This is a genomic window from Cohnella rhizosphaerae (assembly GCF_029525575.1).
Classification (GTDB): Bacteria; Bacillota; Bacilli; order Paenibacillales; family Paenibacillaceae; genus Cohnella; species Cohnella rhizosphaerae.
This window is the reverse complement of sequence record NZ_JAPDIA010000007.1, coordinates 921,015-978,685: the sequence shown is the minus strand read 5'-3', so window position 1 is coordinate 978,685 and position 57,671 is coordinate 921,015. Positions and strand designations below refer to the sequence as shown.

The 57,671-nt window shown below is 59.2% G+C and carries 43 protein-coding genes and 4 pseudogenes (2 of these 47 cut by a window edge); 4 read left to right on the top strand and 43 right to left on the bottom strand.

Annotated features, from left to right (window positions below; translation table 11 throughout):
• From OMP40_RS22255 to upp, 41 genes and pseudogenes are all read right to left on the bottom strand, one after another.
• Nucleotides 1-2,418, bottom strand: partial view of an S-layer homology domain-containing protein gene (locus OMP40_RS22255; RefSeq protein ID WP_277534614.1) — the 5' portion only. 354 nt of this gene lie to the left of the window's left edge; the window shows 2,418 of its 2,772 coding nt (coding positions 1-2,418); it begins with the start codon at nucleotides 2,416-2,418; its stop codon lies off the left edge, out of view.
• A 494-nt stretch (nucleotides 2,419-2,912) separates the two neighbouring features.
• Nucleotides 2,913-6,677: an S-layer homology domain-containing protein gene (locus OMP40_RS22250; RefSeq protein ID WP_277534613.1), complete on the bottom strand. Its 3,765-nt coding sequence runs from the start codon at nucleotides 6,675-6,677 to the stop codon at nucleotides 2,913-2,915.
• 235 nt (nucleotides 6,678-6,912) lie between these two features.
• On the bottom strand, nucleotides 6,913-8,043 hold the full coding sequence (locus tag OMP40_RS22245) for an MraY family glycosyltransferase (RefSeq protein WP_277534964.1): 1,131 nt from the start codon (nucleotides 8,041-8,043) through the stop codon (nucleotides 6,913-6,915).
• Nucleotides 8,044-8,190: 147 nt separating this feature from the next.
• Complete coding sequence (locus OMP40_RS22240; RefSeq protein WP_277534612.1) at nucleotides 8,191-8,958, bottom strand: WecB/TagA/CpsF family glycosyltransferase; 768 nt, start codon at nucleotides 8,956-8,958, stop codon at nucleotides 8,191-8,193.
• A 3-nt stretch (nucleotides 8,959-8,961) separates the two neighbouring features.
• Complete coding sequence (gene csaB, locus OMP40_RS22235; protein ID WP_338131205.1) at nucleotides 8,962-10,206, bottom strand: polysaccharide pyruvyl transferase CsaB; 1,245 nt, start codon at nucleotides 10,204-10,206, stop codon at nucleotides 8,962-8,964.
• 361 nt (nucleotides 10,207-10,567) lie between these two features.
• Complete coding sequence (locus OMP40_RS22230) at nucleotides 10,568-11,938, bottom strand: DUF5693 family protein (RefSeq protein WP_277534610.1); 1,371 nt, start codon at nucleotides 11,936-11,938, stop codon at nucleotides 10,568-10,570.
• Nucleotides 11,832-12,464, bottom strand: coding sequence for a DUF5693 family protein (locus tag OMP40_RS22225; RefSeq protein WP_277534609.1), 633 nt, complete (start codon nucleotides 12,462-12,464; stop codon nucleotides 11,832-11,834). The genes OMP40_RS22230 and OMP40_RS22225 overlap by 107 nt, the downstream gene beginning before the upstream one ends.
• Nucleotides 12,465-13,174: 710 nt before the next feature.
• Nucleotides 13,175-14,878 carry a phospho-sugar mutase gene (locus tag OMP40_RS22220; protein WP_277534607.1) on the bottom strand — a complete coding sequence of 568 codons (1,704 nt, stop codon included), beginning with the start codon at nucleotides 14,876-14,878 and terminating at the stop codon, nucleotides 13,175-13,177.
• A gap of 96 nt (nucleotides 14,879-14,974) precedes the next feature.
• Nucleotides 14,975-15,417: pseudogene (fabZ, locus tag OMP40_RS22215) on the bottom strand (3-hydroxyacyl-ACP dehydratase FabZ).
• Nucleotides 15,418-15,608: 191 nt separating this feature from the next.
• Complete coding sequence (locus OMP40_RS22210; protein ID WP_277534605.1) at nucleotides 15,609-16,127, bottom strand: CDP-alcohol phosphatidyltransferase family protein; 519 nt, start codon at nucleotides 16,125-16,127, stop codon at nucleotides 15,609-15,611.
• Between the two features lie 240 nt (nucleotides 16,128-16,367).
• Nucleotides 16,368-16,601: a DNA-directed RNA polymerase subunit beta gene (locus OMP40_RS22205; RefSeq protein ID WP_277534604.1), complete on the bottom strand. Its 234-nt coding sequence runs from the start codon at nucleotides 16,599-16,601 to the stop codon at nucleotides 16,368-16,370.
• Nucleotides 16,602-16,744: 143 nt separating this feature from the next.
• Nucleotides 16,745-17,590 (bottom strand): flagellar hook-basal body protein, encoded by an 846-nt coding sequence (locus OMP40_RS22200; RefSeq protein ID WP_277534603.1) that lies wholly within the window; start codon nucleotides 17,588-17,590, stop codon nucleotides 16,745-16,747.
• A 21-nt stretch (nucleotides 17,591-17,611) separates the two neighbouring features.
• On the bottom strand, nucleotides 17,612-18,478 hold the full coding sequence (locus tag OMP40_RS22195) for a flagellar hook-basal body protein (RefSeq protein ID WP_277534602.1): 867 nt from the start codon (nucleotides 18,476-18,478) through the stop codon (nucleotides 17,612-17,614).
• Nucleotides 18,479-18,509: 31 nt separating this feature from the next.
• Nucleotides 18,510-19,505 carry a rod shape-determining protein MreB gene (gene mreB / locus OMP40_RS22190; RefSeq protein ID WP_277534600.1) on the bottom strand — a complete coding sequence of 332 codons (996 nt, stop codon included), beginning with the start codon at nucleotides 19,503-19,505 and terminating at the stop codon, nucleotides 18,510-18,512.
• Between the two features lie 92 nt (nucleotides 19,506-19,597).
• Nucleotides 19,598-19,885 carry a sporulation transcriptional regulator SpoIIID gene (spoIIID, locus tag OMP40_RS22185; protein ID WP_090116189.1) on the bottom strand — a complete coding sequence of 96 codons (288 nt, stop codon included), beginning with the start codon at nucleotides 19,883-19,885 and terminating at the stop codon, nucleotides 19,598-19,600.
• Nucleotides 19,886-20,104: 219 nt separating this feature from the next.
• The gene (locus OMP40_RS22180; protein ID WP_277534599.1) at nucleotides 20,105-21,247 is read right to left on the bottom strand and encodes an HD-GYP domain-containing protein; all 1,143 of its coding nucleotides are present in this window, start codon (nucleotides 21,245-21,247) and stop codon (nucleotides 20,105-20,107) included.
• A gap of 163 nt (nucleotides 21,248-21,410) precedes the next feature.
• A complete protein-coding gene (locus tag OMP40_RS22175; protein ID WP_277534598.1) occupies nucleotides 21,411-22,151 on the bottom strand; it encodes a M23 family metallopeptidase in 741 nt (246 codons plus the stop codon).
• Between the two features lie 74 nt (nucleotides 22,152-22,225).
• Nucleotides 22,226-23,470, bottom strand: a complete 1,245-nt coding sequence (gene spoIID / locus OMP40_RS22170; RefSeq protein ID WP_277534597.1) for a stage II sporulation protein D — start codon at nucleotides 23,468-23,470, stop codon at nucleotides 22,226-22,228.
• A 279-nt stretch (nucleotides 23,471-23,749) separates the two neighbouring features.
• Nucleotides 23,750-25,153 (bottom strand): UDP-N-acetylglucosamine 1-carboxyvinyltransferase, encoded by a 1,404-nt coding sequence (gene murA / locus OMP40_RS22165; protein WP_277534596.1) that lies wholly within the window; start codon nucleotides 25,151-25,153, stop codon nucleotides 23,750-23,752.
• Nucleotides 25,154-25,383: 230 nt separating this feature from the next.
• Nucleotides 25,384-25,635, bottom strand: coding sequence for a DUF1146 family protein (locus OMP40_RS22160; protein ID WP_277534594.1), 252 nt, complete (start codon nucleotides 25,633-25,635; stop codon nucleotides 25,384-25,386).
• A 40-nt stretch (nucleotides 25,636-25,675) separates the two neighbouring features.
• Nucleotides 25,676-27,388 carry a S8 family serine peptidase gene (locus OMP40_RS22155; protein ID WP_338131224.1) on the bottom strand — a complete coding sequence of 571 codons (1,713 nt, stop codon included), beginning with the start codon at nucleotides 27,386-27,388 and terminating at the stop codon, nucleotides 25,676-25,678.
• On the bottom strand, nucleotides 27,315-27,842 hold the full coding sequence (locus OMP40_RS40315) for a hypothetical protein (protein ID WP_338131204.1): 528 nt from the start codon (nucleotides 27,840-27,842) through the stop codon (nucleotides 27,315-27,317). Before OMP40_RS40315 ends, OMP40_RS22155 begins: the two co-directional genes overlap by 74 nt.
• Nucleotides 27,843-28,312: 470 nt before the next feature.
• Nucleotides 28,313-32,947, bottom strand: coding sequence for a cadherin-like beta sandwich domain-containing protein (locus OMP40_RS22150; protein WP_277534593.1), 4,635 nt, complete (start codon nucleotides 32,945-32,947; stop codon nucleotides 28,313-28,315).
• A gap of 40 nt (nucleotides 32,948-32,987) precedes the next feature.
• On the bottom strand, nucleotides 32,988-35,120 hold the full coding sequence (locus OMP40_RS22145) for a cadherin-like beta sandwich domain-containing protein (protein WP_277534591.1): 2,133 nt from the start codon (nucleotides 35,118-35,120) through the stop codon (nucleotides 32,988-32,990).
• Entirely contained in the window at nucleotides 35,117-35,455 is a 339-nt protein-coding gene (locus OMP40_RS22140; RefSeq protein WP_277534589.1) for a hypothetical protein, read from the bottom strand. The genes OMP40_RS22145 and OMP40_RS22140 overlap by 4 nt, the downstream gene beginning before the upstream one ends.
• Nucleotides 35,456-35,660: 205 nt before the next feature.
• Nucleotides 35,661-36,773: a cadherin-like beta sandwich domain-containing protein gene (locus OMP40_RS22135; protein ID WP_277534586.1), complete on the bottom strand. Its 1,113-nt coding sequence runs from the start codon at nucleotides 36,771-36,773 to the stop codon at nucleotides 35,661-35,663.
• Nucleotides 36,724-40,446, bottom strand: a complete 3,723-nt coding sequence (locus tag OMP40_RS22130; RefSeq protein ID WP_277534585.1) for a cadherin-like beta sandwich domain-containing protein — start codon at nucleotides 40,444-40,446, stop codon at nucleotides 36,724-36,726. Before OMP40_RS22130 ends, OMP40_RS22135 begins: the two co-directional genes overlap by 50 nt.
• Before the next feature lie 232 nt (nucleotides 40,447-40,678).
• On the bottom strand, nucleotides 40,679-41,140 hold the full coding sequence (locus OMP40_RS22125; RefSeq protein ID WP_277534583.1) for a Dps family protein: 462 nt from the start codon (nucleotides 41,138-41,140) through the stop codon (nucleotides 40,679-40,681).
• A gap of 87 nt (nucleotides 41,141-41,227) precedes the next feature.
• The gene (locus OMP40_RS22120) at nucleotides 41,228-42,238 is read right to left on the bottom strand and encodes a YpdA family putative bacillithiol disulfide reductase (RefSeq protein WP_277534582.1); all 1,011 of its coding nucleotides are present in this window, start codon (nucleotides 42,236-42,238) and stop codon (nucleotides 41,228-41,230) included.
• A 137-nt stretch (nucleotides 42,239-42,375) separates the two neighbouring features.
• Nucleotides 42,376-42,777, bottom strand: coding sequence for a F0F1 ATP synthase subunit epsilon (locus OMP40_RS22115; protein ID WP_277534581.1), 402 nt, complete (start codon nucleotides 42,775-42,777; stop codon nucleotides 42,376-42,378).
• 24 nt (nucleotides 42,778-42,801) lie between these two features.
• Nucleotides 42,802-44,208, bottom strand: coding sequence for a F0F1 ATP synthase subunit beta (atpD, locus tag OMP40_RS22110; protein WP_277534580.1), 1,407 nt, complete (start codon nucleotides 44,206-44,208; stop codon nucleotides 42,802-42,804).
• A gap of 77 nt (nucleotides 44,209-44,285) precedes the next feature.
• Nucleotides 44,286-45,161 (bottom strand): ATP synthase F1 subunit gamma, encoded by an 876-nt coding sequence (gene atpG, locus OMP40_RS22105; protein ID WP_277534579.1) that lies wholly within the window; start codon nucleotides 45,159-45,161, stop codon nucleotides 44,286-44,288.
• 92 nt (nucleotides 45,162-45,253) lie between these two features.
• Nucleotides 45,254-46,768 carry a F0F1 ATP synthase subunit alpha gene (atpA, locus tag OMP40_RS22100; RefSeq protein ID WP_277534577.1) on the bottom strand — a complete coding sequence of 505 codons (1,515 nt, stop codon included), beginning with the start codon at nucleotides 46,766-46,768 and terminating at the stop codon, nucleotides 45,254-45,256.
• Between the two features lie 43 nt (nucleotides 46,769-46,811).
• Nucleotides 46,812-47,357 (bottom strand): F0F1 ATP synthase subunit delta, encoded by a 546-nt coding sequence (locus OMP40_RS22095; protein ID WP_277534576.1) that lies wholly within the window; start codon nucleotides 47,355-47,357, stop codon nucleotides 46,812-46,814.
• A complete protein-coding gene (gene atpF, locus OMP40_RS22090) occupies nucleotides 47,354-47,839 on the bottom strand; it encodes a F0F1 ATP synthase subunit B (RefSeq protein WP_277534575.1) in 486 nt (161 codons plus the stop codon). The genes OMP40_RS22095 and atpF overlap by 4 nt, the downstream gene beginning before the upstream one ends.
• 115 nt (nucleotides 47,840-47,954) lie before the next feature.
• On the bottom strand, nucleotides 47,955-48,176 hold the full coding sequence (gene atpE / locus OMP40_RS22085) for a F0F1 ATP synthase subunit C (protein WP_090116173.1): 222 nt from the start codon (nucleotides 48,174-48,176) through the stop codon (nucleotides 47,955-47,957).
• A 35-nt stretch (nucleotides 48,177-48,211) separates the two neighbouring features.
• Nucleotides 48,212-48,967 (bottom strand): F0F1 ATP synthase subunit A, encoded by a 756-nt coding sequence (gene atpB, locus OMP40_RS22080; RefSeq protein WP_277534573.1) that lies wholly within the window; start codon nucleotides 48,965-48,967, stop codon nucleotides 48,212-48,214.
• 1 nt (nucleotide 48,968) lies between these two features.
• On the bottom strand, nucleotides 48,969-49,322 hold the full coding sequence (locus tag OMP40_RS22075; RefSeq protein ID WP_338131203.1) for an ATP synthase subunit I: 354 nt from the start codon (nucleotides 49,320-49,322) through the stop codon (nucleotides 48,969-48,971).
• 54 nt (nucleotides 49,323-49,376) lie between these two features.
• Nucleotides 49,377-49,628, bottom strand: a complete 252-nt coding sequence (locus OMP40_RS22070) for an AtpZ/AtpI family protein (RefSeq protein WP_277534571.1) — start codon at nucleotides 49,626-49,628, stop codon at nucleotides 49,377-49,379.
• Between the two features lie 369 nt (nucleotides 49,629-49,997).
• Nucleotides 49,998-51,137 (bottom strand): non-hydrolyzing UDP-N-acetylglucosamine 2-epimerase, encoded by a 1,140-nt coding sequence (gene wecB, locus OMP40_RS22065; protein ID WP_277534570.1) that lies wholly within the window; start codon nucleotides 51,135-51,137, stop codon nucleotides 49,998-50,000.
• Between the two features lie 32 nt (nucleotides 51,138-51,169).
• Nucleotides 51,170-51,800, bottom strand: a pseudogene (upp, locus tag OMP40_RS22060) (uracil phosphoribosyltransferase).
• Nucleotides 51,801-51,973: 173 nt separating this feature from the next.
• On the opposite strand from upp, the gene OMP40_RS22055 reads away from it, so the two are divergent.
• From OMP40_RS22055 to OMP40_RS22040, 4 genes and pseudogenes are all read left to right on the top strand, one after another.
• Complete coding sequence (locus tag OMP40_RS22055) at nucleotides 51,974-52,684, top strand: S-layer homology domain-containing protein (RefSeq protein ID WP_277534568.1); 711 nt, start codon at nucleotides 51,974-51,976, stop codon at nucleotides 52,682-52,684.
• A gap of 33 nt (nucleotides 52,685-52,717) precedes the next feature.
• Complete coding sequence (locus OMP40_RS22050) at nucleotides 52,718-53,029, top strand: acetyl-CoA acetyltransferase (RefSeq protein ID WP_277534566.1); 312 nt, start codon at nucleotides 52,718-52,720, stop codon at nucleotides 53,027-53,029.
• A gap of 133 nt (nucleotides 53,030-53,162) precedes the next feature.
• A pseudogene (locus tag OMP40_RS40310) lies at nucleotides 53,163-54,092 on the top strand (MFS transporter); the annotation flags it as partial.
• Nucleotides 54,093-54,636: 544 nt separating this feature from the next.
• Nucleotides 54,637-55,676: pseudogene (locus OMP40_RS22040) on the top strand (NADH:flavin oxidoreductase/NADH oxidase).
• A gap of 1,025 nt (nucleotides 55,677-56,701) precedes the next feature.
• On the opposite strand, the gene OMP40_RS22035 reads toward OMP40_RS22040, so the two are convergent.
• The gene (locus OMP40_RS22035) at nucleotides 56,702-57,445 is read right to left on the bottom strand and encodes a helix-turn-helix domain-containing protein (protein ID WP_277534562.1); all 744 of its coding nucleotides are present in this window, start codon (nucleotides 57,443-57,445) and stop codon (nucleotides 56,702-56,704) included.
• 113 nt (nucleotides 57,446-57,558) lie between these two features.
• On the bottom strand, nucleotides 57,559-57,671 hold the 3' end of the coding sequence (locus OMP40_RS22030) for a DUF4247 domain-containing protein (protein WP_277534560.1). It continues 667 nt past the right edge of the window; only the last 113 of its 780 coding nucleotides appear in the window; its start codon lies off the right edge, out of view — the gene reads right to left on this strand; the stop codon is at nucleotides 57,559-57,561.

The window sequence follows — 57,671 nt, the reverse complement described above, 5'->3', positions numbered from 1 at the left end:
GTTGCCGTCCTTGTCTGCGATATTGATAACCTTAATCGTACGCGTACCATTTACCGGGATCGTGCCGGACGGAAGTTCAGCAACAACCTTGGTGTAGGAAGGGCCGTCAAAGTAGAACGAAGTACCTGTCGGCAGAGCCGTCCCATTGATCAAGAATTTGCTAACATCCAGTGCCGCAGACGTCAGTGCATGGCTGAACGTAAACGTCAGCTTGCTACCTTGTTGAACGATTGGAGCAGACAGCTTGACGACAGCATTACCGGAAGAAGTATTGCCAGAAACCGTGATCGAAGCAGTCACTTCGCTCGAAGAGTTGGTGTTACCGACCGTGTCAATAACACTGTTCTTAGGCAGCGTTACCTTGTAGGTGCCATTCTTCAGAGCGCCGCTGCTCAACAGCGATGCGTCTGCAACAGTAATAACAAGATACTGTGCTTCGCCGGAGTCCGTAGGAGCACCGTTGCCATTTGCATCATATACATATGCAAAGGTAGAGTTCGCTGCACTCAGCGAAACGCTTTGACGAACGGAGTCAGTAGAGACAAAGTCGATAGTAGCAGTTTGAAGATTGGAAGCTGGAGCAACAAGATCTTCATTGAATTTCAGAACGATTTTGTTGCCGGAAACGAATCCAGATGCAAATGCAGGAGCAGCGGTGTCCTTAGTCAGCGTAACGCTAACCGTGTACGGCGTACCCGTGTTGCCAACCAAGTCCTTATACTCGGAAACCGTCACAGATGTGTTCAGGAAGCTGCTGCCGATCCAAGGAGAAGTAGCAACTACAACTTCATTGTTGGAATCGGTATCTGCCGTGGAGTAAACAACGCCTTGCGCACTTGCAACCTTAACGCCAGTTACAACCTTTTCGCTAAACTTAATGCGCAGGTTGCCGTTTTCCGGAGTTACGGAAACGATCGTAGGAGCCGTCGTATCCGAAGGTACCGTCAACGTAGAGGTCAGGTCAACACGGTTGCCGACCAAGTCTTGAACAGCAATCAGGTTCAGCGTGTATGCCTTGCCCACTTCAAGACCCTTGAATGTCAGCGTTACATATCCCTTAGCATCCTTAGCAAAAGTATAGCCAATCGGCGTGCCGTTAACGGTGTACTGGATACCGTTCAGCGAAACAGCTGCGTTGATATCAGTAGCGGAGGAAGCAACCGGCTCGCTGAAAGTAACAACTGCATCTTTGCCAACATACGAAACGTTAGCGATCGAAGGAGCGGTCGTGTCGGACAGGCTGATCGCTTGCTTGAACTCAGCCAGCGACAGACCGGAAGCGGACTTCAGACCGGAAACCACGAATTGCTCGTAAGTGTTGTTAGCGAAAGCGTTAGCGAACGTCAGCGTGACCGTTTGCTTGTCGTCGCTGAGATCAGCTACAGTCGGGTAGACAACAGAGTTGGTACCCAGCTTGTAGGACGTCAATACATTGTGGCCACCAGCAAGCGTACCAGCTTGAACAGGCTTGTTGAACTTAACGACGATTTGCTTGGAGTTTTGAACCGTTACGGACGATACGTTGAAAGCATCAACCGATACAGTCTTTTCAACAGCAACCGACGCCTTCGTTCCATCATAAGCAACGACAGTCAGCTTGTAAGAACCAGCGGATTGCTTAGCAGTCGTGTACGTGAAGGTCTTGTCGTCCTTCAGCGTAGCAGCTACTGCAGCGTCAGTACCGAGCGCAACCTTTACACTGTCGGCAGAGCCAACAACCTTGCCAGTTACCGTGATCGTGTCGTCAGCGTTAACCGTAGCCGCAACATCGCTCAGAACCGGAATGGCCTTGAGTTGGTTTACAAGGTAAGCAACGTCGATCGTTTGGCCACGCGTAGCGTTAGCCTTGTAGTTCGAAGGAACAGCCAGACCAGCGTTGATCGCAGCTTGGATGTACGGGCCAGCCCAAGCGGACGAACCAGCAACGACTGCGCCGTCAACCGGCTTGATGTTAGCGAGGATAACTGCAACCTTGATCACCTGCTCAACGGTAACGTTCAGCTTAGGACCAAACTTGCCAGCGCCGATACCGTTAACCAGACCGGCGTCGGAAGCGGATTGGATAGCCGCGAAGTACCAGTCAGCAGCCTTGACGTCAGAGAAAGACGACACGCTGTTGATTACCTTCAGGCCGCCAACGCTTGCAACGATCGTCGCGAACTCTGCACGAGTCAGCGTAGCGTCCAGACGCGGGTTGCCGCTAGGGTCGCCCTTCAGAACGCCTTGATCAACGAACCATTGATACTTTTGAGCTGTAGTCAGCTCAGTTGTTGCGGCAGATGCCAAAGAGGCAAACATGCCGAACACCATAGCCAGAGCTATGAGAAGAGACAAACTTTTCTTCATAACCTTTTTTTCTCCTCCTCGGAAAGGACTCTGTAATGTTTGTGTAGAAGATTTGTAGCTCGATTCTCTCATCGGTGTGTCACCCCCTCTCCGGAGTTGAGCGTTGTCTATAATTGATGTCTGCACATGTCTATGGTAGTAGAAGCATGTCGCAGAAACTCGTAAACAAGCAGAAAATGGCCAGGGTAAATGATGCCACTTTGATCATTATACATGCGAGCAAACCTAGCGTAAAGAGAATTCTTGGAAATGCTAGCACGCTGCATGACTTAAGTCCCTCTTGAAAGTCACATGATGTTAGACGCGGTTCGTCATGAAAAGTTGCGCTTGAATCCATTTTTTTTAATCTAATTTTTTCCGGATTTGTCCTGACTACATTTACACGGTTTCAGCGACTCCCAATCATGCTTGTCTTCCAGGCTCAACCTTCTATGTATGACTTAAGACTTCCATAGTATAGCCTAAGGCCGTCGACGGCGTCATTGCCAAAAGTTTTCCTCCAGCGCACAATTCTATGAAAAATGAGAAACGGGAGCCCCGCCAAAGCGGAGACTCCCGACCGGACATTAAAGCTTCTTGAGCTTCTTCATGACGCGCTGTGCGATGACCGCCGCATCCGCGCGGGAGAGATTGGAGTCCGGTTCGTAGCGGAACGTCGCTTTGCCGCCAGAGACCGTGTTGGCAATTCCAGAGATAAACCCGGCCTTGTTCACGGCCAAGATCGAACTCACTGCATAAGTGTCCGTCGTCGATGCATCGGTGAAAATCTTTTGCAAAGACGCAAGATCCTTCTCGGCATCCGCATTGCTCTTCACCAGATTTAGCGCCCTCGCGATCATGACGGCCGCTTCGCCGCGCGTCAGGTTGTCGTTGGGCATGAACAACCGAGGCGATTTGCCTCTGATATACCCCTTCTTGACCGCCGTCTCGACGTAACGATAATTCCAGTACGGCTGATCCGGGTAATCGAATGGCTGTACGTCGTCGAACGTCATATTGTTCGGGTCATACTGGAGCGGAATCCCCATCATCTTCACAAGCATTTGTGCGAATTCGCCGCGCGTGATGTTCTCATAGACGCCGAAGGAGTTCGCATCCTTGTTGTTCATGACGCCATGGGAGAACATGGACTCCAGCGCGAGCCGCGCATACTTGTGGCCGATAATATCGCTGAAGCTGTAGCGCAAGCCCATAACCGTATAGTACCCGAAGCCGTCAAATGGGGCGGTTACAGTCTTGTTAGACGTGTTAACGACGCCGCCGATGTTTTCCCAGCCATTGTTCGTATAGCGCCAGACGCTTAAGTTTTGCCCGTAGACGTTCGCAATGTTCGCGTCATATTTCAACGTAATGGAGCCTCGTTGCGAAGGTTCCAGCCATTTGGAGGCGTCATACACCCGGCCGTAGAACATGTTCGAAGCCTGATAAGGCTGCATCGCCTTCACCATCGTAAATTCGCCGCTGGTTGTCGATGCCGTCGCGTCGAAGTAGCCTGCATCGATCCAAAACAGCTTGGAGGCATACGCGAAATTCGTTTTAGGCGTCAAACGATCGACCGCATACGAATCCACCGGTACATCCTTGATCGTACCATCAAGCGAGTTGCCCGCCAGATCCGTCTCGCCTACAGCGTTATATTTCTTTAAAGTACGTCCATCCGTTCGATCGGCAATGCCGAAGTAGATCTGCTGGGAGTTGAACAGATCGACCGTCTTTACGTCCTGTCCCGGACTCGTATTGGCCTGGCGCAGGAACGTGTTCTTCGGAAATGACAACTGTAGCTCGCCGCTAAAGATGTTGACTTTGCCCGAAGCAGATACATTCGCTTTGTACTGTGCAGCTACCGAATTGTCCGCTGCGTAAGTTACGTCAAATGAACCGTTCACCTTTTGCGTACCAGTGACGACCGTAAATTTAATCGTGTTTTTGCCGGCTTTAAGATTAGGCATCTCGTAACGGAAAATGTCGCCCTCGCCTTTAGTCATCTCAACCTTGCCGATAAGCACTTGACTCGCACCCTCCGCCTTGATGCTGATCGGCAGGAAGTTTGCGTTGATGACCGCCTCGTTCGGCAGCTTCGGCGATAGCACAAGATACGGAGAATAATCCCGAATGATCGTGATCGTCTGGGATACAGTAACGGTGCCCTTCCGCAGGATAACCGTAAAGGTGATCTTGCCGGAAGTCGGCAGCTTGATCTCCGAAAGACGAATCTGGTATTCGGTCTCTCCGGACTGCAGGGAGTACTGCGTAAGCGGCAAGCTATTCGCTCTCATATCTACAAAAGGTTTGATACTGTCTGCTGGAGTCGCAGGATCCGTCAAATCAAGTCTTGCCGGTGTGACAGAAGTATTAATCTTTCCTGTTGCAACGGATTTGCCATCAATCAGCATATCCATTTCGTCGAAGTCTTTGGCCTTGAAAAGCAGGTCGAGCGACTTTTCTGTCGTCGTGTATTCATTGGTGTCCGTGACCGCAAACTTCACGTCGGGATCCGAGAATTTGCGCTTTGGCAAAGTAGGATCGTCGTTGTTCGGCGGCAGAACGTAAGGCACCGGTCTAATGCTGGTTACCGCCGGCTCATCGTCCGAGAACAAATAGATCGTATAGGAAGTAGATACGGGAACGCCGCTCGCTTTGCCTGAAAACGTAATCGTATTCGCACCGGCCACAAGCGAAATTGGCGTCGGCGTCGTATTGCCGGGAACAAACGTGAACTTGCCGGAGCTAATTGTAATGTTGCTGCCCTGATTCAACGGCACGGTTCTGCCGTTAAGCGTAACCTGGAGCGAATTGAGCTCTGCGGCGGTGTACAAGTTGAAGTTGGGCAGACTGCCCACAATGTTGTAATTCAGGAAGTTGGTTGGATCAGTAAACGTCATGCCGGTGTACAAGTTTTCGATTTGGATCGCCGGCGCCGGATTATAAGTAAAGGCGCGAGTAAGCGTATAAAGTGTCGTCGCACCGTTCTTAATGGCAAAAGTCAACTTCAGTTGACCGGCCGGCAAACTGCGAATAAGCAATACAGGCTTGCCCGCGCCATCGAAGTATGAATTCTTCACAATATCCGATTGGGCCGTTACATCTTCAGTACCGCGCTCGACTTTGACATCGACTGTATTTGAACCGAAATTCAAAGTATCAAGCAGTAGATAAAGCGGAAGTTGAGAAACCACTGCATTGTTGGAAAAATTTGCGGTCGAGGCTGCCGTAACCGTAGTCCCCGATGAAGGCACTGTTACATTGTACATCTGCTTAATGCCCGCGATGCTAGGGGAACCGGACAGCAGCATCTTAAACGCCAGCGTATCCGTCAGCGTTGGGCTTGGACCGATGATACGCAGATAATAGTCGCCATTCGTGGACACATCAAAATTATTAGCTATCGTTGTAAAGTTGTAAATCACATAACCGGGTGTTGTGTTTACAAGCGAGTAGGTGCTGCCGGAGACGGAAGTCGCAGCGGTGTCTCCCGTTTTCCACAATTCTACTGTGACATTGCCCGCAGGTACGGTCGTACCGGTGTAGGGAATGACAACAGTACCCGATACACTCGTCGAAGCAATTGCCGAAGTGAAGGTCGGCTCACCGCCGATCTCCTGTGTTCCCATCTTAACGCCATAGGCCGTTAATGAACCGTTATAGTATACAAGATACCGCTTCAATTCATAAGTCTTCGTTGCGTTTTTAGCAACGATCGTCAAGGTGTTCAAGCCATGATTCAGCGCGATACCGGACAACACAAAGCTAGAACCGGCGCCGCCAAACATCTGCGTTCCGTTGATCGTTACTTCGGTCGCATTGGGCGCCTTCAAGGAGATCGTGGCGGTCGGGCTGGTCACGAGAAGCGAGCTGCTCTCGGGGAGCACGGTGCCGTCGATCAGCTTGATGTCCGAGATGACAGGCACGTTCGTAAAATTCACGTAAGCAGTGCCGTCGACAATATTGCCTGCCGTATTCGTACCGGTAACCGTAATTCGGTTCAGGCCGTCATAAATCGTGATACCAGCGAAACGGAAAGAATTAGATCCGGTAATGATAGGCTTCGTCGAACCGATCGACGACTCGGCAACCTTGGTGGTCGATCCGTTTATGATCAGCTTTTCGATCTTATAGTTAATGGTCGTAGAAGAAACGCCGCTGAAAGTGCCCGCAATGTCGATAACATTGTTGTTCACCTCGGAAGGCGCCTGATCAGAAGTGCTGTAATCGTCGAATTGGAAGTAAGCCGATGCCGCATCCGCGGACTTGACGGGCGTCAATGGCAGGAGCGTCGCGACGAGCGCCAGCGTCAGCACCCAAGCGATAAACCGTGTGTTCAGAAGTTTCAAAGGAAAAATCCTCCTTGTGCGGGATCGTTAGTTATAGGGACGTCGGAAAACGGAATAAAGGAACGAACACCACCCAACTTGCCTCGGAAGACAGTTATCGTACTGTTGTTATCGGTCGCTCGGCCCCAATTGTTTAGCCATTTTCTCCATAATAAGACTCCGTACCCACTCGCCCCGTTCTGGCATAATAAAAGCCCTGCCCGCACGCGCGGAACAGGGCCGTTAATCTCAAGCTTTACTTGGAACGCGTGCCCGCCGTCTCCTTCACGCGCATCCGCGCGAGGAAGTTCAGGATCGGACGTTTGGACTTGTCCACGATGCCGATGAGTTCGGCGCCGATCTGCAGCAGGACGAGCAGCACGCAGATGACGACGAAGGTCAGCCAGTTGCCGACGCCTGAGTTCGAGAAGACCGACTGGAGCACGGCGCATGCGCCGAAGAATGCGGCCACGCCGTAGATGATCAGCACCGTCTTGCGGTGGCTGAAGCCCAGTTGCTGCAGGCAGTGATGCAGATGCCCTTTGTCTGGCTCGAATATCGGCTTCTTCTGTACGCGGCGGCGAATGATCGCGAAAAACGTATCCGACAGCGGCACGCCGATTAGCAGCAGCGGCGTCACGAAGGAGACGACCGTGATCTGCTTGAACCCGAGCATCGACAGCATCGCCAGCGCGAAGCCAAGAAACAGCGCGCCCGAATCGCCCATGAAGATCTTGGCCGGGTGGAAGTTGAAGAACAGGAAACCGATAATGCCGCCGAGCAGCACCGCGCACAGGATAACGACGGTTCCTTGGCCCATCAGGGCGGACATGACCAGAATCGAGCTGATCGCGATGCCGGATACGCCGGCCGCCAGGCCGTCGAGCCCGTCGATCAGATTGATGGCGTTGGTGACGCCGACGATCCAGAAGATCGTGAGCGGAATGCTGATCCAATCCGTCAGGGATTGGCTGGCAGCGCCGAAAGGTATGTTAACGAAGTCCATTCGAATATCGAAGCCGAAAACGACGACGCACGCCGCAGCGATCTGCACGAGCAGCTTGAGCTTGGCGGACAGCTGGAACCTGTCGTCCAGCGCGCCGAGCAGTACGATGAGCGAACCGCCTGTCAGCAGCGCGCCGATGAGGCGTTTGTCGTGAGCGCTGAACCAGTGCTCCGGAATAAGCGGCAGCAAGAGAAGAATAATGACCGTAAACGAAGCGTAGAAGGACAGGCCACCGAGCCGGGGCATGATCCGCGTGTGCACCTTGCGATAATTCGGTTTGTCGACCGCGCCCACGAGAAACGCGAACTTCTTGACGAGCGGCGTCAGCACCAGCGCAAGCGCGAGCGATAGCACAAATCCGGTAATCCCGATTCCAACCATCCAGCCTGTCGGCATCTTTACATCTCCTTTAGCTTATGTACCGGAATGAATTATACGCTCCGGCACGGGAATGAACAAGCCAATAATTTCGCCGAATTCCGGCAAAAAAGGCCGTTTTCCTTCATGCAAGCTTGTTTTCACGCATTTTCATTTCGTTTGCAAAAGGTTATCGCCGTCTCGGGCCACTTTGATCGCGAATCGGGGAAGTACCATCATTCGCCTGATCCGCGTCGGCTCCCGAAGCAGCCTGTAGAACCACTCCAGCCTCAGCTTGATAAATACCGCAGGGGCGCGCTTCGTCTTGCCGGCCAGCACGTCGAAGCTGCCGCCGACGCCCATCATGACGGGGACGCCGAGCGCGGCCTGGTGCTTCGCCAGCCACGGCTCCTGGTTATCCATCGATCGCGCGACGAACAGCAGGTCGGGCTTCGCTTCGCGAATGGCTGATACGACGGCTTCATCGTCTCTGTCGGTAAAATACCCGTTGCGAACGCCCGCGAATCGAATGCCGGGATAGAGCGAAGCCAGCTTGGCACGGGCCGCGTCCACGACATCCTGCGATGCGCCGAGCAAATATACGCTCCAATGACGACGGCCACCCTCGCGCATCAGTTCGTGCAGCAGGTCGTATCCGGCGACGCGTTCGGCCACCGGTTGGCGGACGCGCCGCGCCGCCCAAACTACGCCCGTGCCGTCGGGGACGACCAACTCGGCGGTCGCCAGCGCCTTGCGGAACACCGGATTCTGGAGCGACTTCATGACCATCTCCGGATTGCCGGTGACGACGCGATGGCTCTTGCCGGACGCTACCGCCTTAACGAGATAATCGACCGTTTGGACCATATTCATTTTGGAAAAAGGGATGCCGTAAATCGATACGGTCGGAAAACTGCGCGCTTCCGCGGATTGAGACATGGTTTATCTCCCTCTAAGCTCCAGACAGGCTTCGACGATTCGCTGCGCCGGTACGGCCGCTTCTTCCTTCAGTCGCCGGATGGCGCTGTAATGGTCGATGCGCCACTGTGCCGGATCTTCTATGAATTGGACGGCCTTGGCCGCAAAATGTTGCAAATCGATCGCGTCGACGGTTCCGACCGGACGGTCGCCGAGGCGATGCAGGAATTGGTCGATCTTCGGGTCGTAGGACAAGCCGAGCAGCGGCACCTCGCGGTTGGCGGCGTAAATGAGCGAGTGCAGCCGCATGCCGACCAGCAGGTCGCAGCGGTCGATCTCGCGCAGCATCTCCTGCGGCGCATCGTGCGCGGGCGCGATCTCAGCCATGGCGGCGGCTTCGCCCAGCCGCTCGATCACGTAGCGCGACGCGTCCTCGTCCGCGCCCTCGTGAAAGGGCAAAAACCGCAGCCGCACCGCGCGCTGTCGCGCCAGCGCGGCCAGCGCAGCGGCGATCCGGTCCAGATCGGACCGGTCGCCGCGCCAGAACCGCACGGACACGCCGACCAGCGGCGGCCTGTCCGTGCCGCCCTCGCGCGCCGCGCCTTCGGCGGCGCCGTCCGCCCCCGCGGGCCCAGCGCCTTCGGCCGCGCGGGGCCCGCCACCTTCGGCGCCGCCTGCGGCAGCGGCGCCGCGAACCGCAGCCGCCCCGCCGTCCGCCGGCGGCAGCGGCAGCCCCATGACCGGGTCCGGCACGACCGCGACCCGGTCCTCCGGGACGCCGAACCCGGCCAGCAGCGCGGCCGATTCGCCGTCCCGCACCGACACGTACGACGCCTTGCGCATCGCCCGCGCGATGAACGGCCCGAACATCCGCCGCTTTACCGGTCCGATGCCCTGGGCGTACACGAACGTCGGCTTGCGCGCCCAGCGCGCCATCTCCAGGATGCCCAGATAATACGGGATCGACCCGAGACCCGTCGCATCCTGGAGCAGGCTGCCGCCGCCGCTGATGACGCCGTCGCTGGCGGCGATCGCCTCGCGCACCTCGCGCAGCTTCATGCGCGGCACCGACCAGACGCCGTACTGCCGGGCCGTCCAGGCCGGATCGCCGGACAGCACGATCGGCTCGACGAATACGCCTTGATCTTCGCCGGCCTGTTCGAGCGCGTTCAGGATGCTGAGCAGCACCGCCTCGTCTCCGCTATTGCGGAAGCCGTAGTAGCCGGACAGCACCAGCCGCAGCTTTCGGTCCGTTTTTGCCATACCCATTATGCCATGCACCGCCTATGTTTGCCTTAAATTCAGATGAAAGCGACCCGCGCCTCAAGTAAGGGTGGCAGCCGACATGCGCCGCCTCGCCTCGCACGGGGAGCTGCGGCGCTGCCTGCCGGCAGACGCCGCGCCTCTAACGCCTACGCTCTTCTTACCCGATTCCACCGGATATTGCCCGAATCCTGCGGCCTGCGCACGCTTGATTTACCCGGCCCCATCCGGTCTTCTCCGGATCATGCCGCCTGCATAACGCTCGCCTACCCGGTCCCATCCGGTCTTCACCGAATCCTACCGCAAGCGCCACGCTCGCTCTACCCCATCTGCCGGATCTCGCCCGAACCTTGCTTCCGCGCGACGTTCACTCTACCCGGCACCCTAGATTATCGCGCCATCGCGCCCGCGCGGAGCTCACTTCACGGCAATCCGTTTCCCCCCAAGCCGCCCACAATCGCTCGAGCACCTGCCATGCGACGATGAGCACGAGGCCGATCAGGAAGCCGATGCCGAGTCCCAGCAGATCCCGGGTGGCGGACAGCACGGCAGGCGTATGGATATGCGCGAACGTATCGACCATCGACAGCTGTCCGATCGTGGCGGCGACGATGAGCACGAGCGGCCATTTCGGATAGCGAAGCGACAGGAACAGGCCGAGCAGCATGAGCGGATGCCCCATCGCGAATTCCTTGAATCTCGGACGAACGTGGAAGGTCGTCTCGAGGAACGTGCGCAGCTTCATCTCGATGCCGGAAGCGGAGCCGCCGTTGCCCGTACGCGTCAGGTAGTAGTAGCCCGCGGCTAATACGAAGACGCCGACGACGACCCAGAATACCTTGATCGGCATGACCAGCAGTTGCCGGATGTTGCCCCAGAAGCCGTTGGCCGAGCCGTAGAAAAACACGTACAGCGCCACCAGCGCGATCGGCGCAAGGTGAAGAAGGCTAACGCCGCGGAACTGCTGCAGCACGAGCTCGTACGTGATGTCGTTCAGCAGCGCGATCACGAACGGGATGGCGATGACGGACAAGATCGCCGTCCGTATATAGAACAGGATCGCGGCCCCCAGCCGACGTCCTGCGGACTGACGGAAGTTCTCGGGACGGCTCCTCCTCGCTCGGAGCAGACGGACCAGCGTCACGACGGACACCGTCGGCGCCGCGATCGCGACGAACAGCGCCAGCGCCTGCGTCAGCAGCGACGAATCGAGCAGGAACACGCCCGCGCCGCCGATAAACCCGAGGATCGCGACCGGCAGCAGCAGCGGCGGCAGGAACAGGCCGATCATCAGCGCGATCAAAGAGACCGCGCCCGCGATCGCGAGACCACGCCACAACGCCTCGGCAGGCGCCTTGTGAACCTTGAAGGCATGGGCTTCGCCCGTCACGAAGCCGAAGTCGCGCATGCGCTCGATCGCGCCGTCGTCTCCGGTCAGCGCCGTAACGATCGTCTTGTCGATCGGGTGCGTCACGACCGCCTTTTTGTCGTCGCGAGCCGGGGCGGCGTTCAGGTAGATCATTCGAATGTTGCGGTCTTTCACGGCCAGCACGAGACGGTCCTTCAGCGTCTCGGGGCTGATCACCATCATCTCGCCCTCGGACACCGAGTGCAGGCGGACCGCGTTGTAGTTAAGCTTCTGGGCCAGCGCGCCCATGCCAAGCTGCGGCGCCTTCAAATTCTCGATGACGGCGACGCCGAATCCACCTTCCTTGAGCTGCTTGGCAAAGTCGTCCAAACTCCGCTGGTCGGCCTGACTGTTGTATCCCGTGACGGCCTCCCCCGTCGAATATGATCCGCGTAGCGCCAACTGCTTTGAACTTGGCCAGCCAGTCGGACACGCGCGCGGCATCGTAAGGCTGGGTGCGATCGGAAATGCGCGGCACGACCATCAGCCCGGCATCGTGAATCGCCTGCATGGCGAGCGGGTTCGGCTCCATCGGACGCAGTCTTGCGTCATCGGGACCGACGCCGAGAACGATGCCGTCGCGGCCTTTCGCGGACCAGGACGCGACGCTTACGCCGGCCTGCTTGAAAGCGTCCTCTACGATCGGACGGATCGCGGATTCGGTGTCGGCCTTGTTGAACATCACGTAGGTACGATTGTCGCCCGGCGCGCTCAACTCGCCTTCCAGCTGCGCGGCTTGTTGCGCCGTATACATCGTCACGTCCCCGGTCAGGCCCAGTTCGTCCAGATTGCTCTCGAACACGGCCATGGCGTTGACGCCCGCATCCTTCAGCTTTTTTAAGCTGTTCCTGGGCAAAAGCCTTCGGATCGGCCTGCGTAGCGGCGATCGTCAAAATGTCCTTGTAGTCCACGATGATTTCCACTTTGTCCGCCGAATGCTCCGTCTGCACGCGCGCATAAGCGACGGGCAGCGAGCCCAGCACGCCGACCAGCACGACCCACCAGAGCCACTTCGCCAGTCTGCGATTCCATTGATCCAGCCATACAGGCACCGCTTCCACTCCCTTTTAATCTCATCGGCGACGCCGCACGCCGCGTTCAAGCGCCGCGCGGTTCATCCGAAAGTTACCTCTGCCGGCAATTAAATGTAGTATTGCAGATAAGGGAAAATCGAATGCCGAAAACGTCATTTTTCCCCGATTTTCCCTCTTGGCTCGTCGAAGCGCACGAAGCCTATGTAGTTCCGTTTATTAGACGAAGACGCTTTCGCTCAAGTTTCGAACGAAATGGTCCGCTAACGTCATTATACTTCATTTCCCGCGAATTCCCGCGCAATACCGCGACAGGATGCGACAGCGCGCGGACACAGGAACTCTGCAGGCAGGCGCCGTCGCCGCCAACCTTCCTTCTATACGTCCGTCAAATCGTCTTCCCATTCGTTCGTCCGGCCGCTCTACGATTTCGGACCGCATGCCTCGCCGCCGCCAAGCGCACAAGCGCCCGCAAGCCGTGCGGAGCGCATGCGGCTGCGGGCAGAATGGTGGGCCGAAGCGGCGCGGGACCTCTTCAGCTAAGCGCGTCTACGCGCGCCATGACCGCGACCACCAGCGCGTCCAGCGCGGCGTTCGCGCCATCGAGACCGTCGCCGCGAACGGCGAAGTATACTTTAATCTTCGGCTCGGTTCCCGAAGGACGAAGGCAGAACCAGGAGCCGTCCGCGCGCAAGAACTTCAGCACGTTTTCCTTCGGCAGGCCGTCCAGTCCCAGCTCGTAATCGAGCACCTGATCCACCTTGATGCCGCCTACTTCGGCGGGCGGGTTCGAGCGCCAGTCCGCCATGATCGCGGCGATCTGGGCGACGCCGTCCTTGCCTTTGAGCGTGCGGGACTCCAGCTTCTCCAGGTACGTGCCATACTTCGCGTACAGCTCGAGCAATACGTCGTACAGCGTCTTGCCCTGCGTCTTGTAGAACGCCGCAGCCTCGCAGATGAGCAGCGACGCGACGACCGCGTCCTTGTCCCGCGCGTACGTGCCGGCGAGATAGCCGTAGCTCTCCTCGTAGCCGAATAGGAAGGCGTGCTCTCCCGTGGATTCGAACTCGGTCATCTTTTCGCCAATGTACTTGAAGCCGGTAAGCGTGTTGATGACCGTACTGCCGAAGGAACGCGCAATGTCCGCGCCCATCTCGCTCGTGACGATCGTCTTGATGACGGCGCCGTTCGCAGGCAGGCGTCCCTTGGCCTGCAGATTGGACAGCAAATAATGTACCATCAGCGCGCCGGACTGGTTGCCGGACAGCACGACGTATTCGCCCTTGTCGTTCTTGACGACGGCGCCCATGCGGTCGCAGTCCGGATCGGTGCCGATAATAATATCCGCGCCTACTTCATCCGCCAGTTTGATCGCGAGCGTGAATGCCTCGTGCTCCTCCGGGTTCGGAGACTTGACGGTCGAGAACATGCCGTTCGGCTGCTCCTGCTCGGGCACGACGTGAACGTTCGTGAAGCCCGCTTCTGCCAGCACCCAGCGCACGGGCATGTTGCCCGCGCCGTGCAGCGGCGTATAAACGACGGACAACGCCGCTCCGGCGCCGCTTTTCAGCACCTCGGGATGAACGGATTGCGCGGCTACCGTATGTACGAACCGATTGTCTTCGTCCTCGCCCAGCCATACGATCAGGCCCTGCGCCTCGCCTTCGGCTTGGCTCAGGCGCTTGACGTCCTCGAACGCGTCGACCTCGCGAATCTCGGCGATGACCTGCTCCGCCTGATGCGGCACGAGCTGGCAGCCGTCCTGGCCGTAGACCTTGTACCCGTTGTATTCGGGCGGGTTGTGGCTGGCCGTCACGACGACGCCGCCTGCGGCCTTCAGATCCCGGACCGCGAACGACAGCTGAGGCGTCGGGCGCAGCGAACGGAACAAATAAGCCTTGATGCCGTTCGCCGCCAGCACCCGGGCCGTCTCGAGCGAGAAGATATCCGAATTATTGCGGGAATCGTGCGCGATGACGACGGAGGGAGATTCGAAGTTGCGCAGCAAGTAATTGGCGAAGCCCTGCGTCGCTCGGCCGATCATGTACCGGTTCATCCGGTTCGTGCCCGCGCCCATCACGCCGCGGAGGCCGCCCGTGCCGAACTCGAGCTCGCGGTAGAAGCGGTCTTCGATCTCCGCGGGCTTGTCCGCGATCGCGCGCAGCTCCTCCTTGGTCGAGGCGTCTACTTTGGAATGGTTAAGCCAGGATTCATACACTTCGTTCGCAGCAATGGTCATCAAATTCTCATCCTTCCGTCTGTGGTCTCTTTATCTATACCCAGGCGCCGCACTCTGCGTCACACCGCGAGAGCCCGGCGCGCCGGGGCCGTACGTTCATCTCTCCTTCGCCGGATCGGTCAGCGCGAACATCAGCACGCCTTCGGCGACGACCTTGCCGTCCACCTTTGCGCATGCCTGTCCTTTGCCGACGGGTCCCTTCAGCCGGATAATCTCGACCTCGAGCGTCAGCGTGTCCCCTGGCGTAACCTGCCCCCCGCCAGCGGAACTCGTCCACGCCGGCGAACAAGCCGATCTTCCCCTTGTTTTCCTCGAGTCCGAGGATCGCCGCGGCTCCGACCTGCGCAAGCGCCTCCAGGATCAGGACCCCCCGGCATGACCGGGAAGCCAGGGAAGTGCCCGGCAAAATACGGTTCGTTCATCGTCACGTTTTTAAGTCCGACCGCGCGTTTGCCAGGCTCGAGCTCGAGGATGCGGTCGATAAGAAGGAAAGGCTGGCGGTGCGGAATGATCTCTTGAATTTGATTGATGTCGAGCATGAACGATACTCCCTCCGAATGTACGGCGACCAAGGAATAACAGCGGGCCCCGGCGCCCATACTATGTATAATCCTTCCGCGTCCTGCAGCCGCGAAGGTTGAATATAAGAGGGCTTGCCTCCGGTGCCGATCGCTTCCCGCGCGGCCTTGCGGCAAGTCCTTTTGTCGCCCTTCGGTACGGCTGCGCACGCTCAAGCGGACTTCGTCTCGCCGTTCAGTTCTTTAAATGAAGCAAGATAAACGAAGGACGTCACGAACGACAGACCGACGGCAATCCAAAGTGCGACGACGCCCCCCGGCCGATCGAGGATCAACAGCACGATGGCGAGGTAATAGATGACGGTCGTCAGCTTGCCGAACGAATTGGCGGGCACCGTGCGCTTGCCCCGAAAATGAAAGAACGTGCCGAACGCGATCATCCCTACCTCGCGAAACGCCATCGCGCCAGCCGCAAGCCAAGGAATCTCTCCGGCCGCCAGCAACGCTCCCACGACGGCAAGCATCATGAGCTTGTCCGCCAGCGGATCGAGCATAATGCCGATCTGCGTCACAAGACCGCTGCGGCGGGCGATATAGCCGTCCAGCATGTCCGTAATTCCGGCCGCGAAAACCACGATCAACGCCCATATAGGATGTCCGTCCAAAAATAGCGCCAAAAAAACGGGGATCAGGACAAAGCGGGACATCGTCAACAGATTCGGCACATTCACCGCCGGAGCCTCCCATTCCGCCATCGGCTCCGCGATCGCGATCGCAAGACCGTTGTCAGCTTTTATTATACCGCCAGTCCCGCTTCGGGTAAAATCCCGTTCGATCGTCACGGGTAAATGATACCATATGTATCGCATTTGCGCATAAAAAAAACTCCCCTTGCCGTAAGACGGGGAGTCTCCTTGTTGTCTTACAATCCCGCACTCGCGGCGTGCCTGCCTCCTAAAATCCAACGGCGGCTAGCGACTGCCCTCGAAAATGAGATCGTACATGTGCTTCCAGGTATTCCAGTCGAACACGTCCGACCATTCCTGCTTGCCGAGCACCGCGTATCCGATCCCAAGCCCCGCCAGGAGCGCCAAGATGCACAATACCGGGACGAACAAAACCTTGACGCCAATCCAAACGATCAGCATCATGAGACGTCCCGCGGATCGCCGCTTCTTGTCCGTCGGACGCTTCGTAGCTGACACGGTAGATCCTCCTTCAGAATAAAGAAGCCCGAATAAATCGATGCGTTCGAGTCAATTTATTCTAAGCTTTGGGTCGGAATTGCGCAAGCGGCCCGTCGGCAGCGCATGCTGAAGCAACGCCCGCCGCCGACGTTCAACCCGCGTCACGCGCGAAGATTCGCGGCCATCTGCGACATCTGGTCGCCGGAGCTGAGCGCTCTCGCGCTGAGCTGATAAGCGCGCTGGACGTTGACGAGGTCGGCCATCTCGTCCACCAGACTGACGTTGGACTCCTCGAGGAAGCCCTGGCGGATCGCGACGCCGCCCGCCTCGTCGGGCCTGGCGACGACGTTCGCGACGACGTCCGCCACGTTCACGTCGGAAGGCACGCCGTACAAATTGTCCGCGACCGCCTGCAGCAGCTCGGGCTTGTTGACCTCGACCAGCCGCAGCGTGCCCAGCTCGATCGATTCGTTGCCGTCGGAGGAACGGGCCGTCAGCCTGCCGTCGGCGCCGACGATCATCTCATATTGATTCGGCACGCGCACGAACGTATCCTGTCCGTCCGGATTCACGGCCACGACCGGATAGCCTTCCGCCGTCGTCAGCAGACTGTCGCCCTGGCCCGTCGGCGACAGCTGGAAGGCGCCTTGTCTCGTGAACGCGCGCGCGCTGTCGAGCGTCCCGCCGGAGCGAACCTCGAACAGGGCGTTGCCCGCGATCGCAAGATCCGTCAGGCTGTCCGTCTGCTGCATCGCGCCCTGGGCCATGTCGATCTGCTGGCCGACGACGCGAGCGCCCCAGCCTTGCGTGAAGCCGAGCGGCGTCCGCCGGCCCGGCAGCTCGAACGACTTTTCGTGCGGCTGAACGTTGGTCAGGATATCCTCGAACACCGTGCTCTTGCGCTTGTAGCCCTTCGTGTTGACGTTGGCGATATTGTCGGCGAGTACGTCCAGCTTCTGTTGGAGAGCGCCCATGGACGCGGCTGCGCTGACGATGGAGTTGTTCATCCCGATTCCCCTTCGCTTCTATTATACGCGGCCGACGTCGTTGACCGCTTTGTCCAGGCTGCGATCGTAGTATTGAACGATCTTCTGGTTCGCCTCGTAGGCGCGCAGCGCGCTCATCATGTCGACCATCGACTGCGAAGCGTCCACGTTGGAGCGCTCCAGGTAGCCTTGCTTGATCTCTACGCGCTCGCCCGCCTGTACCTGGCGCAGCCCGTTCGCGTCGCCCGCATACACGTACTTGCCGTCGCCCTGGCGGATGAGCTGGTTCGGATCGTTCACTTCGGTGAGCAGGAGCGCCGGGTTGCCTGCCAGCGGCTGCTGGGTCTCCTTGTCGATCAGACGGCCGTCGGACGTGACCTGCACGTTGTCCCAGGTGCCGTCCACGCGGATCGGTTGTCCGTCCACGCCGAGCACCTCCATCCCGTCCGGCGTGATCAGCGTCCCGTCGGCCGTCGTGCGGAATCCGCCGTCGCGGGAATAACGGCGTTCGCCGTTCGCGTTCTGCACGGTGAACAGCGCCTGCGGCTGGTAGGTGACGTTGCCGTTCGCGTCCACGAACTTGCCGGAGTCGTCGAAGGCTTGTCCGTCGACGAGGATATCCGACACGAGCGCCAGATCCTGACTGCGCCCCGTCTCGTTCAGGTCTCCCTGGCTCAGGTTGATGAGGCTCTCCTCGGCGAATACGCCCGTATTCAATTTGCCGATCGTGCCCTTCGTGTCGTCGGGGCTGCCCATCAGCGAGACCAGCATCTCGGGAAACGCCCGGTTCACCGAGTTAACGCCCTTGTAGCCGGGCGTGTTCAAGTTGGCGACGTTGTTCGTTACCGTATCGTGCCTGCGCTGCTCCGCGATCATGCCGGCAGCCGCCGTATACAATCCTCTGATCATGTTGCGCTTATTCCCTCCCGTTATGAGAAAGCTACTTGCGGCGCGCCATCTTGTCGAGGTGGTCGAGCATGATGCCCGTCCCCTTGACGACGCAATGCATCGGATCTTCGGCGATCAGCACGGGCACCTTGAGCTCGTCCGCCAGCAAGGCGTCGAGACCGTCGAGCAGCGCGCCTCCGCCCGTCAGAATGACGCCGCGGTCGATGATGTCGGCCGACAGTTCCGGCGGCGTCCGTTCCAGCACGGCCTTGGCGGACGCGACGATGGAAGATACGGGCTCCCACAGCGCCTCGCGGACCTCGTCCGCGTGAATCGTCACGGTAAGCGGCAATCCCGACACCATATCCCGGCCCCGAATATCCATCTCTTCCTTCCGGCTGCCGGTATAGACGGTCCCGATCTTGATCTTGATATCTTCGCTCGTACGCTCGCCGATGAGCAGCTTGTACTTATTTTTAATATAACGCATGATTGCCGCATCGAATTTGTCTCCCGCTACTTTGAGCGACGAGGCGGTGACGATGTCGCCCATGGACAGCACCGCGACGTCGGTCGTGCCGCCGCCGATGTCCACGACCATATTGCCGCTGGGCTGGAAGATATCCATGCCGGCGCCGATCGCGGCCGCCTTGGGCTCTTCCTCCAGAAAAACTTCCTTCGCTCCGCTTCGTTCCGCGGCCTCGCGAATCGCCTTTTGCTCGACCGACGTAATATTGGTAGGCGCGCAGATCAAAATTCGCGGACGTCCGTACCAGCTCCGGCCTCCGACCCGCTGAATGAAAGCCTTCAGCATCATGTCCGTAACTTCGAAGTCGGCGATGACGCCGTCCTTCAGCGGGCGGATCGCGATAATATTGCCGGGGGTGCGGCCGACCATCCGGCGCGCATCTTCCCCGACGGCCAGCACCCTGCGGGTGTCGTTCTCTATCGCGACAACGGAAGGCTCGTCGAGCACGACGCCCTTGCCTTTAATGTGGATGGAGACGTTCGCCGTGCCCAAGTCGATTCCGATGTCTTTGCTGAACATATGAAAAACAAGCCTCCAACGCATAGATATTCCTTTAAGTATTCGCCACGATTTCTAATAATCCTCTAACTTTTCTAACGATGCGACAAAATTTACGCTTTTGCGACCGCGAACACTTCCCGCTTCTTGATCGTCGTCTTCTTGTATTTGATCTTGGTCGCCTCGCCGCCCCGCAGGTGCCGGATCGACTTGTGATACTCGAGGATATGCTTGACCTGGTCGGCCAGATCCGGATTGATCTCCGGCAGACGCTCGGTCAGATCCTTGTGCACCGTACTCTTGGAGACGCCGAATTCCTTGGCGATGGTTCGAACCGTATTGCGCGTCTCCACGATGCTGCGGCCGATCTTGATGGTCCGTTCTTTGATGTAATCGTGCACGCTCCCGCCTCCCTGCTCTGATTGATTGGTACAGTATATGAGGGGGGACGTTCACTTATTCTTTGTAACCAAGCCTGACAAGCCTATAAAGTCCGCAGAGGGCGGGGCTTATGGGTCGAATGGACTTCTCAGGGCGTCCTAATAAACGCAAAAAAAAGACGAGCCCAAAGGCCCGTCCGTCATAAATCGGCGTATATGAATGCATGGACCGCAACCCGTTCATCCCTTGATCGGCACGGCGCGGGACACGTAGATGCGGGCATTTTCGTTGAGATCGATCTCGTACGGGGACGGCACGCGGCCGTCCGCCTCGCGCACGACCAGCACGACCGGCTTGTGCGCCGGCCGCCCCTCCGTATCCTTGACGATCGCGGTCTGCCCGCTGCTGAGGATTACGGCCATGCCCGTCGGGAAGATTGTGAGATTTTTGAGAAAAGAACGTACGATGCCGATGCCGAATTCGTAATTGCCGGCGGCGAACATATATTCCATCGCTTCGCTAGGCGGGTAAGGATCGCGGTGATGGCGCGGCGAGAGCAGCGCGTCGAACACGTCGGCGAGCCCGACGATCTGCGCCATGTCCGGAATCTTGTCCTGCGTAATCCCGTACGGATAGCCGTCTCCCCGATAGCGCTCGTGGTGCAGCAGCGCGCACTTGGCCGCCGCGTCGGGAACCTCCCGCATACGTCCGAGCGCATGGTAGCCGAGCGTCGTATGCTGCTTGACCGCCGCCATCTCCGCTTCCGTGAGCTTGCGCTTGGCACGGAGCAGCTCGGGCGAGATCCGCGTCATGCCGACGTCGAATAGCAGGGCGCCGACGGCCAGCTCGTATTGAGCGTTCGCGTCCATGCCGCTTGCCGCGCCGATCAGGCCAGACATGAGCGACACCTGCAGCGTGTGGTCGAACAGCGACTGGTCGGTCTGCCTGAGCACGCTCAGCTCCTCGGTCACCGCCCGGTGGCTGACCGCCGAGAGAAGCCGCTCGCGGTACCCTCGCTTGAAGTCCGCAAGCTCGGCGAGCGGCAGCGCAAGCCTGCTATAATTCTCTTCGGTCTCCAGGAAGCGGATCAAACTATGATGCGTCTCCTGGAGCTGGACCGGATCGGCGCGCAGCAGTTCGATCTCCGCCAGATCGCGAACCTTCTCGTCGGGCCGGACCTTCATGCGCGAGGCCAGCAGCGCTTCGGCTGCCGCGCCGCGCTTGCCAAGGGCGACCGACTGGAATCCGAGGAGTTGCAAGCGGTCTATGTACTGCGCAGTCAGCTCCGTGCCGGCTTCGAGCATGACCAATCCGTTCTTACCGTATACCGGCCTGTCCAACACGTCGCCGGGGTGAAGTTCGTCTACAGTCACGAGCTTCATCTATCACGCGTCCTCTCTGAAGTCGATAGATCCTCCGAAGTATCAATTATGGTACTATAGTAACACAGTTGCCATCATTTGGTCAGCTATAAAATTGCAAAAATAGACAAGGTTGCCCTTGCGTGCCGCCGCACGCCAGGACAACCCCGTCTAAGGTACCGAATTACTGCAAATCTTCGATCAGCGAAGCCGGATCTACGGTCTGGCTGTTGCTCTTAACCGCGAAGTGGACGTGAACGCCTTCGTCCTTCTCCAGTTCGCTGACGCCGGCCGTACCGAGCACGTCGCCCTGCTTGACCGAATCTCCGACCTTGACTTTCATCTCGGCCAGGCTCTGATAGACGGTGACGAGACCGTTCGGATGCTTGATCTGAATCTCGTAACCGTTCTGCGGCGTCTGCTCCGCAACCGCCACTTCGCCGCTCATCGCCGCTTTGACATCGAACGCCTTGCCGTCTTTGCTGGCAAGGTCGACGGCCGTGTGCGGCATGAACTTGTTGCCGTCCTTCACCATGGCCGCGGCTTGTTCGTCCTCCGTGCCGTTCTCGTTGTAGTACGGCATCGACACCGACATGGCATCCCGGTTGGTTACCGGCCATGCGAGCTTCTCGCCGCTTGCGGCGACGGGGAGCGCATCCGGATCTTCGGCGGTTTGACCGCCCGCCCCGATATCCTGCTGGACGCTCGCGGAGCTCGCTTCGTCCTTCGGCTTGCCGCTCGTTCCCGAGCTGGCGTTCAGCCAGAGGATCGTTACGATGATTGCCGCTGCGGCCATGTACATGGCAGGGAATACCCACCGCTTGGCGAAAAACCGTTTCGTAGCCGAAGACCTGGACGACGAGCTGACGACATTTCTCGTACTGCTTGGATCGATCTTGCCGTTTGGTTTGTTTGAATCATTCATTTTTTTATCACCTCAGTAACAGAGTGTTGCCAGGTGATAGTTTTTTAAACCTGCCATTTGCAAGATTAAGGGATTTATAGCTTCGCAGTCTGAGCGCGCGCAGACTGAAGCGCCGTCAACGTTTTCAATTGAATGCCCGTATAATAGTGATGAACGATGTCCGCCGCCGTCGCGCCGGTCTTTGCCATCCCCTCGGCGCCCCACTGGCTCATGCCGACGCCATGCCCGCTGCCGTAAGTCGTGATCGTGACCTTCCCCTTGTCGACCCGCCAGTCGAAGGCGGCCGATCGCAGTCCCAGCAATTTGCGAATCTCGGTGCCGGGCAGCGTCTTGCCGCCGACGGTCGCCGTGCTCACGCGCTTCCCTTCGGTCCAGCCGTCAATAACGGCCGCCGGCCGTTTGCCAAGGCCCGTCAGCGCCGCCAGCGACTTGACGCCAAGCTTGCGGTAAAACTCGCTAAGCTTCATCTCTACGGTTTCCTGGGCGCGGGGCGCGTCTTCGCGATCCCAAGGACTGTCCACCGATACCAGGTATGGCAGATCGGCGTCGAAAACATCCTTGGCGTTTTCCGTATACCCGTTGCTGCTGGCAAAGTAAAGCGATTCGATCGGCGCGCCGCCGAATACCATGATGATGCCCCGCGTCCGGCGCACCGCTTCGTCCACCGCCGCCCAGGCCTTCGGGTCCGCTTCCCTGAGCGCGTCCATCTCCGCCTTGGACCGATAGACTTGATGCGTCACCGTATCCGTCACGTCCGCGCCGCGAACGGGCACGCCCGACCGATCCTCGTTCCACAGACGGCGTATTAAATAAGTACGCGCCGCGATCGCCTGCGCCTCCAGCGCGGCCGGCGCGAAGTCCGTCGGCATCTCCGCCGCCACGACGCCCTTCACGTACGTCTCCAGTCCGGCGCGTTCGACGCGCTTGTCGTCCGCTAGATAGATTCGAACGATGAGCGAGCTGTCTTTGCGCTCCGCCTGCAATCCTTGCGCGGCATCCGCCGCGGACAAGATTCCCTTCATCGGGCCTTTTGACGTTCCGCTCGCTTTATCGTTACGCTTGCCTGCGGCCGTCTCGCCAGCCTTAACGTCGGACTTCCCATCCGCCGACGCCTCTGTCTGATCGGATGAATTCGCCCGCTTTCCGCCGCGATCCGTCTCCTCATTCGCCGCTTTGGAGCCATCCGCGACTGTCGCCGCCCTTTCTTCCATGACCGAAACGGGGTTTCTCTCGCTTGCATGGCGATCCGCCCACAACCAACCCGCGACCAACGCTCCCGCTCCGAAGGCCAGAATAAGCCATTGTCCCGGCGACGTCATGCCTTTTCTTCCGCCGTATTTGAAACCGCGGGATCGGCTTCCCCCCTTTAAGTCGCACCGTGTATTGCTCCCGGTTTTCGCCTGCTTGTCCCTTCTGGTTCCGCATGCCCCCAACTTCCTCTCTCCGTTGTCTTTTCCTCGCACGCTACCAATCTATGAATGGCGCCGAGTCGCTAGAACAACATAAAGAGAACGCAAAAAAAAGCCTTCGCGCCAAGAACCGGAGAAGAAGCTCGGTCCTTGGCGCGAAGGCGCGGGATAATGAGTGCTTTAAAGAGGTCAGGCCAGTGTGGGCTGCACGCGCAGCATGGCTACGCTGTCCGAGGCGATGCGCTCTTCGGCAGCCTGCTGAAGCGGCCGACGTACGGCGGCCGGCAAAGGCGCCTGAACCGCCGCCGCGACTGCGGGCGCCGGAACTTCTTCGCCGTCGCCCAGGCGGCTGATATCCGCGCCAAGCGCGGCAAGTTTACCGACAATGTCCATGTAGCCGCGGTCGATGTGATGCGTACCCGTCACTTCGGTGATGCCTTCCGCGGCGAGCGCCGCGCAGATCAACGCCGCTCCCGCGCGAAGATCCGTCGCGCATACCGGCGCACCGGACAGCGGCTTGCCGCCGGAGATGACCGCGGCGCGGCCTTCGATCTTAATGTCGGCCCCCATCTTCGCCATCTCTTCGACGTGCATGAAGCGGTTCTCGAACACCGTCTCCGTCACGATGCTCGTGCCCGGACTTGCGAGCAGCAGCGCCATGAACTGGGCCTGCATGTCGGTCGGAAAGCCCGGATAAGGCAGCGTCTTCACGTCTACGGCCTTGAGCGGACGATTCGCGTAAACGCGAATGCCGCTGTCGTCCGCATCGATGCCGACGCCCATTTCTTCCAGCTTGGCGACGACCGGACCGAGATGGTCGCGAATCGCCCCTTCGACGTACACGTCGCCGCCCGAGATCGCCGCAGCGATCATGTACGTGCCCGCCTCTACCCGATCCGGAATGACGGTATGGCGGACGCCTTTAAGCCGTTCTACGCCCTCGATGCGGATGATGCCCGTTCCCGCGCCGCGCACCTTCGCGCCCATGGCATTCAGGAAGTTGGCGAGATCGACGATCTCCGGCTCTTTGGCTGCATTCTCGATCGTCGTGACGCCGTCCGCGGTCGCGGCGGCCATCATGATGTTCTCGGTCGCGCCTACGCTCGCGACGTCCAGATAAATGCGCGCGCCGCGCAGCCGGCCGTTCACCTTCGCCTCGACCGAGCCTTGGCCGAAGCCGATCTCGGCGCCCATGGCCTCGAAGCCCTTCAGGTGCTGGTCGATCGGCCGCGTTCCGATCGCGCAGCCGCCGGGCAGCGAGATCTTGACTAGGCCCTCGCGGGCGAGCAGCGGTCCCATCACGAGAAAGGACGCCCTCATCTTGCGGACGAGCTCGTAAGGCGCCTCGTGCGAGATGAGCCGGTGCGCGCGCAGCGTCACGCGAGATTCATGACGAAGCGCCTGAACGCCGAGGGCGGATAGAACTTCCAGAATGTTGTACACATCGTCCAAGGCGGGTACGTCATCGATGACGCAAGACCCTTCCTCCGCCAGAAGCGTGGCGGCAAGGATCGGCAGGACGGAATTTTTGGCGCCGTGCACGCGGACAGTCCCATTCAGGGGACGGCCGCCGCGGACGATGATTTTGCTCATGGGTGGTTCCCTCCGCGGGTGTAGAATCATTTCCGGAGACCGTGCTTTCACCGATACCGGCTCCAGAAAACCCAAATTTCATCATACCACCGTCCGTCGGCTCGGTACAAGCGGCATCTTCTGACAAATTTCGAAACATTTCGCCTTCAAGCTTCGCCTTCAGACGACTTGCTTCTGCTTTATTACCCATTGTGATCATTTTGATTCGACGTTATGCGGATAAATCGCCGCTACGACGAATTGAACAGGTTTTTCAGGGCCGAAGCCCAGTTCCAGTAATCCAGCACGAACCCGGCCAACAGCCTTCCCGCGACGATCGCCAGAAAGAGCTGCGCGAGCCGCGCTTTCGGACTTTTGGGGTGCCGGAAAAATTGTTCCCACTTGATCTCCTGCAGCACCACCCACGATACGGCGATGAAGCCGAGCGTGATAAAAATGGAGAACAAGCCGTCCCAGCCCATCGAATAGTAGATCGAATCCATTCGCAGATAACGCTCCTTATGACCGCAATTCCCAAACGGTTCAATCGGCGTTCATTACGCCGAAGCGATAATAGGCGGAGCGATCCGCGCGATCGGCCGTGATCCGGGCATAATAAGTGCCGGCGGCCAGCTTTTGCGGCACGTTCAGCGAGGCGCCCCTCGCCTTGCTCGACCACTGTCCGAGGAGCTTCAACTCCTTGCTGTACACGGTCAGTTTAAACGTCGAGCCTTCCGGTATGCCGTCCAGCTTCCATTCGTAGCGTCCGCCCGCCGCCTTGAAGCGGAACCAATCCGCATCATCCTTGGACGCAATCAGCCCTTTCAGGATTCCCGCCGTGCCGGGAACGAGCGCTGCGGACGTCAATGGACCGTCGTTGGGCTCTCCCATATCCGCGTACGTAGTAATGTATTCCAGTCGGACCGTATAGGTCCCTGTCACGGGCGGGGCTCCTTCGGCGGCTGCATTGCTGACCCCTATGTAATATCTGCCCGCCGGCGCATTCTTCAACGTCGCCGTCTCCGGCAATCCGTCGCCGTTCGTATCCGTCCGCACCTCGGCCTGCCCGTCCCGCTGCAGCGTGATCGCGGGATCGATGCGCGTCGTATCCGTCTCGACGGTCACCTTTAACGTGCCGGCCTGGGGCAACTTGACCGTCGTCCAATCCTTGTCGTCCTCGCGATCGAACGTACCGCTCCACGTCTGCGTCCGGGGTTCGATCGCATAAGCCGCGGCTTGCGTCGAGCCGGGCTCTGTCCGGTCGGGCAGCATCCTGAAGCCCGAGGTGAGTCTGTAGGGCAGCGGCGACGCTCGCGACGAGCCGTCCGCCCGCAAGTAGTATCTGCCCTTGGATACCTTCCAAGTCGCGTTCGCGCCGCCGCCAGCACCGTCGGCCGCGATCGGACTTAAGGCACCGGGCCGATATAGCGACAACTTAACCGCGGCGGGCCCAATGTCAAACAGGTTCGTCTGCATCCGCACGGACAGCATGCCGTCTTCATGCGCGTCTACCGCATACCAGTCCGTATCGAGGCGGCCGCTCCATGCCGAATAAACCTCCGTGCCCGGAGGAAAGGGCGAAGCGGATTGCTGCGCGCCGTTCGGCTCGCGCCAGTCCGCCGCAAAAGCGGCCGACAGGGCGCGGTCCGCGCGAACGAGGCCATAGCCCGTCGCGTCGTCACGCCCCTTGGCGCCGAGATCCTTGGCCGTCCGGCGCAGCGTCTCCCGCAGGAAGGCGGGCTTCCAGTCGGGATGCGCAGCCCGCAGCATCGCTACGGCAGCCGCGACCTGCGGCGCCGCCATCGACGTGCCCTCCATCGCAAGGCGGCCGCCGCCCAGCGCGAGCGTATCGACCTGCCACGACGCGGACAGATCGACCTCCGGTCCTCCCGTCGAGTTGATCTGCCCTTGGCCGTCCTCCGCGCCGGCGACAGCGATAACGGTCGGATAGGCGGCCGGATACTGGACGGCCGCATGCTGGCCGAAGTCCGCCGCGTCGTTGCCGGTCGCCGCGACGAGCAGCACGCCCTTCGCTTCGGCCAGCTCGATGACGCTGCGCATGCCGGGCGCGTCTCTGCGAAGTCCGAGAGACAGCACGACGATGTCCGCGCCATGCTCGATGGCGTACCGAATGCCGCCCGACAGATGCGCCTCGTCGCCTTCGCCTTTTTCGTCCAGCGCTTTAATCGGCATCAGCTTCATTTTCCAAGCCGCCTCTGCGTTCGCGCTCTTCGCAGCCTCGGCCGCGGCGACGATGACGCCGGCGACCGCCGTGCCGTGCCCGTTGTCGTCCTGCGGCGGCTTGGCCTCGTCCAGCAGATTGACGCCGTCGGTCAGATACGGCTGGAGCGCCGCGTTCTTCAGATCGACCCCCCGTGTCCACGATGGCGATCGTGCCCGTCACGTCGCGACGCAGCAGCTTCCACGCTGCCGCAATGCCCGTTTCTTCAAGAAACGAAGCCTCGGAGAGCGCGGAGACCGCAGCCGCCTTGCGGGAAGCGGAGGTTCGGGCGGCCTTGTTCATGCGGTCTGCCGGCTCCGACGCCGCAGGAATGGCGATCGTGCCGAGCTTCGCCGCCTCGGCCGCGAACGTCTTGCCTTCTGCCGTCCATCGCGAATCCAGGGAGCCGGTCGCGGCCAAGGCCGTGCTTAAAAGCACGGCCGACGCCGTACGGATCGTACGCCGTTTCCCTTTACGTTCTGCTGCCATTATTGCCACGCCCTTGCCAGTCAGTAAGTGAAGCTATGAGTATATACCCACATATTGGCGCTTCGCCAACACTTATCCGTCATTCGACATATGTATCTCATAACCGTGGGCGGGACATAAGGCCGGCAGTACTCTGTCTTCGCGAATCCAGCCTAATATATATCGCTCATTCATTATTCATGCATTCTCATGCCCTATCAAGTTAATAATATTTAATGCTTGACGCGTGCAGTCTCATCTTTCTCTCATAATCGCACCGCCGCACGCCTCGGTTAGCCCTCCATTCCCGTCACCGCGCCCCCCCTAGCAAGGCCGTGTCGCTTTCATCTTGTTTACATTCTATTTTTCGACATCGTTTTCCTTCTTGTAGGATAAAAAGAGTACTTAGGTCACGGGTTCTTTCATCCAATGCCGATGAAATAAAAAAAATACCTTGAGCCAATGACTCAAGGTATAGGACAGCGCTCGGATTAGGCCGATCCGCCATAACCGGGCTGCATCAAAGATAAGTAATAGGTTGCCGTCTGTCCGCCGGGCGTGTCAACCGAGATTTTGTATTCCTGGTAGGGCTCTCGATAAGTAAAAGAATAAACAGATTTAGTTAATCCGTCATGATTCGTAGCGGGAGCAAGCTCCATCTCCGTCCATCCTTCGCCGTTCCAGCGGTAGACGCGAACGATTTGTCCCGGTTCGGCAAGCGCCTCGATCCCGAGCGGCAAGTATGGCGGCGTATCCGGGATCAGCTTGTTAGACGGAATCTCCACGCTCAACTCGTGCGAGGTCAAATCGATCGGAATGCCTCCGCTCCCTACCGTGTACCAAAGCGAAAGCGAAGTCAAAGCGGGCGCGGCCTCATAATTGACGTGAAGCGGATAAACGATTGTATTGCCGCCGTAAGTGGCGTATACATAGTATCGTTCTTGCGCGCCGTAAGCCATCAAATCGATCGTCGCCTCCAGCGCCCCTTCTCCGAACAAATTGTCTTCCGTCCCGATCTCGCGACCGAATCGATCGTTGACACGCAAAACAACGCCTGATTCGAGCGTCGCATTCAACATCAATTGCTCATTGTCGTCCGATACTGTCGCATACCAGCCCAGCACCTCCGACACGTCGATATTCGTTTGGTATGACTGGTTTCCATCGCTCAACGACTGCCGCAAGCCCGAATCCCCGTTTTGCGAATCCAGTTGCTCCGCGATCGGACCTTGATAGTAATGGAACGTGAAGGCGAAGGAATGTCCCTGTTCATCCGTCATCGCGATGGGATAGTCATGACTCGAACCGGCGGCGGGCTTGTCGACTTCCAAGTCGTATCTGCCTCCCGCATACTCAAAAGACCGCCCCTCGCTGCTGATGGTCCAGAAATGATCAAGTCCGCTAATCGCAAGCCTGAAGTTTTCTCTTTCCGTCAGCTGTTCGTTGGACATGATGCCGTCCGCCCAATAGTCGCCGTCAGGCAGAAGTCCGGCGACGATGCCGGTCTCTCCTCCGCCGTTCGTCGAATTCATCATGATCTCCAACTGAATCGCGTAGAAAAGAACAAGCTGCTTTTCGATATGATGGCCGCTACTGTCCGACGCCTTCACTCGAATCGACATCAATTCGGGATCGTCCGCGCCAAGGTCGGAACCGACAAGCAGCCTGCCCTCGCTATCGATCGTAAATAACGAATTCTGATCGTCGCCATCGCCTTCCGACAACGTGTAAGCAATCGTTCCGCCCAAGTCTCCCGTTGCGTTCAATTGCCCGACAAAGCTGCCGGCCGACGCATAACCGTCGACCAGGCTGCTTCCGCTGAGCGCAATGTTCTGTTGCGCAATGACATTGATCGACACTGTCGCCTCGTTCGAGAAAAGCGTACGATCCGATTCTCCGTCGTTCCAACTATAAGACGCTCGATAAGTAAAACTGTCCCCGCCTGAGTAACCGGGTGCGGGCTCGTAGATATAATACGGGCCTTCGACATGTGTTAACGACCCATGAGCCGGCTCCTCTACGATCTCCCAAGTCGGCGTCGCGGCTATGCCGCTGCCGGTGCGCGCAACCAACGACAAGCCCTTCGATTCGCCCTCGTTGACGGTCGTTTGTCCGTTCTCTGCATAGATTCCGCTGACGATCTCCAACATTCTGGGGATCAGTCGACCATCGGCGTCTTTGAGGATAAGCGTCACATAAGTCGAATCCGAATGCAAGCCGACAGCCACGTTCAGATCGATGTCGTAGGTGCCAATTCCCTCGGCCTGGCCAATCTCCTTGCCATTGAGGTAGACACGCTCAATCGTCGCCAATTCATCTCCGACCAGTTCGGGCATAATCATGGCTTCTTGATTTTCGGGGCTTAATACCGCCACCCTATTGCCGGCGTAGATCGGATCCTCCTCCAGGCTGGCCGCGCCGCGTAAACGCCAGTCAACGCTTGCGCCGGGCGTCTCGCCTTCGCCTTGCCACACGGCGACTGAATACTCGCTCACGAGCCCGCCGTTATATTCATACACGACGATGCGAATATCTTCATTCCAGCCCGGGGACAGTGGGATCGAACTGTTCGTTTCTTCCAACTTTTCACCGCCGACCCAAACCTCAACTTCGTCAAAATAGCCGCGAAGATGCGGATTTAGACTGACACTGCCGGAATTCGTCGTCACGTGATAGGATTGAGGCCCCGTTTTCTCATAAGGCAGGTATTCGCCGTCAGCGTCCATCACGTCCAGATCTACCAGCGGCATCGGGCCGCGGATCACATCGAGATCAAAAGAATGACTGTAGCCCTCATTGTCGGTCAGTTCGAATCTGAAGGAATTCAGTCCCTCTGATACGGCGAGTGTGGCTCGGCTGTCCACGACAAGGTCCGGGCTCTGTTCATCGCTTTTGTCGTATGCAGAGATGCTGGCGCCCTCATCCAAATTAAATATGGCGGTCACGGTCTGCACATCCGAGTTCACGGAAGCGAAGACTTGGCCATAACCATCCGCATAGTAGTCGTTGAAGCCGACTCCTATTGCAGGACCTTCAGCGTTAATCCCGGCATGCAGCGACCAACCGTTCAAGCCCTCGATCGGCGGCAGCCGTCTAATAACCAGTCTGTGCGCATACTGCTCGCCGCCGGCCGATACGACGATGCCGACGATCGCTTCTCCTTCTTCCGGAACGGCGATCGTGTAGAGCCCGTTCGCCGGCGTCAACTCCGCACCGTTATAGATCACGCGTTCAATCTCGGCGCCTGCCGATGTTAACGGCTTGATCCCTGCCGTTAGGGCATCCATCGGAGCCGTATACGTATAACTTTTAGCGAGCGGATTGTACGACAGTTTTTGTCCTTCCGCCTCCAGATCTTGAAGCTTCAGCGAAGCCGTCAGTCCCGTTCTATAAACATTCAGCTTGTAAGAAGTCTCTGCCATGCCGTTCGATACCCAAACCGTCAAGACAGTATGATCCGAAAGGAGCGGAATGTTCGATTCGCTTTCGAACGGATCGTCGTTCTCGTCATGAATCGTAACCCGATTCTCCCAATCAGGCACGAGGTATAACTCCGTCGTTCCCGGCGAAACGTACAAGCCGTATTCACCGTTCGGACCGGTCGGCGTCACAGCAAAGAAGTCGTTTTCATCCCGGAACTGTAAACCTGTCATGATCGGGCTAAGATCCGGCATCCCTTTGCCGACCTTGAGCAGCACCCACTGCCCCACTGGATAGCCGTTCTTGTAAAAACTCATTTCATAGCGAGTCGTCTTGTCTACGTTACTGAGCGGCAATGTCCCTTCAATTCCGGACTGGAAGAGGATCTCTTGTCCTTCCAAATCGTCGTTGGTCAGATAAAATTTGATCTCATCGTACGCATCCGTATTAAAGTTCAACGTCATGCTGAGCGACGAAGCTTCTTCAGGCACAATCGCGCCGTAGAACATCACCTCAGTTTCAAAGCCTTGAGACCACGTCAGCCAGTCTCCCTGATCGGTTTTGACCGTCCAGTCGAGCAGCTGCCATGGCATTTCTCCGGTATATACGGGCCTGTCGACCTTAATTGCATAGGTCTTGGGCGCTTTGCCCGTTTCCGCGATCACAATGACGATGTCCGTCTTGCCGCCCGAGGCGAGCATGATGTTTTGCGAAGCGCTGCCGCTCGCCACGGCCTGCCCGTTCACCGTAATCGTGCCTGTGCCCGACGGATAAACCTTCAGGCGGTCAACGGAGCCTTGCACCGTCACGTCGGGATAATCGTACGTCTCTGGAGAAAATGTAAAGTTGTCGACATCCTCGCTAAAAGAGAGTTCACTAAGACCGGCTGACTCCTCTACGGTATAATCTGCCGTGGCGATCGCGCTGTTTGCAAGACCATCTGTTACGGCGATGGCCTTAACCGTCATAGAGGCATTGATCGTCGGCTTGGCTTCGGCATCGTAGAGTTTGGTCGATCCCTTCACCTGCGTATCCGGATCGGTCCCGTCGGTCGTATAGTAAATCCGCTCGGCACCCGGGGACTCGATCGTCAGCACCGCTCCGTAGGCCACGACGCCCGACTCCGGCGTAAATACCGGCGCCGTCAGGGGAGCGGGAGCTCTATCGACATTGATCGTATACTGCTTCGTCATTCCGCTTTCAGCCGTAACGATAATCGAGATCGGATTGATCCCGACATTCAGGAACACGGAACCGCTCGCCTGTCCGCTGGCTACGACATTGCCGTTGACCGTCACGGTCGCCTTACTGTCCGCCGTCACAGGCGTGACTGTCACACTGCTTACGCCGGAACCGACGTTCGCTCCGTAAGTTGTTATTGCAGCATTGAATTCCGGCTGCAAACTTGCGCCCGACAGCGTCAAATCGCTCAGATCCGCGTTTTGCGAGAGCGGAGGAATTACCGTGTAGCTCGCTTCGGCAACAGGACTGTCGTGCGATCCCGTCAGCGTAGCGACTGCTTTAAGCGTGACCGCCTGTAAGATCAAAGGCCTTGATTCGCTCGAGTATATCTTCCTGGTCTCGGAAGTCGCCGGATCGCTGCCATCCGTCGTGTAGTAAATACGCTCCGCGCCCGCCGACGAGATCGTCACCTCCGTGCCGTACGCAACGGCGCCCGAAGCCGGCTCGAACGTCGGCGCGGCCAATGCCGTCGCCTCGCGCGTTACGATGATCGTATACTTCAGTCTATCGCCGTTCTGCGCGATGACTTCGACCGTAATCCGGTTTTCTCCGACGGTTAGCGGGATCGGACTGCTCGGCTCGCCGCTTCCCCCCTATACCTTCATTAACGAAAAGAATCGCATTGACGTTCGAGAGGGTCGGCGTCACCGTCATGCTGTCGACCGCATGACCGACGCTCGCCGTATAGCTCGTCGTCGTGCGCGCGAACGCAGGCGACAGCGTACCGTTCGACAGCGTCAGATGGCTAAGCGTCGCGTCGGACGAGGGCAGCCGCGATATCGATATGGAATTGAAGACATCCGGCACCGTCCCGTCCGCGGCCCGAATCTTAAACTGGACGGTCATGTTGATCAATGTATAGGCGATCTCCGCGCCGGACGCATATTCGTTCGATCCTACCAGAATCTTTGCCGCTTCGTTGATCGCGTTGATCTTCAGCTTGATCGTCGTGACGTCGGCCGGCACCTTCACCGTCCACGCGTTGCCGCCCGAGGCGACGACTTCATACGAGGTCGCACCGTCCATGCTCGTGGCCGACACACTCTGAACCGCCGCGTCGCTCGGCATCGAACGGTTCGCGATCAGCGTGTACGACTTGATGATTCCGTCGATCGTCGCTTTGATCTCGATCTGGTTGGACGGTTGCAAGAGCGGAATGATGTACCGCCACGAGATCTGACCCGGCAAGACCGTCAGCGCCGCCGTGAACATCGGTTCCGGCTGAACGGCTTGGCCGTTGACCGAGATGTCCAGCTCGGGTCCCGTCACCGGAACGACCAGCGTCAGGTTGCTCGAGCCGCTCGGGATGGACAGCGGCGCGGGCGCGTTCGTCGAGTTGAAGTCGATGTCGATGCCGGTCTGGCCCGGGAAAACGACGCTGACGCTGTTCAGCAATTGACGGGTCACCGTCACCTTGTAAGTCTTGGTCGCGCCGCTTGGCGCCGTCACCAGGACAGCGATCTCGTTGTCGCCGTAGGCCAGGCTCACCGTTCGCTGCCCGCCGCTCGGCGCTTGGCCGTTGATCGTGAACGTTGCGCCGCTTTCCTGCACGCTCGCCCCGACGACGACGCTCGCCTTGTCGCTGGCCACGCTCGCCCGGTAATCGGCGACGGCAGCGTTGAACGACGGACTAAGCGCCGCGCCCGCGATGCTCAGCGAGCCGAGGTTCGCGTTGGACGACGGATTGCCCGGATTCGTGCCCGGCGTGACGATCGTTCCGCCCTGGTTATTCGTCTTGTCCTGCTGATACTGCTGCTTCTGCTGCTCGTTCAGCTTTTTCAGCAGCTCCTCTTCCGCCTTGCGCTTCGCGGCCTCCGCCGCCAGCCTGTTCGCCTCGGCCTGCGCTTGCTTCGCCGCTTCGATCGCCTTGAGCGCCGCCGCGTTGATCTTGTCCGCCAGCTCTTTCAGCTTCGCCGCTTCCTCGGCGGCCTTTTTCTTCGCCGCTTCTTCGGCAAGCTGCCGGGCCTTCTCCTGCTTGGCCTTTTCCTTTTCGTCCAGCTGCGAGAGTTGATCCTTCGTCAGATTGAACGACGTCTTCTCCTGCTCCTCGATCTGCTTCACTTGCCGCTCTTCGATCTTCTTCTGGTCGATCGCCTGCTTCGCGATGACGCCCAGCAGCTCCTGCGTGTTCTGGATGAACTTGTCCAGACCCTGCTGCAGCTCGGCCGGCACGCCGGCCTGCTTGAACTTTTCGACCGTCTGCCGGTTTTCTTCGTCGATCTTCTCCTTGCTGCGCAAGATCGCTTCGATCACTTCAGGCGACGCGTTTTTGACGATCTCCTCGATGTCCACGAGCGTCGTCTGCTCGCGCAGATCGTCGCCGCTCGTCGGCTCGAGCGTGATCTGCTGCGTCGGGTAGAGATCGATCGTCTTGGAGCTGCCGGAGGAACCGGTGCCGCCCGCGCTCTCGCCGCTTCCGCTTCCCGTCTTCTCTACGTGCTCGGACGTGAACCGTACGACGCCCGACAGGACCGCCGTACTCGTGCCGCCCGTCGCCGGATTGACTCGCGCGAAAAACGCCGTGCCCCGCACGCCCATGATCGCCGTCGGCGTCTCCAGCTTAAAGTCGTCGTCCTTGCTCTTGATCGACTTGACGTCCACCCAGGCCGTCCCCTTGAGCATGCTGACCTTCGTCACCGTGCCCTTTTTTGTCCGACAGCTTCGAGAAGGTCAGCGTCGCGTTCTCCCCGACCGTGAACTTGTCGTCCTCCGACGTCCCGTTCGCGAACTGCAGCACCGCCGATCCCTTGCTCCCCGTGATCAGCTTGTCCCCCCTGGTTCAGGCTCAGCTTCGCGAACGCCTTGAACTGCTTCGAGCCTCCGGACTTCTGCACCTGCACGTCCCCGCTCAGCTGCTTGATCACCGCGATCCGCGACGAAGAAGCCGCGCTCGCCTTCCCCCCGAACGCAGCCGATACCGGCAACAGCAGCAACAGCGCCGCCAGCAGGTACATGCCTAACTTTCGATACATGAACTTCACTCCGTTTTCTGTATATGTATGAGGGTAATAAAGACGCTTGCCAATTGATGAAAACGTTGGAATACACGAATCGATTATACCTTAAAAATGGCGATTATTGTCGTTATTTCAGTTAAGCGCAGAGAAAAATTCGAGGCCGCAGCGCCTTCCTGACGAAGGCGAAGCGACCTCTAACATCTCGTGTAGCGTCTCTATTTTAGACGGACCCAAAGTAAACGCGAATTTCGCAACTCCATGCCACGCCGTTGTATAAGCCTGAAACGGATAAAACCTTCGCGCCGCTTGCGCCGGCCAGGTTCAGGACGTAAGATCCATCGGCATTGCGATCAAGCGGCGCGTCCTCCGAGACGGCCTCGAACACTTCGGCGCCAGGCGGCAGTCCGAGACTTAACGCTGCGGTGCCCGGGCTGTCGGCGAGGTAAACTTCATATCCGTTCGAGGCCGGATCGTAATGAAAAGCGAATGGCTGATCCCCTACGTTCAGCACAGGAGCGACCGGCGCGCCGCGGTAAGCGGTCAGTTCGTAAACCTTGCGCTGGCCGTCTACGTAGTTTACCGTCATGACAAACGAATTGGACCCGACGGACAGCGAACCGGAATAACCGCCATTGCCGTCGGGACCTGCCATTCCGGTTAGCGTGACGTTCGCTACGCCGTACCCCGGCGTTACGTACACATGCAGCGTATCCAGCTCTTCGGGAACGACAAGCGCGTAGCGCTGTTGCCGGTCGTACATCCATTCGGCTTCCTCGGCGGGAAGCCCGGTTCCCGAAGCCGATGCGTTCCACGCCATGTCCGCAGGCGCGTACTGTATATCCTGTGCCATGTAAAGATACAGCGTGTACAACACCCGCGCAGGGCCGGATGAGCCCGTATCGTCCGAATCGGTCACGACCACGTCGTAAGTCAGTATCGCGTTGTTGTCGGGATCCGTATCGGGCAGGGTCAGGCGGATCGGCCCGCTTCCGCCGGAAGCTGCGATCTCTTGCCCTTCTTCGTCGAACAAGGCGGCCTCTCCGTGCGATCCCAGCGCCAGATCCAAATCGACCCACGGGGTGCCGGCGGGCAGCGTCGCGGAAAGGGCGCCGGCGGTCGGATGAAGCGTCAATAGACTGCCGGCCCCGTACGCGACCGTCGCCTCGTCCCCGACATTCAAATCCTCCGTCGTCTCTCCGTAGTACAGATTAACCTCGTAATCCACGATTCGTCCGTATCCGTCGCGAAATTCAAGCGTATGGACCTGGCTGCCGGGTACCGGGTCAAACGCGTAGACGTATCCGTACGCTGACGACTGATAGGCGTCGGGCACGCGCTCCCCCGTCTACGAACAGTTGATAACCGGGGCTTCCGCCGACCTTTAGTTTAAAGCCGTGCGGCTCCGCGTCCGTCCCCAACCTGGCCCACCAAGCGCCAGCAGCATCCGCGAAAAGCAACATGGCAGGCGTTTCGGAGGCGCCGCCCGTATAGGATGCCAGCACGGGGCCCAGATCCATAGGCGCACCCGAGGCGATCTCCAAGCGATAAGGAAACGGCGTTCCGCCGCCGACCGGCTTCACGATCGCATATGCGGCGGTGTATTCCCCGTCGATCGGAACATGGTAACGACCCGATCCGGGCGCCGTCTCTTCGGCAGGAACGTAAGCGCCGTAATCGTCGACGTAAAAGTCCGTTAACGCGAGTCCGTTCCCTAATCCCGGCTTGATGTCGATCGACGCTGTATCCTCCGTTACGACCGCTTTCCACAGGTTCGACCTGCTCTCGTCCGCGATAAAGCCGATCGGTGCCGGAGAAGCCTCGGGCTCGGCCTTGACGGGCGTGCCTGAAATGCCGGTCAGCCCGTATCCTTCCGGCGCTTCGCTTCCCCGCCATACATGAATCTTTTTGACGACGGCTTCGGCTTCCCCGCCCGGATAATAGGTTCGCACGACGATCTCGTTCCAGCCCCGGTTCAGATAGATATAATAGTAATAATCCAATCCTACTTCTTCTCCGTTGGCCGTCACTTCCACGGTCGTTCTGTCGTTAAAGTATTTGAGCAGCAGCAACTCGTCGCCGTCCCGGACTGCGGTTGTCCACGTTTGCTCGCCGGCCGGAACCAGATCGACCTCTGCCATGCCTTCCGTGCTTAGATAGGCGTAGATCTCCGAATCTTCTGGCGTGCCTACGTACACATCGAAGTTCAGATTGAACTGCTTAATCTCTCCCGAAACTTCCGCTGAGTATTGAAGCGAAACGTAGTTCATCCCCTCCTCGATCTCCAAGTCGGCTTGAAGCGCCCCGTCGGCCGCCTGATACACGTTTTGTTCGCCCAATGCGAGCACGGCATCCGTCACAAGGAGCGGATCGAACGTAAAGTCCATGCGCAGGTTGACGGGGCGATCCCGGTACAACCAGTAGTCCTTCCCGACGCCTTCCTCGTCCTGGTAGCTGTAATCGAAAAACCAGTCCTCTACCGCGGCGTCGCCCCACGTCGAAGTCCAGGAGACCAGGCCGGGCGTTTCGTAATCGTACGGCTCGACATGGATCGTTACGACCGCCGGCGCGGACGCCGACTCGCCCCGTACGGCCCGGAACAGGAAGTAGTCCATACCTTCAAAGCCCTCGTCAGGCGTATACGTATAGCTGCCGTCTTCGTTTACATCCAACGTTCCGTTTTCCGGTCCGCCTTCGCCCAAAACCTCGTATGTGACGCCGGCGCCAACGCTGCTCGTCAGTACGCCCGAATATGGCGTCTGATAGGCCGTCGTGACGCTGGCGCTATTGGCGATCAAGATGCCGCCGCCCGTTCCGCGCTCGATCGCAATCCGATATTCTCTTTCCGTACGGCCGTCTGCAGCCTGCACCACGAACGGAACCGTCGTATTTATAATCAGGTACGAAATCTGCGCGCCCGACGCGTAGACATTGCCGCCCAGCACAACCTTGGCATCCGCGTTAATCGTATTGATTTTCAGCTTGATCGCCGACGTCTCGGTAGGAACGCTGACCGTCCAGACATCGTAGCCGGCAACCGCTTCGTAAACTGTATTTCCGTCCGCGCTGGTCGCCTCGATGCTTTGCACGGCCGTCTCGCTTGACATCGCACGGTTCGCGATCAGTTCGTAGGATTTGACTGCGTCGTCAATCGTCGCTCGGATGACGATCCGGTTGGAATCCAGCGCCAGCGGAATGTTGTACCGCCAGGAGATCTGGTTCGCCAGGATCGTCAGCGCGGCCGTGAACATCGGTTCCGGCTGAACGGCTTGGCCGTTGACCGCGATGTCCAGCTCGGGTCCCGTCACCGGTACGACCAGCGTCAGGTTGCTCGAGCCGCTCGGGATGGACAGCGGCGCGGGCGCGTTCGTCGAGTTGAAGTCGATGTCGATGCCAGTCTGGCCCGGGAAAACGACGCTGACGCTGTTCAGCAATTGACGGGTCACCGTCACCTTGTAAGTCTTGGTCGCGCCGCTTGGCGCCGTCACCAGGACAGCGATCTCGTTGTCGCCGTAGGCCAGGCTCACCGTTCGCTGCCCGCCGCTCGGCGATTGGCCGTTGATCGTGAACGTTGCGCCGCTTTCCTGCACGCTCGCACCGACGACGACGCTCGCCTTGTCGCTGGCCACGCTCGCCCGGTAATCGGCGACGGCAGCGTTGAACGACGGACTAAGCGCCGCGCCCGCGATGCTCAGCGAGCCGAGGTTCGCGTTGGACGACGGATTGCCCGGATTCGTGCCCGGGGTGACGCTCGTTCCGCCCTGGTTATTCGTCTTGTCCTGCTGATACTGCTGCTTCTGCTGCTCGTTCAGCTTTTTCAGCAGCTCTTCTTCCGCCTTGCGCTTCGCGGCCTCCGCCGCCAGCCTGTTCGCTTCGGCCTGCGCTTGCTTCGCCGCTTCGATCGCCTTGAGCGCCGCCGCGTTGATCTTGTCCGCCAGCTCTTTCAGCTTCGCCGCTTCCTCGGCCGCTTTTTTCTTCGCCGCTTCTTCGGCAAGCTGCCGGGCCTTCTCCTGCTTGGCCTTTTCCTTTTCGTCCAGCTGCGAGAGTTGATCCTTCGTCAGATTGAACGACGTCTTCTCCTGCTCCTCGATCTGCTTCACTTGCCGCTCTTCGATCTTCTTCTGGTCGATCGCCTGCTTCGCGATGACGCCCAGCAGCTCCTGCGTGTTCTGGATGAACTTGTCCAGACCCTGCTGCAGCTCGGCCGGCACGCCGGCCTGCTTGAACTTTTCGACTGTCTGCCGGTTCTCCTCGTCGATCTTCTCCTTGCTGCGCAGAATCGCCTCGATCACTTCAGGCGACGCGTTTTTGACGATCTCCTCGATGTCCACGAGCGTCGTCTGCTCGCGCAGATCGTCGCCGCTCGTCGGCTCGAGCGTGATCTGCTGCGTCGGGTAGAGATCGATCGTCTTGGAGCTGCCGGAGGAACCGGTGCCGCCCGCGCTCTCGCCGCTTCCGCTTCCCGTCTTCTCTACGTGCTCGGACGTGAACCGAACGACGCCCGACAGGACCGCCGTACTCGTGCCGCCCGTCGCCGGATTGACCCGCGCGAAAAACGCCGTGCCCCGCACGCCCATGATCGCCGTCGGCGTCTCCAGCTTGAAGTCGTCGTCCTTGCTCTTGATCGATTTGACGTCCACCCAGGCCGTCCCCTTGAGCATGCTGACTTTCGTCACCGTGCCCTTTTTGTCCGACAGCTTCGAGAAGGTCAGCGTCGCGTTCTCCCCGACCGTGAACTTGTCGTCCTCCGACGTCCCGTTCGCGAACTGCAGCACCGCCGATCCCTTGCTCCCCGTGATCAGCTTGTCCCCCTGGTTCAGGCTCAGCTTCGCGAACGCCTTGAACTGCTTCGAGCCTCCGGACTTCTGCACCTGCACGTCCCCGCTCAGCTGCTTGATCACCGCGATCCGCGACGAAGAAGCCGCGCTCGCCTTCCCCCCGAACGCAGTCGATACCGGCAACAGCACCAATAATGCAGCCAGCAGCGTCAATCCCCATTTCCGTTTCATACCTACACTCCCTATTCCGTATCCATATAAGTGCTTTTGCACGATCAAAGACCTATGTACAGATGCCGCAAACCCAATTATAAAATTAGAAAAACAGCGAATATATGCGACTTCTTTCACAATTATCGCCTCAAACGGCCTTCGGTTCTGTAATGACCGCCACATAATTAAAAAAATCCCGCCAGCCGGACATGGTCCGATGACGGGATTTCTTAATAAGCAGGTTTGCGGCTTATGCCTTCACCTTGGTCGGAACGTTAATGCCTGCAGTCGCGCTCAGCATCCATACGTGCTTTTGCAGCGCTTCGACCTGCTTGGTGAGCAGATCCGCCGTCGGCGCGTCGCCCGCCTCCTCGGCCATCTCCAGCGTTTCGTTCAGACCGTTGGTGAGCAGGATGAAGTCGTCGATGACGGCTTTGACCATGTCGACGTCCTTCGTCTCGTCGCCGCCTTCCTTTATCTTCGTGAGCGACAAATATTCCTTCATCGTGGATGACGGCTTGCCGCCGATCGAAAGGATTCGCTCCGCCACTTCATCCAACGACAATGCAGCGAAGTTGTACAGCTCCTCGAACTTCAAATGAAGCGTCTGGAAGTGCGGCCCCTTCACGTACCAGTGGAAATGGTGCAGTTTGAAGTAGATGACGCTCCAGTCCGCCAGATTTTGATTCAGATTGTTCTGGATCTTAGGCATGTGAATCCCTCCCGATTGGATAAGCTTGCTCTCCTAATTTACCCGGGATCGGCGCCCTTCAAGCAGACTGAAAATAAATGCCAACTGTTAGACCGTCCGCTGCGCGGCCAGATGCGCCGCGATCTTGCGGCCGTGATAGCGCCCGCTCTCGATAAAAATCTCGTTTGCATCACGTCCCGTGGAAACGACGCCTGCCAGGTAAAGGCCCGGCACGTTCGTCTCCATCGTCTCCGGATCGTGCTTCGGCGGGATGATCCCGTCCGGCGCATCGATGCCCATCGAACGCAGGAATGCGCGGTCCGGCCGGAATCCCGTAAGCGCCAGCACGAAGTCCGCGGGCAGCGTCTCTCTGACGACCTCGGTCCGGCCGTCGGCCGAATCCGCTTCCTGTACGCGTTCCACCGTGACCTGGTCATAGCCGATCTCGACGACGCTGCTGCGCAGGCGCAGGTCGATTCGTCCCTTGGCCGCGCAGCTGTCGAAGATCGGCCGCACCCACGGCTTGATATTGGCCGAGACCGATTCGCCCCGGTATACGACCGTCACTTTAGCGCCCACTCGCTCCATCTCCAGCGCGGCATCGACGGCGGAGTTGCTGCCTCCGATGACGACGACGCGCGTCCCCGCATAGGGATGCGCTTCGGTGAAAAAGTGGCTCACATGCGCGTGATTCTCGCCTGGAATGCCGATCCGGTTCGGATGATCGAAATACCCGGTCGCGATGACGACCTTGCGAGCGTGCGTATACGAAGGCTGGCCGGATCTGCCTACCGACGTGACGCGGAAAGCGTCGCCCTCTTTCTCGACGGCCGTGACCGCTTCGTAGCGGCGAATTCGAAGCCCGCGTCGCTCGGACACGATGCGGTAATAATTCAACGCCTCCAGCCTGGACGGCTTGTCGTTGGGCGTAATGAAGGGGATGCCTGCGATCTCGAGATTCGGCGCCGTGCTGAAAAACTGCATGTTGACCGGATATCTGGAGATCGAATAGCCGACGTTTTCTTTCTCGAATAGTAACGGGTTAAAGCCTTGGTCCTGGAGCTCGGCCGCCGCCGACAGTCCGCATGGACCCGCGCCTACGATGACGATATCTTCCACTGTGCATTCGTCCGCCTTTCCTCTTGATCGCTACGCTTAGTATACGTCGAGAGAAGCCCGGTGTAAAAAAACGCAAAAATCGCCGGGAGGCGGCTCCCTGCGAACAGGTGCCGCCTCCCGGCGATCAAAGCTTTAGCTTATTCTCCGCCGCCGACACGAATCCGGGTGAGCGCGCGCTGCAGCGCGGCCTCGGCCCGTTTGTGATCGACTTCGGTTTGCTTGTGATTCAGACGATCCTGCGCACGATCCTTGGCTTGCTGCGCGCGGTGGACGTCGATGTCCGAACCGAGCTCGGCGGATTCCGCGAGGATGACGACCTTATCCTTGCGTACCTCCATGAAGCCGCCGTGAACCGCGATGAACTCATCGTTGTTCCCGATCTTCGCCTTGACGGGCGCGATCTTGAGCGGCGTCACCAGCGGGATGTGATGCGGCATGATGCCCAGATCCCCGTCTACGCCGCGGGCGACGACCATGTTGACATCCTTGTCGTAGACGGTCCGCTCGGGGGTGACGATCTCCAAACGTAAGGTGCTCATATCGATACCTCCATCAAAAGCGGATTAGAGCCCTTGAGCGAGCTTCTTCGCCTTCTCGACTGCGCCTTCAATCGAGCCGACATTATGGAACGCCGGTTCCGGAAGATCGTCATGCTTCCCTTCAAGGATCTCTTTAAAGCTGCGAACGGTATCTTTAACCGGCACGTATACGCCAGGCATGCCGTTGAAGGCTTCGGCAACGTGCAGCGGCTGGGACAGGAACAGTTGGACGCGACGCGCGCGCAGAACGACGAGCTTGTCGTCCTCGGACAGTTCGTCCATACCGAGGATGGCGATGATATCGAGCAGTTCCTTGTAGCGCTGGAGCAGCTTCTTGACGCCTTGCGCGACGGCATAGTGCTCTTCGCCGACGACTTCGGGCGCCAGGACGCGGGAGGACGATGCCAGCGGGTCGACGGCCGGGAAGATACCCATTGCCGCGATGTTCCGCTCGAGGTTCGTCGTCGAGTCCAAGTGAGCGAACGCCGTAGCAGGAGCCGGGTCGGTGTAATCGTCCGCCGGTACGTAGATCGCTTGGATCGAGGTAACGGAACCCTTTTTCGTCGAAGTGATCCGTTCTTGCAGTTGACCCATTTCGGTTGCCAGCGTCGGCTGGTAGCCTACCGCGGACGGCATCCGGCCGAGGAGGGCGGATACTTCGGAGCCGGCTTGCGTGAAGCGGAAGATGTTGTCGACGAACAGCAGAACGTCGCGTCCTTCTTCGTCGCGGAAGTACTCGGCCATCGTCAGACCCGTCAGCGCGACGCGCAGACGCGCGCCCGGAGGCTCGTTCATTTGGCCGAACACCATCGCGGTCTTCGCGATAACGCCGGAGTCGCTCATTTCATGGTACAAGTCGTTGCCTTCACGCGTACGCTCGCCTACGCCCGCGAATACGGAGATACCGCCGTGCTCCTGGGCGATGTTGTGGATGAGCTCTTGCATCGTAACCGTCTTGCCGACGCCGGCGCCGCCGAACAGGCCGACCTTACCGCCCTTGGCGTACGGCGCCATCAGGTCGATGACCTTGATGCCGGTTTCCAGGATTTCTTGCGACGTCGACAGCTCGTCGAACGGAGGTGCCTGGCGGTGAATCGGATTCGCGATCGTGCGGTCGACCGTACCGGCGTTGTCGATCGGGTCGCCCAGCACGTTAAATACGCGGCCGAGCGTCGCCGGTCCTACCGGCACCGTAATCGGCGCGCCGGTATCGACGGCTTCCGTACCGCGGATGAGACCGTCCGTCGAAGACATGGCGACGGTACGGACCATGTTGTCGCCCAGATGCTGCGCGACTTCGACCGTCAGCTTGACTTCGCGTTCGCCGGTCTGATGAATTTGGATTGCGTTGAGGATGTCCGGCAGATGGCCGTTGTCGAACTCGATGTCGACGACCGGTCCCGTGACCTGGACAATGCGCCCCTTGCTCATTCGTGTCCCTCCTGTAACTTCAGTCTATATCCGTATCCTTCGCTTCGCTGGGCGGACGAGCCGCCGCGTGCGAAAGTTTAGCTCAGTGCGTTCGCGCCGCCGACGATCTCCGCGATCTCCTGCGTGATGGCCGCTTGACGCGCGCGGTTGTACGTCAGGGTCAGCTCGTTGATCCGTTTGGTGGCGTTCTTGGTCGCGTTGCTCATCGCGGTCATCCGCGAACCGAACTCGCTCGCCTTGTTCTCCAGCAGCGCGCTGTAGACCAGAGTCTCCGCATACTTCGGCAGCAGGACGTTCAGCACCGCTTCCGGAGACGGCTCGTACTCGTAGCCCGCGCTCGGACCCGCTTGCTTCGTCGCGCCGAGCGCCGAAGCGTCGAGCGGCAGCAGCTGCTTGACCGTCGGCAGTTGCGTAAGCGCGTTGATGAACCGGTTGAAGACGAGATGGACCTCGTCGTACGTCCCCTGCTCGAACCCGCCTACGGCCGCCGCCGCGATTGCCTTAACGTCGGCGAACTTCGGCGAGTCGGGCACGCCGATGACGTCCTGGACGATCGCGTATTCGCGGCGTCTCAAATAGTCGCGGCCTTTGCGTCCGATGACGAACAGATCGTACTCCGCCTTGGACTTGTGCTTGCTCTTCAGCGTGTCCACGAACTTCTTCAGCAGGCCGCTGTTGAGGCCGCCGGCCAGACCGCGGTCGGACGTAAAGACGATATAAGCCGTCTTCTTCACCTCGCGGGTTTGGAGCATCGGGTGCTTGACGCTGCCGCCGCCGCCAGCGATGCTCGAGACGACTTCCTTGAGCTTGTCGGCATACGGCCGGCCCGCGAGCGCCGCGTTCTGCGCGCGCTTGAGGTTCGCCGCCGCGACGAGCTCCATCGCCTTGGTGATCTGCTTCATGTTCTGCGTGCTCTTGATCTGACGCTTAATCTCGCGCATCCCTTTAGCCATTCATGTCACCACCTTATTGTCCGCGCCGCCCGGGCCTCGCGGCCCGGCGCCGGCGCGGAAGCTTCTATGGCCGAAGCCTTCGCGATCGCAGCTTATGCCGTTGTAGCGAAGCTCTTCTTGAAGGCGCCGATCGCTTCGACGAGCGCCTTGTCGTTGTCGGGCAAAATGTCCTTCGTATCGCGGATGGATGCCAGAATCTCGGGGCGCTGCGCATCCAGATAGCTCAGGAATTCGGATTCGAAGCGGCGTACGTCTTGTACCGGCACGCTGTCCGCATGGCCTTTGGTGACCAGGTACAGGGAGACGACCTGGCGCTCCAGCGGCATCGGTACGTTGATGCCTTGCTTCAGAATCTCGAGGGTACGGATACCGCGGTCGAGACGGGATTGCGTGACCTTGTCGAGGTCCGAGCCGAACGCTGCGAACGCAGCCAGCTCGCGGTATTGGGCGAGGTCGGTCTTGAGCGTGCCCGCGACCTTCTTCATCGCCTTCGTCTGCGCGGACGAACCTACGCGGGATACCGAGTTACCGACGTTGACCGCCGGACGCTGACCGGAGTAGAACAAGTCGGACTCCAGGAAGATCTGACCGTCGGTGATCGAGATGACGTTCGTCGGGATGTAAGCCGAGATGTCGCCGGCTTGGGTCTCGATGAACGGCAGCGCGGTGAGCGAACCGCCGCCCAGCTCGTCGTTCAGCTTGGCTGCGCGCTCCAGCAGACGGGAGTGCAGGTAGAATACGTCGCCCGGATACGCTTCGCGGCCCGGAGGACGGCGGAGCAGCAGGGACAGCTCGCGATATGCTGCGGCTTGCTTGGTCAAGTCATCATAGATGATCAGGACGTGCTTGCCGTTGTACATGAACTCTTCGCCCATTGCGCAGCCGGTGTACGGCGCGATGTAGAGCAGCGGGGACGGCTCGGACGCGCTCGCCGTAACGACGATCGTGTAGTCCAGCGCGCCTTGGCGGCGGAGGGACTCGACGACCGTACGGACGGTCGATTGCTTCTGGCCGATGGCGACGTAAATACAGATAACGCCATTGCCCTTTTGGTTGACGATCGTGTCGATCGCGATCGTCGTCTTGCCGGTCTGGCGGTCGCCGATGATGAGCTCCCGTTGGCCGCGGCCGATCGGGATCATGGCGTCGATCGCCTTGATGCCGGTCTGCATCGGCTCGAATACGGACTTACGGGCCATGACGCCCGGAGCCGGGGATTCGATCGGGCGGAACTTCGTCGTCGCGATCGGACCGTTGCCGTCGACCGGCTGGCCCAGCGCGTTGACGACGCGGCCGAGCATCGCTTCGCCGACAGGAACTTCCATGATGCGGCCGGTACGCTTGACTTGGTCGCCTTCGCGAATGCCGGTGTACGGGCCCAGGATGACGACGCCGACGTTGTCTTCTTCGAGGTTGAGGGCCATGCCTACGACGCCGTTCGAGAATTCAAGCAGCTCGCCGGCCATCGCTTTTTCCAATCCGTGGACGCGAGCGACGCCGTCGCCGACCGTGATGACGGTACCGACGTCAACGACTTGGATATCGGATTGATAGTTCTGAATCTGCTGCTTGATCAGCGTGCTGATTTCTTCAGGACGGATACTCAAATTCGTTCACCCCTGTCTCCTACTTACAAGATACATGCGTATATTACAGACTCGTTTGAAGTTCCTTCGATAGACGGTTCAGCTTGCCGCGCAGGCTGCCGTCGTATAGCGTATCGCCGATGCGGACGGTGATGCCGCCGATCAGCGACTCGTCGACTTGGCCGATGACACGCACCTTCTTGCCGATAATCGCCGCGAATTGCGTCGAGATTTCTTCGGCCTGCTCGGGCGTGAGCGCCTTGGCCGACGTGACCAGCGCGTCGGCGCGTCCGAGGACGCCGCCCGCGACCGACATATAAGCATCCAGCACAGCCGGGATCTCGGTCTCGCGACCGCGTTCGACCAGCAGGCTGACCGTGTTCAGCACATTTTGCGACATCTTGTCGCCGAACGTGCCGCGCAGCAGCGCGATTTTCTTGTCCAGCGTGATGTTCGGAGCCGACAGGAAGACGCGTACGTCCGCGTTCGCCTCGATCGCGTCAGCGATCAGCTTCAGCTCGTTCTCCGTGCTGGCTACGGCGTCTTGCTCGCGCGCCAGATCGAAGAGCGCCCTGGCGTATCGTTTGGCTACGACCGTACCGCGGCTCATGACTTCTTACCTACGTCTTTGAGATATTGATCGACCAGCTCGCCTTGGGCGCCCGCGTCGACCTGCTTCTCGAGGATCTTGCTGGCGATCTGTACGGACAGGCCGCCGACTTCGGACTTGAGCGATGCGATCGCCTTGTTTTTCTCGGCTTCGATGTCGCGTACCGCCTCTTCCTTCAGGCGGCTCGATTCGCCGCGCGCCGCGGCGATGATGTCGTCGGCTTGCTTGGAGCCGGTCGACTTCGCTTGCTCGATAATATCGTAGGCTTCCTTGCGCGCTTGCTGCAGCGATTGCTTCTGCTCTTCGAGGAAGCGCTCGCTCTCGGAGCGGTTGCGCTCGGCCGTGTCGATCTGCTCTTTAACAAGCTGACGGCGCTTTTCCATGATGCCGAAAAGCGGACCGAAGGCGTACTTCGACAGCAGCAGATACAAGATGCCGAATGCGATGACTTGAACAAAAAAGTTGGTCCATGTGATGGTCAACGATAGCCACTCCTTTCACCCAAAAACTGTCGATCAAATCCGAATTGCGCCCGCTTGCATAAGGAAGGCGTGGAGGCAGATGGCTCTCCGCGCCTAACGTTATAGATGAAATTGCTTACTTCGCCATGAAGATGAACGCGAGGACGAGGGAGATGATCGGCAGTGCTTCGACCAGACCTACGCCGATGAACGCCGTCGTTTGCAGGGCGCCGCGCAGTTCAGGCTGGCGGGAGATACCTTCGACCGTCTTGGAGAAGATCAGACCGTTACCGATACCGGCGCCGAGCGCGCCAAGGCCGAACACGATTGCAGCTGCTAACAGAGCATAAATTTCCATTTGTGAATTTCCTCCTCAAATTGGGTACTTAGGGATTAATGATCTTCTTCGTGAATGCTGGCTTGACCGATATAAACCATGGTCAGCATCGTGAATACGAATGCCTGGATGGCGCCTACGAATATACTGAAACCTTGCCAGACGAGCAGCGCCGGAATGCCGACCCAGCCCATGCCAAGGATAACGCCGATCATGACTTCGCCGGCGTAAATGTTGCCGAATAGCCGGAGACCGAGCGTCAGCGGCTTGGCGACCGTCTCGATCAGGTTGATCGGAAAGAAGAACGGCCACGGCTCGAAGTAATGCTTGAGGTAATGCTTGCGGTTGTGGCGGAAACCCTGAATGTGCGAGATCACGATGACGGTAAGGGCGAGCCCCATCGTCATAGCGGCGTCAGCCGTAGGAGACTTCCACCATGCGAAGTGCGCTTCCTCCTCCCCATTCATGAACAGGTCCATTCCGAGGAACGTCGCGTGACCGTGCGCTTCGGTAATGAAGTTGAACGGAAGGCCGAGCATGTTGCCGATGAAAATGTAGATGATCAGCGTAAGACCGAGGCTCAGGTAGACGCGACCCCGTTTGAAGTCCGTCGCCATCCCGATGATGTTGCTGACGAATTCGACGACCCATTCCATGAAGTTCTGCAGCTTGCCGGGATTGTCCACGGACAGGTTGCGAACGGACAGGCGCGCGAGTACAAATGCGACGATGCTGGTCACGATGACCATGATGATAGCCGCAAGGTCGAACTTCACACCGCCGAGAATGACGATTGGCGCTAAGTGATCCATGTTAGTGCTTTTCACCCCTTTCATCGGTGGCGTGGCCGCCTTGGCGGCGTCTGGACAAGATACCCAGTAGGAGTGTTGCCAACGGCGCCGCAATTAATCCCGCTACGGTAGCCGGGAGATTGAACTCGAGCAGGCGAACCGACACGAATGCGGCGAGCAATGCCAGCGCGGCGCGGGAGAGGAAGCCGAAGCCCGATCGGGGTCTTCTGCCGCCGGATGCGGCCTCGCCGATCCGAACGGTCTTCCAAGCCAGATGCCACGCGACGAGCAGGCTGCCGATCGCGCCGATCAGGAACCCTCCGAAGACAGTCTTGTAAGCGGGCAATATCGCCCACCCGAGACATCCCATGGACAAAAAAAAAGAACGTAATGCGAGAAACCTTCTTCATCAAAGCAGGCAAATCGTCCATCATTTGCCCCTTCCCTTGACGGCGAACTTCCGAATAAGGCCTACAGCCGAACCGATGCCGGCGACGAGGCCGACGAGAAGTCCGACCAGATACCAAGTTGAGGTGCCGCGGTTGCCGTCTGCGACGGATCCGATCCACCAGCCCAGGCCGACGCATACGGCCAGTTCGGCGCCGATCGCGGTTACGAGCCCGGCTGCCCGCCATGGATTCTCGTCCGGCGGCAGAGGCGGCTTGCGTTCGGATTCGGGCATGGACATCCGCTCCTTTGATCCCACCAACAAGAAATTCGACTAAAAGTAAGCCCTTTCTTCCTAATGGTTCAGGTAATATTGTATCCTTGGCCGATGGGATTTGTCAATTCGCATAAATTCAAACATTATGTGAACGCAAGCCCGCCAAACCCTTGATAAATCTGGATTCTTCCGCTTCCCAAACCGTACAGTTGCGCTGTATGCTGTAGACAATTGCGCCTCGATTCGTCCGTCCGCGCCGCCCCGATTCGCCGTCCGGCGAGGAATTCGCCGTCATTTGCCGTCAATTCAAGACGGCTTCCAAGCGGAAAAGGCGACGGACCGCCTACGAGGCCTTAATCCCCATATGCCCTGCCGTCGCCCGCCCCGTCAACCTTCAAAGGCCGACGGACGTTCACCCCTGCCGAAATGGTGCAGGATCGCTTGCGCGATCCGCTTCGAAGCCCGCCCGTCCCCGTACGGATTGGCGGCGCGGCTCATGCGCTCGTAAAGCGCCGAATCGGAGAGCAAGGCGCTCGCCCTGTCGAAGATCAGATGCTCGTCCGTGCCGACGAGCTCCAGCGTGCCGGCTCCGACGCCTTCCGGACGCTCCGTCGTATCCCGAAGCACCAGCACGGGTACGCCGTACGACGGCGCCTCTTCCTGGAGGCCGCCCGAATCGGTGAGGATGAGGTACGTGTGTTTGTAAAAGTTGTGCAGCTCGACGACGTCGAGCGGATCGATCAGCCGAATGCGCGGATGATCGCCCGAAATCTCCTCGGCCGGCCCCTTGACGGCCGGATTCGGATGCACCGGGTAGACGACGGCGATATCCTCGTGCGTCTCCGCGAGCTTGCGGACCGCGCGGAAGATTTGCCTGTGCGGCTCGCCCTGGTTCTCCCGGCGGTGGGCCGTCATCAGCACCAGACGCTTGCCTTTCGCCCAATCGAGCACGGGATGCGAGAAGTCCGGTTTGACCGTGTATTGGAACACGTCCGTCACCGTATTGCCCGTCACGTAGATGCGGTCTTCGGGCTTGCTTTCCTTGCGCAGGTTGCCCGCCGACCACTGGGTCGGCGCGAAGTGCGCGTCGGCGAGCACGCCGGTCAACTGCCGGTTCATCTCCTCCGGATACGGAGAGAGCTTGTTCCAGGTGCGCAAGCCCGCTTCGACGTGTCCGATCTGAATCTGCTGCAGGAACGCGGCATAGCTGGCCAGGAAGCTCGTCAGCGTATCGCCGTGCACGAGCACCATGTCCGGCTTGGCCTCGGCCAGAATCGGCTCCAGCCCTTGCAGGACGCGAATCGTGATCTCGTTCAGCGTCTGCCCGACCTGCATGACATTCATATCGTAGTCCGGCCGGATATCGAAAATATCCAGCACTTGATCGAGCATCTGCCGGTGCTGCGCGGTCACGCAGACGGTGGATTCGATCAGCCCGGGGTATTTTTGCAGCTCCAGCACGAGCGGCGCCATCTTGATCGCTTCGGGGCGCACGCCGAAGATCGACATGATTTTAATCGGTTTCACAAGTCCGTTCCTCCCACAAGCCTCGCTCGTCTTTATTTCGTTCCGTACAGCCGGTCGCCGGCGTCGCCGAGACCCGGCACTATGTATCCGTGTTCGTTGAGGTGCGAATCCAAGGACGCGACGAAAATATCGATATCGGGATGCGCCTCCTGAACGGCCTTGACGCCCTCGGGCGCCGCGATCAGGCACATCAGCTTCGTCGGCTTGCAGCCGCGCTGCTTCAGGATCGAGATCGCCGCATTGGCCGAGCCGCCCGTCGCGAGCATCGGATCGAGCACGATAAGCTCGCGCTCCGTCACGTCCGTCGGCAAGCTGACGTAATACTCGACCGGCTGCAGCGTCTCCTCGTCCCGGTACAGGCCGATATGGCCGACGCGCGCGGACGGCAGCAGCTTCAGGACGCCGTCGACCATGCCGAGGCCGGCGCGCAGAATCGGGATCAGGCCGACCATGCGGCCCGCGATGACCTTGCCCTCGGCTTCGACGACCGGGGTCTGCACCTTCGCCGTCGTAAGCGGGAAGTCGCGCGTCGCCTCGTACGCCATGAGCGTGGAGATCTCGTCCACGAGCTCCCGGAACTGTTTGGTTTCCGTCTTTTTTATCCCGTAAAAAAGTAACTTTATGCTGGATCAGCGGGTGGTCGCATACTTGCAATCGCCCCATGGTGTTCCTCTCCTTTGCCCGTTCAGATGCCCGTCCATTATATCATTGTCTCCCCCGCGGCGCATCCATGCGCCGCCAACGCTTCCACCGCTCGCTTCCGCGCAGATTCCTCTGCAACGTTCGCCGCTGCGCGCCGATATTTAAATCAGAAACAACAAGGGAGGCGTGTTGATTTGAAAAAGACAAAGCAGGCATTGTCGGCGCTGGCGGCAGGCGCGGTCTTGCTGGCCGCGCTCGGCGGCTCCGCAACTGCAGCAGGCTCTGCGGCCGAAGAAAAGCTTAAGGCGCTTATCGATGCAGGCATCATCTCCGGCGACCTGAAGGGCAACCTCAATCTCGGCGACAACATTACGAGAGCCCAACTCGCCGTCATCATGGTTCGCGCGTTCGGTTTGGAAACCGAAGCCAAACCGCCTGTCCAGACGGCTTCCTTCACCGACGTGGCGCCGGGTTCCTGGTACAGCGGTTATATTGCCGCGGCCAAGAATCTGATCGAAGATAACGGCTACACGCTCGGCACCGGGGGCGGCAAGTTCAATCCGAACGGCAACGTCACGTCCGCCGAAGCGGTTGCCTTGCTGTGCAAGTTTCTGGACATCAAGCCCGATTCGTCTACGAGCGATTGGGCGTCCGCTTACGTCAAAGCCGCCTTGGAGAAAGGCATCCTGGACGCCAACTCGGCCAAAGGGATCAGCAAAACGAAGCCCGCCACCCGGGAGACCGTCTTCACATACGCGAACACCGCGTTCGGAAAAGTCAAGGACGAGGACGGCAAGACGATTTTCGACAAGCTGAAGGAAGGCGTCGGCAGCGGCGTCTATAACAAAAAAAGAGAGCGGCACCGCGCCGTAATGTTCGTCACCCCCGGGTCTTCCTCCGCATAGGCTGATATCACCAAGCACTGGGAGGATTCGACCATGACTTCGAAAAGCAAAGCGTTGGATACCAGCGCGCCAATCTACGAAGCCGATCAAGATTGGGTCGCAGGCGCGAAGCAGATCCGGCAAAAGCTGTCCGACGTCTGCGGCGCCCACCATAATCGGAACGTGCGCGTGAAGACGATCGACGGCCACGCCTATGAGGGAACGGTCGTCGGCGTAGACGGCTGCCACCTTCATCTGGCCGTCGCGCCGAGCGCGATGGACGCCCGCTTTTTCGGACCGTTCGCCGCAAATGCGATCTTGACGCTCGTGCTGTACGAACTGCTCGTCATTACGCTGCTCATTTGATCGGCGCCTCGATCCCGCCCTCGCCTAAGAGGACGGGATTTTTTTCATTTATGATTTTCCCGCGCCGCGACCATCCTAATCAGACTGCGCCCGGTTCGGGCAGTGAATTCCAGCGCGACATCAGGAGGTCGGCATGCCGGGTACATCATCGAAACCTTCTCTTTTCCCGCCGATGGGACGCGAACGGGAACGCAAGTTTACGGACGCCGGACGCGCGCAGGACGAGCCGCGGGCGACCGGCAAGGCCAAGCTCGACCGCCAAGCCGTGCTGCTGCTCGCCGTGAATGCATTGTTCACCTGCGGCAATGCGCTCTCCGCCACTTTCGTCAACATCTACATTTGGAAAATCAAACACGATTACGCGCTGCTGGGCTGGTTTGCCGTCGTGCATCAGCTTGCGATGTCCCTTACCTTCTGGCTGGCCGGAAAGTGGGTCAAAGAAGGCAACAAGATGAACGCGCTGCGCGGAGGCGTCATCGCGGCAGCCGCCTTTTACGGCCTGGTGCTCGCCTTCGGGACGCGCGCCGCAGACGCGGTGCCGGTCTTGGGGCTCGTGCAGGGCGTTTCCTCCGGCCTGTTCTGGCTGTCGTTCAACGTCGTCTACTTCGAGATCACCGGCCCGGACAATCGCGACCGCTTCAACGGCTGGGCCGGACTGCTCGGCTCGCTGGCCGGGATGCTGGCGCCCTGGCTCTCCGGCCTGCTCATCGCGAGCAGCGGCGGCAATGCGGGCTACCGTCTCATCTTCGGCATTTCCCTAGCCATTTTCGTCGCGGGCGCCGCGATCACTTTCGGACTTCATAAGCGAGAACCGTCCGGGCGTTACGACTGGCGCATCGGGCTTGGCGGGCTGCTTCGAAAAGGCAATCCATGGCGCGCCATCGCCGGCGCGATGGTCGCGCAGGGACTGCGGGAAGGCATCTTCGGATTCGTCATCGCCCTGCTCGTCTATACGTCGACGGGCAGCGAGATGAAGCTCGGGAGCTTCTCGCTCTATACGTCCGCCGCCGCCTTCCTCAGCTTCTGGGTCGCCGGCAGGCTGCTGAAGCCGAGATTGCGATTTTGGGGCATGCTCATAGGCGCCGCGATGATGACCTTGTTTATCGTGCCGCTCTTGGGGGGGGACGGGCTATTCCGAGCTGCTTATTTTCGGTTTGGGCACCGCCATTTTCGCGCCGCTCTTCTCCATCCCTTCCGTGTCGGTCGTCTTCGATCAGATCGGGGGAAACGAAGCGGACGTCAAGCGGCGCGAGGAACGGGTCATCCTTCGCGAGCTGGCGCTGAACGCAGGGCGTTTCATCGGAGCCATGACGTTTATCGTTTGCGTCTCCGTCAGCGCCGATCCCGCGCTCATCCGCGTGCTCCTGCTCGTGTTCGGCAGCTCTCCGCTGCTGGTTTGGGCGCTGCTCCGCAAGCGTCTAAGACGCGCGGCGACCACGGGGGCAAAAAGCGAGCCTTGAGGGACGAGCGATGCGGGGGCGCATTCACGCTTCAAGCGTCCAACGTTTTTTCCGAGCAATCTGGTTGCACGGCTCTATTTATCCAGGTACAATACCAACTGATACTAGTTTATATACAGTTCCAAGGAAAGCGAGTGAATGAACGAGATGAGCCAGCTTGGATCCCCTTTTACGCTAAAAAGGATTAACGCTCCGCAATCGCATCGCCATGAGTCCGATGTGCCAATATTCCGTCGAAGCGGAAGACGGCGCGCCGAACGAGTGGCACTTCGTTCACTACGTCTCCCGCGCCGTCGGCGGCGCCGGCCTCGTCCTCGTCGAGATGACCGACGTCGAGCCCGACGGCCGCATCACGAACCGGGATCTCGGCCTATGGTCGGACGAACAGATCCCCGCCTACCGGCGCATCGTCGACGAGGTCCACAAGCACGGCGCCAAGATCGGCGTCCAGCTCGCGCATGCGGGACGAAAGGCGCTTGACGCCGAACCGCCGGTCGGCCCGTGGAACGTGCCGTTCGACGACAAAGCGAAGCAAGCCGCGCGCGCTCACGACCGAAGAAGCATGGGCAATGGTCGGCAAATTCGCCGATGCAGCGGCCCGCGCGGTCAAAGCCGGCTTCGACACGATCCAGCTGCACGGCGCGCACGGCTACCTGATCCATCAATTCCACTCGCCGGGCATCAACAAGCGCGACGACGAGTTCGGTCGCGATAAAGCCAAATTCGGCGTCGAGGTCATCAAGGCCGTCAAGGCCGTGCTGCCGCCCGATATGCCGCTGCTGATGCGCGTATCCGCGATCGAGTACGCCGAGTATGCCTACGGGCTCGACCATATGCTGGAGGTTGCGCGCGCTTATCGCGACGCCGGCGTCGACATGTTCGACGTCTCCACCGGCGGCGAAGGCGGCCCGGCGGTCAAGGGCAAACCCGGCAATTACCCGGGCTACCAGGTTCCATTCGCACGCGCCCTGAAGGACGCGCTTGGGGTCCCCGTCAGCGCCGTAGGCATGCTGGACGATCCCGAGCTCGCCGAGCACGTCGTCGCCTCCGGAGACGCCGACCTCGCCGTGATCGGCCGCGCCATGCTGCGCAATCCGTACTGGGCGATCGACGCCCTGCGCCGTCTCGACGGCACAACCGACCTCGTCGCCACGGCGTACGAGCGGGGCTACCACGGGCATCGCTGATATCGCGACACTATGAAGCCGACGCGGACATCGCCCGCGTCGGCTTTTTATATTCTACCGCCTCCTTAGCCTCCATCTCCGCCGCATGCCGTTCATCGCATCCCATCGGTCACCATGCAAATTTATGGTGCATCTTCGCCCCTCTCGCCGCTCAGTCGTCGCCTCGCGCGGTCACCATGCACATTTATGGTGCATCTTCGCCCCCGCCACCTCTCACTCGCCTCCTCGCGCGGTCACCATGCACATTTATGGTGCATCTTCGCCCCTCTCGCCGCTCACTCGCCTCCTCGCGCGGTCACCATGCACATTTATGGTGCATCTTCGCTCCCGCCGCCGCTCACTCGTCTCCTCGCGTGGTCACCATGCACATTTATGGTGCAATCTTCACTCCCGCCGCCGCTCACTCGCCGCCTCGCGCGGTCACCATGCACATTTATGGTGCATCTTCGCCCCTGTCGCCGCTCACTCGCCGCCTCGCGCGGTCACCATGCACATTTATGGTGCCTCTTCGCCCCCGCCGCCGCTCACTCGCCGCCTCACAAGGTCACCATGCACATTTATGGTGCATCTTCGCCCCTCTCGCCGCTCACTCGCCGCCTCGCGCGGTCACCATGCACATTTATGGTGCATCTTCGTCCCTCTCGCCGCTCACTCGCCGCCTCGCGCGGTCACCATGCACATTTATGGTGCATCTTCGCTCCCGCCGCCGCTCACTCGCCGCCTCACGTGGTCACCATGCACATTTATGGTGCATCCTCGCTCCCGCCGCCGCTCACTCGTCGCCTCGCGCGGTCACCATGCACATTTATGGTGCATCTTCACTCCCGCCGCCGCTCACTCGCCGCCTCGCGCGGTCACCATGCACATTTATGGTGCATCTTCGCTCCCGCCGTCGCTCACTCGCCGCCTCACGCGGTCACCATGCACGTTTATGATGCATCTTCGCTCCCGCCGCCGCTCACTCGTCGCCTCGCGCGGTCACCATGCACATTTTATGGTGCCTCTTCGCTTTCGCCTCGCGGGCACTATTCCGCCTTTGTACTCAGCAAGTAACGATACTTATGCTTGTGGTCCTCGCACACAGGCACGATTAATCCCTTGCTGACTAACGATGCAATGTATCTCGATATCGTATTGCGGTGCAGTCCCAATTCATTCCGTAATTCGAACGGCTCCAACGGCCCGGAAGAACGAGCCGCATATTCGAGTATTCGTCTTTCGGTAATCGTCAGTTCTAAGCGTTCGTAGGTATCTATCCTCAATTTCCCCAACATTTGCTGCAGCACCTGTTGACACTGTCTGGGTTTGTCGCGAATGGAAAGAAAAGCGAGCCGGATCACGGACCAGCCGTCGATGATGAGGTGGTTTTGGCGCATGAGTTCATCTTCATATTCTGAAGGCGTCGCGTTCAAGCGATGCGAAGTCCGGCCGTCCACCTCGATCGCCACACGATATGCATTGGTCAAGAAGGCAAAGTCGATGTACCGGAAACCGTCTTTGTAATCCTTAACCTCAAATTCGGGAATGAGTCCCTTCAAACTACCGAAAGCGGGAAACCAAGTGAAGCGCAAAAAGTACATGGAGGCAAACGTCAAACCGGACTTCAACCGCTTAAGCCTCGCGCCTTTGGCTGCCCGGAGCGTCGCGGCCCACCAATTGACGAACGCCTTTTCAAACTGCCTGTTCATCTCCGGATCTCCCTGTTTGTAAAGAGGATCGGACATAAACCTCTTCAAATCAAAAGCACGCTCGTCCTTATCTAATTTCACTGCGCCTCATCTCCTAGCCAACATCGAATAAAAACAAAAAACGCCGCCCGCTCCCATCACTCAAAGTGAGGGAACAAGCAGCGCGTGCTTCACGCCAATTATTCTACATAACGTCATCGTCGCCTAATTCGCCCCGAGCCTCCGAAGCTCGTTCGCGGCTTCGTCGTCTTGCGCGGCTTGAAGCTCGAGCCCGACTTGCTGCCTGAGCCGCTCGTGCCATCGCGGG

What these genes read in the sequence shown, in the direction of transcription:
- OMP40_RS22245 (WP_277534964.1), bottom strand. Translation starts at nt 8,043, where the DNA reads ATGGTTGGAATCGGGATTACCGGATTTGTGCTATCGCTCGCGCTTGCG.
- OMP40_RS22240 (WP_277534612.1), bottom strand. Translation starts at nt 8,958, where the DNA reads ATGTCTCAATCCGCGGAAGCGCGCAGTTTTCCGACCGTATCGATTTAC.
- csaB (WP_338131205.1), bottom strand. Translation starts at nt 10,206, where the DNA reads ATGGGTATGGCAAAAACGGACCGAAAGCTGCGGCTGGTGCTGTCCGGC.
- OMP40_RS22220 (WP_277534607.1), bottom strand. Translation starts at nt 14,878, where the DNA reads ATGACCATTGCTGCGAACGAAGTGTATGAATCCTGGCTTAACCATTCC.
- OMP40_RS22200 (WP_277534603.1), bottom strand. Translation starts at nt 17,590, where the DNA reads ATGAACAACTCCATCGTCAGCGCAGCCGCGTCCATGGGCGCTCTCCAA.
- OMP40_RS22195 (WP_277534602.1), bottom strand. Translation starts at nt 18,478, where the DNA reads ATGATCAGAGGATTGTATACGGCGGCTGCCGGCATGATCGCGGAGCAG.
- mreB (WP_277534600.1), bottom strand. Translation starts at nt 19,505, where the DNA reads ATGTTCAGCAAAGACATCGGAATCGACTTGGGCACGGCGAACGTCTCC.
- OMP40_RS22180 (WP_277534599.1), bottom strand. Translation starts at nt 21,247, where the DNA reads ATGAAGCTCGTGACTGTAGACGAACTTCACCCCGGCGACGTGTTGGAC.
- OMP40_RS22175 (WP_277534598.1), bottom strand. Translation starts at nt 22,151, where the DNA reads ATGAATGATTCAAACAAACCAAACGGCAAGATCGATCCAAGCAGTACG.
- spoIID (WP_277534597.1), bottom strand. Translation starts at nt 23,470, where the DNA reads ATGACGTCGCCGGGACAATGGCTTATTCTGGCCTTCGGAGCGGGAGCG.
- murA (WP_277534596.1), bottom strand. Translation starts at nt 25,153, where the DNA reads ATGAGCAAAATCATCGTCCGCGGCGGCCGTCCCCTGAATGGGACTGTC.
- OMP40_RS22160 (WP_277534594.1), bottom strand. Translation starts at nt 25,635, where the DNA reads ATGGATTCGATCTACTATTCGATGGGCTGGGACGGCTTGTTCTCCATT.
- OMP40_RS40315 (WP_338131204.1), bottom strand. Translation starts at nt 27,842, where the DNA reads ATGGCAGCAGAACGTAAAGGGAAACGGCGTACGATCCGTACGGCGTCG.
- OMP40_RS22140 (WP_277534589.1), bottom strand. Translation starts at nt 35,455, where the DNA reads ATGTATCGAAAGTTAGGCATGTACCTGCTGGCGGCGCTGTTGCTGCTG.
- OMP40_RS22130 (WP_277534585.1), bottom strand. Translation starts at nt 40,446, where the DNA reads ATGAAACGGAAATGGGGATTGACGCTGCTGGCTGCATTATTGGTGCTG.
- OMP40_RS22125 (WP_277534583.1), bottom strand. Translation starts at nt 41,140, where the DNA reads ATGCCTAAGATCCAGAACAATCTGAATCAAAATCTGGCGGACTGGAGC.
- OMP40_RS22115 (WP_277534581.1), bottom strand. Translation starts at nt 42,777, where the DNA reads ATGAGCACCTTACGTTTGGAGATCGTCACCCCCGAGCGGACCGTCTAC.
- atpD (WP_277534580.1), bottom strand. Translation starts at nt 44,208, where the DNA reads ATGAGCAAGGGGCGCATTGTCCAGGTCACGGGACCGGTCGTCGACATC.
- atpG (WP_277534579.1), bottom strand. Translation starts at nt 45,161, where the DNA reads ATGGCTAAAGGGATGCGCGAGATTAAGCGTCAGATCAAGAGCACGCAG.
- OMP40_RS22095 (WP_277534576.1), bottom strand. Translation starts at nt 47,357, where the DNA reads ATGAGCCGCGGTACGGTCGTAGCCAAACGATACGCCAGGGCGCTCTTC.
- atpE (WP_090116173.1), bottom strand. Translation starts at nt 48,176, where the DNA reads ATGGAAATTTATGCTCTGTTAGCAGCTGCAATCGTGTTCGGCCTTGGC.
- atpB (WP_277534573.1), bottom strand. Translation starts at nt 48,967, where the DNA reads ATGGATCACTTAGCGCCAATCGTCATTCTCGGCGGTGTGAAGTTCGAC.
- OMP40_RS22070 (WP_277534571.1), bottom strand. Translation starts at nt 49,628, where the DNA reads ATGCCCGAATCCGAACGCAAGCCGCCTCTGCCGCCGGACGAGAATCCA.
- OMP40_RS22050 (WP_277534566.1), top strand. Translation starts at nt 52,718, where the DNA reads ATGACTTCGAAAAGCAAAGCGTTGGATACCAGCGCGCCAATCTACGAA.